Here is a 57,671-nt window from a genome sequence, read left to right as displayed (position 1 = left end):
CTCACTCGTGACGACAGTGTTATAATCGGGTTCTCCGGTCCAAAAACAGTCTACGGTGGGCTCGACAAGCTCGAGGGCGTAAATTCCGGGGAGACGTTTCAAAAGGTCTGAGATGAACCCCTTGAACCAAATTCGATAAGCAGGATGCCATGCTGATAATAAATGCGATCTTTCAAAGGGTTTATAGTCACTGCCATCCGCTTTCTTTGAGCGCCACGATGGATTAGTTAGCCACACTTGGCGAAAATCATTGGCGGGAATCACGGCAACTACTTTCAAACCAACGCCTTTGGCTTTTGCAAGAAGTTTTAAGAACACTTGTCCTTCGCCATAAGTCGCTTCGATCTCCGTCAGAGGGTAATCTGTTTTGTAGAAGGCTCCATGAACGGGACTATAAGCATAAAGATAGAGTGTGTTGACTCCCGCCTCCTTGGCGCTGGAAATCACGTCGTCAATAATCAGATCAGTGCTGAGTCCTGGATAGAGCTTGTAAAAATAAGAAGGATCAATGCGCAAAGCACGTAGACTTGCCTGGCAATTCCATCCAAGCAGGCATAGTACTAATGTGTAGAAAGTGATTTTCATCGAGGTCCTCCTCTGTGCATTTTAGAGAGGACAATCCATTCGCGAAATCTCTTCGATGAAAATACACTGGAGCCCGTTGCTCGAGATTTTCTTGAGGTCGCATTTATTACGTTTAACATATTAGTTTTCAATATGGTGAGCTGCGAAATTTTTTTTCCACCTCTGTTAAAGTCTTGGGTGTGTCCAGTGAAGGATGTTATTATGCGGACATCAAAGGATGTTCTTCTCAATGAACTCGAGTTCCAGTTCTATTTTAGATTTTAAGAAGTTAATGACCGCGCGATTCTTTTTTACTCTGGCTGTGCAGATGCAGGCCGTGGTTGTGGGATGGCGAATTTACGAACTGACTCAAGATCCATTGTCTTTAGGTTTGATTGGTTTGGCTGAAGCAATTCCCGCATTAAGTTTGGCTCTATGGGCTGGATATATCGTTGACCACAGTCGTCCTATTGGTGTTTATCGTTGGGTTCTTGAAGGTAGTTTGATTTCAGCTTTGATTTTGTTGTTCTCGGGCCTCTTTCAAGATCAAGTTTCATCGTTCTGGCAAATTGCTGCTTTGTACGTAGCATCTGTTTTCACTGGCGGAGCGAGAGCATTCTCGCAACCAGCGATGTTTGCAATTCTTCCGCGTATCATCAAACGTGAAGAGGTTTCTCAAGCGCAGGCTTGGACAAGTACTGTGATGCAGGTAGCTCGTGTCGCAGGCCCTGCACTAGGTGGTTTGGTTTTTGGATTTTTGGGTTTAACGACTTCATTTGTTTTAATTTGTGCGTTGTTATTAATTGCACTTGTTGCGACTTATTTGATTCGTGCCCATATTGAAGCACCGATGATGACTGGTGAAGTGCGTTCTATGCGTGCACAGTTGGCTGAAGGTGCTCGCTTTGTGTTCGGTCATCCGATATTATTTCCAGCGCTGACACTGGATATGGTGTCGGTTCTTTTTGGTGGTGTGACGGCTCTTCTTCCGATCTTTGCAAAAGAGATATTAAATGTAGGACCTCGGGGTTTAGGTGCTCTTCGTGCGGCGCCGGCTGTTGGGGCTGCGATCATGGGCTTGTATTTGGCTCGAGTACCGCTTCGTCATCGTGCGGGTTCTTGGCTATTTACAGCGGTAGCAGGTTTCGGCGTTTGTATCTTGGTCTTTGCTGCCAGTAAGAATTTCTACCTTTCTATTTTTGCACTTGGGATGAGCGGTGTCTTTGACAGCGTCAGCATGGTCGTGCGCAGTACAGCGGTTCAACTGGCGTCACCAGATCATATGCGTGGTAGAATCTCTGCGGTGAATTCAATGTTTATTGGTTCATCGAACGAACTTGGGGAGTTTGAATCAGGTCTAGCTGCAAAATTGCTGGGTACAGTGCCTGCTGCCTATGTCGGTGGCGCTATTTGTCTTCTTACAGTCGGTGTGATGGCTATTTTGTCTCCAGCTTTACGAAAATTGGATTTAGACAAAGTTTCCGCGTAAAAGTTGCGCCTATTTCATGACATCTTATTCTATTAAGGAGTGAGGTGACTATGGATTTAGAACCACAAAGACGAACTCCACAAAAGCCGCAAATTCCAAATACTCTCCTTACTCAAGATCGTCATGATGAGGAAGAGGAAGTTGTGGAGGGAATGACAACTCGTGATCATAAATCGAATGATTTTCGTGAAAGCCCATTGAAGGTTTTCATTGGCACCGAAGTCTTTTTGTTAGGTGCCGGTATCGTGTTAGGTTTACTCGCGTATTTTTTCTTCCGTGCTGTTTAAGTCTGTTAGATTATTTGTTGGGGCAATAGCCAAATCTTTTGCACTCATACCATGTTCCATTACGCAGCTCTGCTTCAGAAAGAAGTTGATTGAGGCGAAGACTGTGATGCTTTTGATTCTTTTGAATGTTTAAGGATGACATTTTGAAATAAGGCGAGGTTGGGACGGGTTGCTGTCTTACATCCCACGTCGTGATATTCTTAGGACCAACCCATGTGTACATCATTTCGGGGTCCCAAAAACTAATAATTGTCTGAGGTTCATTATTTTTTGCCCAACGAGCATTCTGTCCCCTTAAATATCCCCAAAAGCCGATGTCGGCTTTGCGCGAGGTGGAAGACAGAAGGCGAATTGGAACTTTTAAAGTTCGTTGCCAATATTGAGCAAGCTCTATGGGAAAAATATTTAGAATTTGCAAAAAGCTGACAGCAAAGGCTGCACATCCAGCGCCTTGCCCTAAAAGAGGATCAGAACGTAACCCACCATAGATGGTGTTGATTTGCAGAGCCTTATATTTTCTAAGATAGTCCTTGGCCCTGTAACATTGCTCTTGGTTGATTTGAATTCTCAAGCTTCGAACATAGCCCTGCTGTTTGAGTAAAGGGAGCCATTTAAGAATTTCTGCCTCTTGATAGAAACGTCCCTTCACATCAATCAGAAAAGTTTCAAGAGCTCGTCCCCGCACCATTAAATCCCAAGCATAGTTCAGATCAGACCTGTCCGATGTCATTCCTGTGTAGATCGGCGCTTCGTCGTCACATTGAAGTTTCACATCGACGTGAGAAATACTATGGGGGTAAATGTCATAGCGATACTGATCACCCTCCCAGTGGCCGATCATGCGAAAGGAGTTGTGATAAGCACTGCGCACCAGCTCACCCGGTGTCGACCAGTTCAGCGGCTTTGGAGCACGATAAAAGAGGAGTTCCAGCTCGTGAGCGTGCGCTATGGAGCTAGATAAACCAAGGGCAAATAAAAGTGTGAATAGAATATTCATAGAAGGCTCAGTTCTATCGTGAGCCGGGTACCAACGCCTAGAGGGGGCGTTTAATTGCATAAATTTTTGTTGGGTTGTGTAGCAGAGCAAAGCGGACGCAAATAAAGAAGCCAGATTGAAGAATCAACCTGGCTCGTTAGAAATTTAAAAAATAAGTTAGTGGCCGCCGCTGTAAATGGACTTACAAATAGTGCCGCAACGATAGAAGTTGCCATTGTGATCACAACAATAGTTGGCATGATCAAACTCATAACCGCCAGGACATGAGTTTGTACTACTCATGCAGGATTCATTATGACCAAGATAAGGTGAGTCACAACTTCTAAGATAGGGTTGGATCACGCCTTCTGTTGTTGGTTCTTGCGCTATAGCTTCATCCTGAGCGTAAGCACTTGAAAGACCAGCCATTACTAATACGATCGTAGAGAGAATCAACTTTTTCATGTGGGCCTCCTTAGCCGTAACTTTTTATCAAAGGTAAAGAAACTCAGACCGCTCCGTCTGCTACTTTGTGTTCGCTCTGCAAACAATCACCGGAATGACGTTCTTGGAACGATGACGACATAGAATGGAAGCTTAACTTTTATCAAAAGCCAGACCTTTGGCTTCTTAAAAACACACGAACCCTCGAGGGAAGGCACCTCAGGGCTCGTGACGGAAAACAATTTAAAATTTCTTACTACAGGTGAGACAACAAAGATCCCAAAAGTGATCCTACGATGGAGCTGACAACACTTGCAGTTGATGATGATGTATTTGTAGATGCAGAGTTGTTAATACCAGAAAGAAGACTTTGTAGAAGAGTGCTTAGTACTGATGAGTTTCCACCGATTGATGACACAACTGAACTCAAACCAGAGTTTGAACCTGAAGTGAAGGCACTAATAAGACTTTGTAGAGTTGTCGATGCTGTGTTGCTAGATCCCAAGTTAGAAATCAAACCTGTAAGTCCAGTCAATGAGCCAGATCCCAAGGCATTCACGATAGTTGAAAGAACTGAGGAAGAGTTGCCAAGGTTGCCCAATCCAAGTACTGAACCGGATGCCAAGCTTTCCACAACAGATGTCAAGCTGCTAACATCAAGGTCTTTATTGCTCAGACCGCTCAGTAAAGTATTGATGATAGAGCTAGCCGCAGAAGACTGATTGCCAGAACTTACGCCAGCAGAATTCAAATTAGAGAACAACGAGCTTGCTACACTTTGAATCAAATTTGTCGATACAGAACTGGTGGATTGATTCACCAAAGAATTCAAGACGCTGTCGCCAATCGTTGCAAGCAAAGAAGATGTGCCAGTGAGGTTTGAAAGATTCAATGTGCCTACACCAAGGCTTGCACCTTGAATGATACTAGGAATAATCGCAGATAAGTCATTGCTGTTGGTAAGATTTGCTGATTCTAAAGATGCTGCTGCGCTGGCGATGATTGTACTGATTTGAGCTGAGCTAAGACCGAGACTGCTGAGTGAAATCTTTTGTTGTGCGCCAACTGCGGCTTTCGCGACAGCTTGACCCTGAAGGTCTGCTTGTAAATCGCTTAACATTGTTTGTGCCGCTGACTTTTGGGCCGTCGTCGAAGAAGTTGATTGAGATGAATTGCTGCTACTTGTGCTGTCAGCCGTTTGCAGGCCATTACCGCATCCCGCGAGCAATCCTACCAAGCCAAGCGATAGAAGTAGTTTTGTGCTGTTCATTGATTCCTCCAAATTGAAATCTGAAATCCATGAACAGGTTAATGCGGAATTTTAAAAATAAAAATGGGTCAAAAAAAATAGATTTGAAGGTGTTAACCGCGAAGACAGATTTTCAAAACATTGTGTTAACAAAATTCACAAAAGTTTTTAGATCACATCAAAACGGAAAGTGTTTGAAAAAATCTGAATGAAGTTTAAGCGAAAGCGGCAAAAAATTCCCCTTGGTAAATTCTCAGAATGACACGGGGAAAATGGGATTAACCGGTTTTAAGGGCTGCGGTGTCTACATATTAATAGGAGGGCAAGGATGCGCTTCGTAATGCTTATGATGATTATTTTAGTCGGTGCTTTTGAAATCACAGGGATGACTGAATTGAGGGTTCAAAATAATCCCCCTGTTATTCAAGAAGAAAGCCCTCATCAGGCTTCCTCCTTGATGGATAAGATCCGCCGTCGAAAGTTACTGACGATTCTTCAAGGGATTGAAATATCAATCGCTTAGAGGAACATACCGCCAGAGACTTCAATTCGCTGGGCATTGATCCAGCGATTGTCTTCAGAAAGAAGGCTTGCAATGACACCGCCAATATCATCGGCGACTCCGACACGACCCAACGCTGTCTGTGAGGAAATGAATTTCTCCATTTCGGGATGTGAATCAAAAGAGTCTTTTGTAAAGTCCGTGTGAATTGCGCCCGGAGCGACAACGTTCACGGCAATACCTCGAGCACCCAATTCTTTCGCCATATAACGCGAAAGAACTTCGATGGCTCCCTTCATAGCTCCGTAAGCGGAATATCCAGGAATTGCAAAACGTGCAAGACCTGTCGAGATGTTCACGATTCGTCCGCCATCTGCGATGATAGGCAAAAGCTTTTGTGTTAGGAAGTAAACTCCTTTGAAATGAACATTCATCAGTTGATCGAATTGCTCTTCCGTTGTCTGTGCAAACGGAGAATGGATTCCAATACCTGCATTATTCACTAAAAAATTGAAATGATCGCGACTCCATGTTTGTTTCAAGGCTGAGTGGACTTGCTTGGCAAAAGCCTCGAAGGATTTTGAGTTACCGACATCCAATTGTAGGGCCATGGCCTTGCGACCTAAAGCTTCGATTTCGCGAACGACCTCTTCGGCTTCTGTCTTTTTGCTGTTGTATGTGAAGATCACGTCATGACCTTGCTGTGCTATTTTTAATGCGGCATTCTTACCAAGGCCTCGGCTGCCACCTGTGATTAATGCGATCTTAGTTTCTTGAGTGCTCATAATATCTCCTCTGAAAGTGTTTTCTTGATCTGTATCCATCGTATTGTATGAATAATTTTGTATAAAGACGCAATTTGTGGATAAACTGTACATAAAATCAGAACAATGGACATGAGCCGGGAGCCTTTATGGATAGCACTCATTCAATGCGCATTTTCATCAATGTCGCGGATTTAGAAAGCTTCACAAGAGCCGCAGACACGATGGGTTTGCCTAAGGCAACTGTGTCGGCAGCGGTGCAACAGCTTGAGGCCGAGCTTGGGGCAAGACTTTTAAATCGAACGACTCGCACTGTGAGGCTCACCCAGGATGGACAACTTTTCTATGAACGTTGTCGAAGTGTGTTGTCTGATTTTGATGAGCTGCAAGGAATGTTTCAGCAGGCTCCTAAAGATTTGTCAGGCAAGGTGCGAATTGATCTGCCAAGTCGACTGGCAAGACAGCTTGTGATTTCTCATTTGCCGCAATTCAATAAGCTTTTTCCAAAAATTGAAATTGAGTTGGGCGTGACGGATCGCTTTGTGGATCTTATTCAAGAGGGGGTGGATTTTGCTGTTCGTGGCGGGAATTTGCAGGACTCTTCATTGATTGCAAGACCATTAGGGCGTAGACCTCAAGTAAATCTTGTCAGTGCGGGCTATATCAAAAAATACGGCAAGCCTAAAAGCATCGAGGATCTATCCAATCACTTTGCGGTGAATTATTCGTCGCGAATGGGAATGCGGGCGGCCCCGGCAGATTTTGAATATTTCGAAGATGGCAAAGTTCATAACATTCCAATGAAAAGTCTTATCACAGTGAATAATGCCGAGACTTATTTGGAATGCTGTCTTGCAGGGTATGGGATTATCCAAGTGCCCAATTCGCATTTGCAAGATTTTATAAAGTCTGGACAACTTGTTGAAGTTCTTCCCAAACATTTGCCGGAACCTATGACAATGTCCATTGTCTATCCCTCGCGCCGCCACGTCTCTCGTCGGGCTTTGGCTTTGATGGAATGGATGGAGGCTCTTATTAAAAAGGACCTTAAGGGATAGTGTTTTGAGATTTGCTTATTTTTCGGTGGCTCAGTGCAATTCCACATGAAATTTCATTTGAAGGGAGTACGATCTTCTCAAGAGGCAGTCGTCCTAGGGAATGGGTTTATGTTAAAGGCTCTTCGACAACCACAACTTCTGCGTTTGTGGTTTGGTCAGGCATTTTCTTCAGTTGGTGACGAGATTTATCGTGTTGGTCTGACATGGTTCGCTGTGGGACTTATGGGGGCGAACACGGGATACCTAGCTGCCGGACAAACTGCAGCGCTGATGCTTTTAAGTTTCATTGGTGGCAAGTGGGCAGATCAGTGGCATCCCCTTCGTACAATGGTGGGGGTTGATCTTCTCCGCGCTGGAATTGTTTTGATTCCTGTCATCGTGTCTGTTTTCTTTCCGCTACCATTGACGATTTTGTGGACTGTGGCTTTGATTCTGTCGGCACTAAGTGCTTTCTTTGATCCTGCGACTCAAGCGACGATTCCGCTGTTAGCAAAAGATACTGAGACGATGCAATCTACAAACGGATTGATGGGCACAACAATTCGTATGGCACGTATGGTGGGCCCGGCGATTGTAGGACTTCTTTCTGCTTTTATCCCGATGATTCATTTCTTTACATTAGATGCGATGACTTTTGTCGTTTCAGCATTGTCGGTTTATTCCTTGCGCACCTTTGTTCCTCAGAACTTGGGGGAAGAGCAAACGAAGCGGGCGAGCTTTCTTGATACTCTTGATTCGGGTTTTCATTTAGTGCGCAACAAAGCTGGAATGAGTTATATTTTCTTTTCAAAGGCAATAACATCAGGAGCTTGGACTTTGGCTTTAATGATTGGATTTCCTTTGCTTGTTCACGAGATGACCCAAGGGGATGCGAAATCATTCGGTCTTGTGATGGCATCTTATGGGCTTGGAAACTTTGCGGGCTCTCTTTACTTCGGAAATCGAGCGCGCAAGCGGCTGTTGTATTTACTTTACTCTGGATACATGTGGTTGGGTTTGGGCTTTATGTTAATGGGGTTTGCACCATCTATTGCTTTAGTGATTTTGGCTGCGGCTTTGGCGGGCTTGTCCGGACCAATGAGTGATTTGTCCTTTATCGATCTTGTGCAAAAGAAATTTCCAGTTCGTGATTTGACAAAAGTGTTCCGTTTGAAAATGGCGTTAGAATCCACAGCGACTTTGTTTTTCACTCTGATTTCCCCTTGGATGATCAAGGGATTCTCTGTTCGTTCGATGATTGTATTTTGTGGTGTAGTGTGGGTGTTGGCTGGGGTCGGCGGATTCGTCGTGCAATCCTTATCATCGGCAGATGCAAAGGTGGAAGAGTGATAATCCAAAAGCTGAAATCTTTACTGCTAAGGGGCCATCGATCGCCGCTATACGAAGTGTACACTGATGGCAGTTATAAACACGGTCGTGGCAGCTGGGCATTTGTGATTTTAAAAGATGGAAAAATCTTAAAAGAATCTTCAGGTGCGGCTCGTAGGACCACGTGCACACGAATGGAATTTCAGGCTGCCATAGAGGCCTTGCAAGTGCTTCCTGAAAATGTTGAAGTGATATTCTACACAGATTCTCGAATCCTGGTCGATACAATGACATTGTGGCTGCAAGAATGGAAAGACTATGGCTGGGTCAAAAAAAATGATCGACCCATTCCCGGGGTCGATCAAATGCAGATCTTGGATCAACTTTCACAAGATCGTAAAATTCAGTGGAAGTGGATCAAAGCTCATTCAGGCATTGTTCATAACGAACGTTGTGATGAGCTTTGCATCGCTGCCCGCACGATTTAGAAATCAGTAATACGGTCTACCAACTCTGGATAATCAACGAAGGGATTGCGATTTCCTTGCGCCCCTTGGATGGCGTTGTTACGTGCGATTTCTTCGTCGTCTACAGGGTCTTCTTGATTCCATTTTCGCAAAGCGGCCTCTTGCTTTCCGTCGATGGGAAGCTCGTAACGAACAGAGAAGTAAAACAAGGCACGAGCCACGTTCCCTCTGTGATCTTTTGGCGGTTCGAAAACATCAGCGCCGCCGCCAGCAGGTGTGCCGTAACGTGATACTGGACATTTCAAAGTCTTCTTATCTTTTACCACTTCGCCGAAGGCGTTGTTGCCTCGAACAGAGTTCATTTCATTATCCGCAGGGAACAGGTGGTGAAGATCAGACTTTTGCATGTTCTTATCGAAACGACCCGAGAACTTGCTTTGTGGCCATGTGTGCTCGGTGTTCAAGATGTTGCCATCAGGAATCACGCGGGGACCTGGAGGAGTTCCATGAATGAAATCGGCCGTCGTTTTATCAGTATCACAGTACACATCGTGGATGGCGTAGGTGTTGTTGCCGCGATCTTGAAGATAGTAAACGCCCATCATAAAGATACGTGCGCGATCATAACCTAAAGAGATATGTGCATAACAGCCTTCTTGGCCCGCACAGTTGTTTACGATCTGGTCGGGACCGTTATTTGATTTGACGTGATAGCTGCGCAAAACTTTCTTGATGCTTGTTTTAAGCGCCTCATTTGAAACGCCTGAAGCAAGCTCTTGATAAAACTGTTCACCATAATAAGGAAGTTCTTGAGAAACCTGTGCTCGTGCAAAAGCAGCAGAAAACAAAACGAAAACAACTGCGAACAATTTCATCTACCCTCCAAGATCAATGTTCGAAAGTGTTGTGGTCGTTCGGTGAAGACAAGGCAAACAAAAAATTCTTCTTAACGAAAAATGAACGAAATCGCACAGCGCGCAACAAGCATTCAGTAGAGATGTTCACGAAAGAGGCGAAATATCATCTTGAGGTGATAACAATTGTTAATCACCTTTCGAAATTCGCCGATTTCTGTATATGAACAAAATAATTTCCTGCGTTCTTGCAACCCGGGGGATTTGCGTATTCATTCCAGTTGAATTCTTTCATCATGAAGAGGGGAGTTCATATGTGGAAGGACCAACGCACAAGTCTTATTATCGCATTTGTCCTGATCTTATCTTTTTTTTGGATGCAAAGTATTTGGGTGCAATCAAGTCAAGTCGCCGCAATTCCCTATAGCGAGTTTGAAACTCTTTTAAAATCTCACGGTGTGGATCAATTGCAAATCTCTGAAAAGTACATCCGTGGTGAGTTCAAAGAGCCTCGCGCAGATAAGAAGAAATATTTTGTCACAACCCGTGTTGATCCTACACTAGCCAAGACATTAGAAGGCACTGGAGTGAACTTCAGTCAAACTGTCGAAAATACTTTTTTGCGAGATATCTTATCGTGGGTTCTACCGACGTTAATCTTTTTTGGAATCTGGATGTTCCTCGCAAGGAAAATGGCAGAAAAAGGAGGAGTGCCAGGCTTGATGTCAGTAGGTAAAAGCAAAGCCAAACTATATGTCGAAACAGATATCAGAACGACATTTGAAGATGTCGCCGGAGAAGACGAAGCCAAAGATGAACTCAAAGAGGTTGTCGATTTTTTGAAGAAGCCAGAAGACTACGGTCGTCTTGGAGCAAAGATGCCGAAGGGCATCTTATTAATTGGTCCCCCAGGGACGGGAAAAACATTGCTTGCGAAAGCGGTGGCCGGGGAAGCTCGAGTCCCATTCTTTTCAATCAGTGGTTCCGAGTTCGTTGAGCTATTTGTGGGTGTGGGGGCCGCTCGGGTGCGAGATATGTTCGAGCAAGCTCGGCGACAAGCTCCATGCATCGTGTTCATTGACGAGTTGGATGCTTTGGGAAAATCCCGTGCCTCGGGAATGTTTTCTGGTGGACACGACGAAAAAGAGCAGACACTCAACCAGTTGCTGGCTGAACTAGACGGTTTTGATACTCGCATAGGAGTTATCATCCTGGCCGCTACTAACAGGCCAGAAGTTTTGGATCCGGCCTTGCTTCGCGCGGGACGTTTTGATCGTCAGGTTTTAGTAGACCGTCCTGATAAAGTGGGACGCCAGGCGATTTTGAAAGTTCACGTGAAAAACGTAAAAGCTGGCAGTGACGTGAACCTAGAACATATAGCAGCTTTGACTCCGGGATTCACGGGCGCAGATTTGGCAAATCTTGTGAATGAGGCGGCTCTGGCAGCGACACGAAGAAAATCTGAAGAGGTGAATGAACAGGACTTCATCACAGCGATCGAGCGCATCGTGGCAGGTCTCGAGAAAAAGAGTCGCATCCTTGGCCCTATGGAAAAGAAAATTGTTGCCTATCACGAAATGGGGCATGCTTTGGTCGGATGCGCGTTGCCTGTTGATAAGGTTCAAAAGATTTCGATCATCCCTCGGGGCATTGGCTCTCTTGGTTACACGATCCAGCGACCTACAGAGGACCGCTATTTGATGACTCGTCAGGAATTAATGGACAAGATGTCTGTTCTTTTAGGAGGCCGCATTTCCGAAAGCATTATTTTCGGTGAGATTTCTACGGGAGCTGCTGATGATCTAGTGAAGGTTACCAACATCGCAGAGGCTTTAGTTACGAAATATGGGATGAGCCCTAAACTTGGGAACGTCGTCTTTGAGGAAAAGCAAAATACATTTTTGGAAGGTACCTACCAAGCACTTCCTCACCGCGAACGAAGTGAAGACAGTGCCCGCGCCATTGACGAAGAAATCCGAAGAGTCATTGATGAGGCAGCGAAGACGACACGCTCTATTTTGGAAACCAATAGAGATCTTTTAGAAGAGGGAGCGCGTTTGTTGTTAGAGAGAGAGACTTTATTAGAAGCAGATGTTCTGGCACTGGCAGGCAGACTAAAAATGCCTCCACCCCGCAAGCCGATGGAGTCGCAGCTTTCTTTATAATTTTCTTTAAAAATATTTATTAAATTCGATTGAATTGTGATCTTTCGCAAGAAATAGGTCAGACCTTCAGCGCATTTTTCAGTTCTGGACACATCATTCTACGCAAATGGGATATTATGAAACTGTGAGTTGGGACTGATTATTTGAAAGGATTTTCATCCCTCAAAAGATGGAAAAGAGGATAGGGTAAACAGCTTTCTTTCATGAAGTAGTTTTGGAAACAAGATGATGCTAGAAACAAAAGTTGTCCGTTAAAAATCCAATGCCTTTCAAATACGGGCAGAGTTTAGAAACTCTGCCCGTCAATTTTTACCCTCTGTGTTTGAAATATTGAATTTGTCTTTCATGCTGTTGGGCTTCTTCAAGACTGTCGAAAGTTCCCAAGTTTCTTCTCTTATGCGTTTTAGGATCGATCTTGCGTGAATAAATTCGGTATTGTCCGGTTTTAAGTTTGCGAATCATAAAGACCTCTTATTTTTTGTCTTTGAATTTTTGCTTGGCGGATTCGTAGGAATTAGAAAGGTCATCCCAAGACTTGCTCATGCCCTCTTTCATTTCATCCCAGGCCTTGCCCGAGCTTTTTTCTAACTTAGCTAGGGACTGCTTCATATCACTTTCTTTCTTCTCGAGTTTGGTAATTTCTTCTCGCAAATCCTGTTTGGCAGCCGCACTTTTTTTCGAGGCATCGTGCCTCATTTTTGAAATATCTTTTTTCATATTGTCGAGTTTCATTCTCATGTCGGCTTGAAATTTATCTTTTTGCTCTTTTGTATATTCTGATGCGGTGCTGACGGCTTCGTTGGTCTTTTGTTTCACTTCTTCGGCTGTTGCTGCAAGTAAGACGGCGGGGATTAAAAGGGCCGTCATCGTTAGGATCAATTTTTTCATTTAGGCCTCCTATAGGTATTGAAAGGATATTTTAAAAAGACCTGGGTGAGCTTCCAACTCAAATAGATTTCTTTGGTCAAACGGCAGGGTTGTTTTCTCGCAAAATGTGTTTCATCCTAATGGTCAGGAGCTTCTATGTCCCACTTGCAGTACGATAAGTCTTTGCAAATTCAAAAACCTTATATCGGAGACGATCAAGGGGCCTTTGTGTTGGGCTCCAATCAGCTTGAGATGGTTTTAATTAAATCGAACAAACATCATGAGTTGCTTGCCGAAGTTTGGTTCAGTCGTAAATCCACGGGACCTCCAGGTCATGTCCATGGTGGCTGTCAGGCGGCTGTGTTGGATGAGATGATGGGCGCGACGGGATGGAAGCATGGATTCAGTGTTGTTGCAGCAAAGATTGAGGTCGAATTTCTGAATATGATTCCTGTGGAAAAACAGTATCAGGTGCGAGGTCAGATTGTTTCGCAGGATAAGAGAAAAATTTTTATTGAGGCTGAGATTTTCTCAAAGGAAAAAATCTACGCAAAATCCAAGGGGCTATTTATTGTGCTTACGCCCGAACAATTAACCACCTTGGATGCGGAAAGAAATAAACAAAACTAGTAGGGGACTTTCTCTGCCATCAAGTAGTATTCAAAGTTTGACATAGTCTCTACACGGTTAGAGATCAAAAGACCATTGAAGGCACGAACGTCTTCTGACGTCAAAATCTCTGGATCGGCATTTAAGGCGCGGCGATAGATAACCTCGTGGACTATAGCTGCCGCCTTATCACTCACTGTCAGGTGAGCCCAGATTTGTCCGCTAAAAACATAACGTATATTGTCTGCAGCAATATCGCGTCTTTGCACGACAAGTTGCTCTAAAGAGCAATTAATCGGAATAACTGTCAAGCCTTGGTCATTTACAGGCAACAAATTGACGTGCTCTAGGAATTCCGCTTCTTGTTTGAAAGTGGCAAGAGCTTCTTTGTAAGACTGCCATCTTGAAAACTCACGATAGCGCAAGCTATCCACTAAAGTATTGGCTAGTGCGAAAGCGGCATCGAAACTGTCATCGAAGATCGTTTCAGGAAAATTTACCGTAGATTCTGGAAGCTTGAAGCCGTTCTCAGCTTCCCAGGCGTCCAACATTCTGTAGCCCTTGCCACAATGAACAACATTGCCGCCATTGCCGACCTCTTTCCAATCAGGCTTTAAGCCGAAACCCGAAGCTAAAGAAAGCTGTGACACCAGTAGTACCACAAAAACTAAAATAGAACGTATCATTGAACAACTCCTCGGGAAGTGACAGGAACGAGTTGGATGTTGAGACGATAAACTTCAGTTTGCTCGCCATTTTCTAAAAGTTTCGCCATTTTCCTTCTGAAATCTCGAATGTGATTTTTAACTTCTTTCAATTTGCGAACATCCGCTGGCATCTCGATACTTGTGATGTCTCGGAAATCAGGATGATCTGCAAGTAATGACTGAGTCGCGTGATCCAAGCCTTGACGATGATATTCCTGAATCGCTTCCGAAGGGATATCGTGGGACGTTGTCACGTCTTTGTAGGTACTTTTATAAACTCCACGAGATTGTTTGACCAGACCCATGCGTTCTAATCGGTCAAGGGCCTCAAGTGTTGCTGTTTTCGAGATTCCTAAACGCTTGGACATCCACTCAACATCGCTCTTGAACGTTGAAGTTTCCATCAAGCAGAGCAAAGAAAAGTGTTCGCGATTGGCAATCACGGCGAACTCGTCGCTTTTTAATTGAACTGCGCCGCCAGTTTCGCGTTTCGTTTTCTTTTGGCTTTGGACGACTCTGACCAACCCCTGTGATTGTTCCGGGCTCATCTTTAAAGCTGTCACCAATCGCTGTGTCAGGCGCGGACCCGGAATGTTTTGACCTGTGAGCATTTCAGAAAGACGACCTGGAGAAATACCCAAGTCGCGGGCAAAAGCGCGCATCGAATACTTACGATTGCGTGTCTTACGATCTTCATAAATATCTTTTAGAATTTCCGAGAGAGTTCCAGCATTTGACATGGCGTTGTCATACTCAATGAGTGAAAGGTGATTCAATGATCCAAATGAGAAATGAAACAAATTCCCAGAGGAATTCTCTGCTTTATGGAGGGATTCTGCTCTCTGTTTAAGACGAAAAAATGGTTTAGGGGCTGTAAAGATCAATTTATGGTGCTGTTAAGAACTTGTTGAAATTGATCCATATTTTGGAGCACTAATCTTAAAATTCACCTAGCATTTCAAGCACTTGTTCTGTGTAGATAATCGACAGTTTAAGGATCTTTGCTGATATTTGACAGCTAAGTCGCAAAATGGCGAAAATTATTCATTAAATCTATGTAACGTCCAACAAAAGCTATATAGGGCTGTTAATGGGTTCCGAGAAGTTTAGGCGGAGGAATTAAAAGCATGAGTACAGCCCTCAAACTAGACGCATTTTCGGATTCTACAAAACAGTCTCACCATGATGAATTGGCAGTTTTAAAGGCAGAGCTCGCGGCCCTTAGTAAAGTTCAAGCTATTATTGAATTCAATTTGGATGGAACGATCCTTACCGCCAATGAAAACTTCTTAAAGGCGATGGGCTACTCTTTGGATGAAATTCAAAATCGTCATCATGCTATGTTCTGCGATCCGACCTATGCAAATACGCCTGAATACAAGAAATTCTGGGAGCGTTTGGCAAATGGAGAATGTACTGCGAGCGAATTCAAACGCTTTGGCAAGGGTGGCAAAGAGATTTGGATCAATGCCTCTTACAATCCAGTCTTTGATGCTGAAGGCAGGCCGTTTAAAGTCGTGAAGTTTGCCACAGACATCACGGCTACGAAAATGAAGAACTCTGAGTACGAAGGTAAAATTCTGGCGATCAGCAAAGCACAGGCTGTAATCGAGTTCAATCTGGATGGAACGATCATGAATGCCAACGAGAATTTCTTAAAGACTTTGGGTTACAGTCTGCCAGAAATTCAAGGCAAGCACCATCGCATATTCTGCGAGCCAGAATATGCAGCAAGTGCGGAATACCAAAACTTCTGGAAAAAATTGAATACGGGTGAATTCGATTCGGGCCGCTATTTGCGCGTGGGTGCGGGCGGCAAACAAATCTGGATTCAAGCCACTTACAATCCGATCATGGATATGAATGGTAAGCCTTATAAAGTGGTGAAGTTCGCAAGTGATATCACCGAGCAAGTGAAACTTGAGCAGGCCGTGAAAAGAAAAGCGGAAGAAGATCAAAAGAAGGTAGATGCTCTGTAATTCACAGTAAGCAAAGCTGCTGAAGGGGATTTGACGTTCCCAATTTCTGTAACGGGTGACGATGCCTTGGGCCAATTGGCTTCTGGTATTAAGAAAATGATGGAAGACTTGCGTGCGGTGATCTCTCGTGTTGTGAATTCTGCGAATGACTTCGGAACTTCATCGAAATCCATTGCAGACCAATCGAACTCTGTGGCCTCTGGGGCATTGAGCCTTGGGGCAACAGTGGAAGAAATGAATGCTTCCATCGAAGAGTTCACAGCGTCAATTGCCTCTATCGCAGATAATACAAAGAAAGCGAATGAGCTTGCTAAGGTAACGCAAAAAGAAGCAGAACAAGGCAGCCAAGCTATTTCTAAATCTATCGAAGCGATGGAATTGATCAATAAATCATCTGAGGATATCAGCGAGATTATCAAAGTGATTAGCGAAATTGCCAGTCAAACAAATCTACTCGCATTCAATGCTGCCATCGAAGCGGCTCGTGCGGGTGAACATGGTTTGGGATTCTCGGTGGTAGCAGATGAAGTTCGTAAACTTGCAGAACGTTCTTCACAGGCAACGAAGGAAATTTCTAAACTAATTAACGAGTCGGTGAAACGTGTCGGGCAAGGCAGCGCAATCTCGCAACAAGCGGGTGAAGCGTTCGGCAAAATCGTGGCGGGAATTGAAAAGACAACGCAGTCTATCTCTGAAGTCACAGTCGCAGCGGAAGAGCAATCCGAAGCGGCCAAAGGTGTGAGTGCGGCGATTCAGCACATCGCTGGGGAATCCGAGAAGTCGGCGCAGGCCTCTGAAAGCATCGCGAACTCGACGAAGTCCTTGGTATCTGGTGCCGATGAACTTAATAAGACTGTGGCAAGATTTGTGGTGTAAATGAGCGAAGCAGCAAGAAAACTAGATGGGGAAACTTTAAAGAGTTTCCTTTCTCTAGTGAAGACCCATACCGGGATTACAATGGAAGAACGAAAGCGGGAGCTATTATTTGCCCGTCTTCGTCCTCGTTTGCGAGCTTTAGGCCTTGAAAGTCCTGAAGCCTATCTTGAATACCTTCACAATCATTCTGACGAAACTCAAGAGTTTGTAAATATGGTCACGACGAACGAGACCCTGTTTTTTAGAACTCCACTGATTTGGGACTATTTCAGAAATGAATATTTGCCGGAATGGTCGATAAAGAATTCTGATGGAACTTTACGTGTTTGGTCAGCGGCGTCTTCAACGGGAGAAGAGGCATTTAGTATTGCCATGACCTGCGAAGAGTATAAAATGACGAAGCCCAGCTTTCGTTATCAAATTTCAGGTTCAGACATTGATACCAATGTTTTGGAAAGAGCTCGTTCCGGGATCTTTAAAGAAAGAAATACGGCCGAGTTCAAAAAGAAATATCCCGAACTTTTTGAAAAGTATTTTAAAACGCTGCCAACGGGTGAATGCAAAGCCTTGGATATACTGTTTCAGCGGATGGATTTTTCCATTCATAATCTGCATACAAGACCTTCTAAGATCGGTCATTACGACATCGTGTTCTTACGAAATGTTTTGATTTATTTCACGGACGTGGACCAGGAGTTGGTCTTACGCAATATCTTTCAAGCGGTGAAACCTGGTGGCTTTCTGATTGTCGGGGAATCAGAGTCCTTGGCGCGACTGAAAACCGACTTCACTTTTCATAAACCTTTAATTTATAAAAAAGGTTAGCGGTGGGTAAACCAGAATACCACGTCAGAATTGGACAAGTGATTGTCGGAGCGGAGGGCGAAATCCTAAAAACCGTTCTTGGTTCCTGCGTTGGGATTGGGCTGATTTGGAAAAAGCAGAATAAAAGCGTTTTAGCGCACTGTCTATTGCCGTATCCCGTATCACCGCAAGAAGACAAAGACGCTCGTTACGTGAGTTTGACTTTGCCTCGCATGCTTGAACGTTTAGGGGCAGGGCCCTCCGATTATAGCGAGCTTGAAGCATTGGTCGCCGGCGGTGGTCAAATGATGGAAGTCGAGCAACCGTATACAAAATTTGTTGTCGGCGAAGAGAATCTTAAAATTGCAAAACAATGTATTGAGAAGTTGAAAATTAAAATTGTGGCTTTTCAATGTGGCGGGGATCAAGGCACTAAAATCACTTTGGACTCAAGCTCTGGCCATTTTGAAGTCGAAAAAGTTCCTAAGGTCGCATAGGGGAAAAAATGGATTTGGTATCTAAGGCTCAAAAACGTAGTGGTCATACTCAAATGTATGCCTCTTTTGACTTGGCAGATACAGAGCTTGCTCTTTCTGTCGCCTCCTTGCAAGAGGTGGTGAATTATCCAGAAAAGACGACTAACATTCCGTTGGCGCCTCCTTATTTGACGGGGCTCTTTAATCTTCGCGGCGTGGTGATTCCCATTGTGGACGTAGCAATGCTTCTGGGATTGCAAAGCACCAGGGATTCATCTCTAAAAAAAGTAGCCATTGTCAGTTCTGAAAAAGTTCGGGTAGGTCTTTTGTTTGATGGGACTTCAGAAATTCTGAACGTCCGTGATGAAGATGTTTCGCACTTTGACGGTGAGCCCGACGATAAAGGCTCCGTTATTCGCAGTGTTTTGAAACTAAATGGCGGCGATCGCATCGTTGAAGTGATCGATCCGGCTTTGCTTATCAAGGTCCAAAATATTCCAGAGATCTTAAGCCAAAGTCGTAATCAAGTGGCAGAGGTGAACCAAAAAAAGTCAAAACGCTGCCAGTGCATTACGTTCCGCTCTGGCGTGATGGAATTTGGCCTTGATATCTCTGCAATTCGCGAAATCATTCGGGTGCCAGAGATCAAACGCAGTGTTCTTGCCGTGGACTATTGTATAGGTATGGTGAACCTTCGTGGCATGATCATTCCGATCCTTGATTTTCAAATGTTTTTAAAACTGGAAGCTGGCAATGTCGAGTTGGAAGCCAAGCGCATTATCATCATGAAGGTACAAAATATTCAAGTGGGCTTCCTAGTCGATAGTGTGGATAGCATCGTGACTTTTTATGAGGAGGAAGTATTACCCATTCCTCTTTTTCAGCAGGAAAAAATGGATATGATGCGTGGGATGTTGCCTCATGATAAGGCCCCGAATGTGATCTTTTTGAATGAAATGCAGATGCTTTCTGATAAAGAAATTCTTGCTATCACCAAGGGCCACGCCACGCTTTATGGGAAGCCCGAGGTTGACCACAAAGAATCGCAGAAACGCGCTAGTGAACGTAAGCCTTATATCTCATTTAAATTAGATTATATGTTGTCTACTCGTTTAAGCGGCATCGACGAGATTGCAAAGGTCACTGAGGAACTTATTCACCCTCCGGGCTACCCTGAATATGTTGTGGGTATGACGAACATGCGCGGTGAAATGGTGATGGTGATCGATCTTCGCAGTTACTATGGCATGAAAGCGGGACAGGACTATATGAATTCCCGGATACTTGTTGTGACGGGCGAAAAAGGTAAATATGGACTGCTCGTGGACTCGGTAGAGTCTATAGTCACTGTCGATGAAGCTCAGAAAATTAAGATTCCGATGTTTTTGGCCAAGGATGTCGCGAAATCCCTGCAAGGGGATATGACAGAAGTGGTTGAGATGACAGAGCTCAATGGCAATAAGAAAACATTCATGATTTTGGAAGTGCCAGCATTAGTTCGTAAACTCGAAGCCGCTGCTTAACGAACCTCGAAAATTTCTTGCCCCTCTATAGCGAAGACTCTTGGCAGATTCGCTGTTCTTTAACAGGATACCTAAGTGATCCTAAGGCCATGCGTTAGCCAGTCATTAAATCCGGTGAAGCCCGCTTTTAAGTTTATTTTTGCTGCAAAATAGTTTTTTAATAAGGGTCTATGACCAATGTAAATGTGACAGTAAAGCCAAAATGGTGGAAAGAAGCCGTTTTTTATCAAATTTACCCTCGCAGTTTTAAAGACAGCAATGGCGATGGTATCGGTGACATTCGCGGCATCGTCGAGAAATTGGATTACCTTCAAGATCTGGGTGTGAACGTTGTTTGGATCTGTCCTGTTTTTAAATCTCCGCAAGATGACAACGGTTACGACATCAGTGACTATCAAGATATTCATCATGAATTTGGAACTATGGAAGATGTGGATCATCTTTTAAAAGAGATGCACCGTCGTGGTATGAAATTGATCATGGACCTTGTGATCAATCATACAAGTGATGAACATCCTTGGTTCTTAGAGTCTCGCTCTTCAAAAGACAACGCGAAACGTGACTGGTACATTTGGCGTGACGGTAAAAACGGTCATGAGCCCAATAACTGGGAGAGTATTTTTGAGGGCTCTGCTTGGAAATACGATTCGTTGACACAGCAATATTTCTTGCACTTATTTTCGGCTCGTCAACCGGACTTAAATTGGGAAAATCAAGATATGAAGAACGAGATCTATAAAATGATCCGTTGGTGGTTGGATCGTGGCATCGATGGTTTCCGTATCGATGCAATCAGCCACACCAAGAAAGTTCCGGGCCTTCCTGATCTGCCAAATCCTCATGGCGAACGCTATGTGGACTCAAAGCCTTTCCACATGAACGTTGATGGTGTTCTTCATTATCTGGCTGAATTGTGCGAGCAAACATTCTCTCGCTATGACGTTGTGACTGTCGGCGAAGCTAATGGCGTAGATGCGGATCAGGCTGAAGAGTGGGTTTCTGAGGAAAAAAAACGTCTTAGTATGATCATTCAGTTTGGCCATCAGAAATTGTGGGATGCTGTTGGTGGCGACAAATTTGATTTAGCTGAGTTGAAGCACATCTTCACGAAATGGCAAAAGAACCTCCATGGCAAAGGTTGGAATGCTTTGTTCGTGGAAAACCATGACATTCCTCGTGTGACCTCAAAATGGGGTGATACGGGCGAGTACTGGCGTGAAAGTGCCACTTGCATCGCGGCGTTGTATTTCTTGATGGAAGGCTCGCCGTTTATTTATCAAGGCCAAGAAATTGGTATGACCAATACTGTGTTCAACGGTCCTGATGATTTCCAAGACGTTTATGCAAAGAATCACTTTGCCACTCGCCGTGCTGAAGGCGCAACAGACGAGGAGATCACGCGCGAGATTGCATCCACATCCCGCGACAACTCGCGCACGCCGATGCAATGGAATGCTCAACCGAATGGTGGTTTCACGACGGGCAAGCCTTGGTTGAAAGTGAATCCAAATTATAAAGAGATCAACGTCGAGGCTCAGTTGGATCAGCCGGGCTCTATTCTGTCGTTTTATAAGAAGATGGTATTCATTCGTAAAGAAAACCATGTTCTTTTATATGGGGCTTATGATTTGATCTTGGCAGATCATCCAGAGATCTACGCCTACACTCGCAGCGTAGATAATGACAAGGCTTGGATCATTTGCAATATGCGCGGTCGCCCTGCGGAGGCGAATATGCCAGAATCAGATCCTAATGCACTGCTGATTATGAGCAACTATGAAACTTCAGAAACGCATCTGCCGGGACAGATGAAGCTTCGACCGTTCGAGTGCCGCGTGTACTTAAGGAAACAAAAGAGATAGCACATTGAAGAGCCGGTATTAAAACCGGCTTTTTTACGCATGAATATCACGCTTTTGATAGTGGAGCTCTTCGAAAAAGTTTTGTAATTCCTCAAAGAACCTCAACGTTTGTTTCTGATTTTGCAGTCGATACTGTGCGGATGTGGCCTCTGTGCCGACTTTGATAGACAGACTTTTCCCGGTAAGGCTTACGAATAATTCCTCGTCGCTGCGTTCGTCGCCAATACAAATCGTGAAAATTTCTGAAGCGTCATTTTGCATCAACCATCTAGCGAAGTTCGCTTTATTGCATTCCATGGCTTTAGCTTCAATGGATGTTCCATTACGATGAATTGTCACCGGTTCATTAGCGAAAGCAGCCTTCAGTTCTTGATTCAGACGTCGGGCTTGAGTCTCGGCAAAAGCTTTTGGCGATTGATCAAAATGCCACAAAAGAGACGCTTCCTTAACTTCAACTGACGAGAATGGCACTCGGGCCGTATAAGCCTTCATAGCTGCGCAAATCTCTTCATACCAAAGTGATAAATTAGAAGAGACGCGATTTTTCCAAGCATGCCCTGGTTTTTTGTAAAAGGCCCCATGTTCTGCAGCTAATATAAAATGCGAATCACCAAAATGAGTTTCCAGATATTCTTTAGAGCGTCCACTTAAGATGTAAATTTCAAGATCCTCGTGAAGGTTATCCAAAGCATTTCGCATTTGCTCAAGAATCATTGAAACATCAGGACGTTTTTGCAACTCATTGAGCATCCCATCTAGGTCGACGATGAGACGCCCGCCAGACAGTTGCAGATGGTAAAGCAAGTGACGGGGCCATTGATCTGACGATGGCGACAAGAGCTGACAACAAGAATTCAGGTTTTTTGATGTCTTGTTTTTCTCGAGGTCATCGAGAAATTTTTCGGCCCATTGCGTGGCTGAATACTTACTAAGACTTTCCTGCATATTTGCCATGCGAGCTTTTCGCTCTGTCAGAGGCATTTTATAGGCGGTATAGATCGCGTCGGCAATGCAATCGACATCCCATGGGTTGATGGTCACCGCATCCGCAAGCATCGAAGCGACACCAGTAAATTCACTTAAAACGAGAACACCGGCAGTCTGTACATCTTGAGCCATAATATATTCCATAGCCACTAAGTTCATCCCATCGCGCTTGCTGGTGACAAGGGCCGCATCGGCGCGTTTATATAGGGCCATCAAAGTTTCTTCATGGACAGAATTAAAGACATATTGAAGAGGGGTATAGTCTGTGGTCGCGAACTCTCCACAAATATTTCCGATCAGACGATCTATTTCCTCTTTGATTTTTATGTAGTATGGAACTTTTTGACGAGATGGAACTGCCACCTGTAAGAGTGAAATTTTGCCTCGCAATTCAGGATACTTCCTTAAGGCTCTTTGAAAACCACGCAGTTTTAATTCTAAACCTTTCGTGTAGTCTAAGCGATCGATGCCTAAGATTTGGAAAATCTCTTTAGAATTTCGATAGGTATTTGTCAGTGAGTGTACGACTTCACTTGAAGATCTTGTTTTGAAAGCCGCCGTATCGATGCTGATGGGATATGCGCCAAGATGCAAAGTGTGCGAATCAAAGCGAGCTTTATATAAAGTTGATTCCACACCTAATAAGGTTTTAATGCATTCATTAAAATGTGAAAGATACGAATGCTCATGAAATCCCAACAGATCCGCTTGCGAGAGAGATTTTAAAATTTGTTCCGCCACTGGAAGATGCCGGAAGATTTCAATGTTAGGAAAGGGAATATGCAAAAAAAATCCGACTTTTATTTTTGGATTTATTTTTTTAATCAGGCGAGGCAATAATAAAAAATGAAAATCATGAACCCAAACGGTGTCGTGGTCTTGGGCAACCCGCAAAATTTCTTCAGCCATCAGTTGATTGACGTATTCATATTTTTCCCAATTGGGACGGCTGAACTCTGCGATACTAGTCTCGTAGTGGAAAAGCGGCCAGATCAAGTCGTTGGCCACGCCGTCATAATAAGTGTCATAGAGTTCTTTATTTAGCAGGACAGGGTGACACTGAAGATTGTTCTTAATTTCTGAGCCGCGTGTGCGAAGAATTTCAGCCGTGGCAGGATCTGTTTCAAATCCCATCCATGAGAAGGGATCTTCAAGACTCACACCCAGCAAGGCAGATACAAGGCCACCGCTTCCGCGATTGAGATTTCCAGATCTTGCATCAACATGAAATGGAAGCCGATTGCTGACGAAAATTCTTTTCGGTTTTGAAGTCATGAGAGATTCCTTTTTTAAACCTGTTCAGGCTATCATTCAGAACGCTCTCACCAAGAGGAAGAAAAGGAACTTTGTTAAAAATGGCGTAGGTCCCTGTTACTTGAAACATCAGAGACTCTTATTATAAAAAGTCTGTCAAAAACTCTCAAACCCAGGTTGAGTCCTCTTTTCCATCAATAAGACCGTGGACCGAGACATGACTTTATATTTTTGATCGGCATTAAAAAAATGAGCCTGATCAGGCCAGTCCTGAGCAGTATCGAAAATGATTTGCCATTGACTATGTTGTGCGGCTTTAGGGAAATTGAACTCCATGTCCAATTCGCTCGCATTCAACATCCAAATAAAATTATCGTCGCAGATGAGAGCATTTTTTTCGTCATGCTCATTGATTGCGGTTCCGGTCATTTCCAGAGCCAAGCATTTGGCATAGTGCTTAGTCCATTCCTCTTCGTTCATTTCTTCTCCGGAAGGATTGAACCAGAGGACGTCTTTCTTTCCTCCTGCCCGCAAACTTTCACCTTCGAAAAAGTTGCGGCGATGGAAGACACGATGTGCTTTGCGAAGCTTCAGAAGTTTTTTAGTGAACCTGATAAGATCTCTGTCTGCTGTATCCCAGTGGACCCAGCTGATTTCGTTGTCTTGGCAGTAAGCATTATTATTTCCTTGCTGTGTTCGTCCCATTTCATCGCCACCGGTAATCATTGGAACACCTTGAGAGAGGCAAAGAACCGCAAGAAAATTTCTTTTCATTCGAGATCGAATCGCGTTGATGGCGGGATCATCCGTAGGCCCTTCAAATCCCCAGTTGGTGCTGATGTTATTGTCATTGCCGTCACGATTATCTTCTAAATTTGCTTCATTGTGCTTTTGACTGTATGAAACAAGATCATTCAGAGTGAATCCATCGTGGGCAGTAATGAAATTTACACTGGCACAGGGGCCGCGACCCGAAGATGCATACAGATCGCTGGAACCCATGAGGCGATATCCTAGATCGGCAATGCGGCCTCCATCGCCTTTCCAGAAGCTGCGAACTGTGTCGCGATATTTGTCATTCCATTCGGCCCAATGATCGGGAAAGTTTCCAACTTGGTAACCATCGGCTCCTAAGTCCCATGGCTCTGCGATCAATTTGACTTCGGATAAGATAGGATCTTGATGAAGAATATTGAAGAAGGAATTCAATTGGTGAACCTCATGAAATCCTCTGGCTAGAGCAGAGGCTAAATCGAAACGGAAGCCATCGACGTGCATCTCTGTAACCCAGTAGCGAAGGCTGTCCGTGATGAGGCGAAGCACGTGGGGATTGATCACATTCAATGTATTGCCGCATCCCGTGTAGTCGGCATAATAGTTGAGATTTTTTAGATCCAGACGATAGTAGCTGGCATTATCGATTCCTTTAAAGCTCAACATCGGTCCTAGTTGATTTCCTTCGGCGGTGTGATTGTAGACGACATCAAGTATAACTTCGATTCCAGCGGCGTGAAATTCACGCACCATGTTTTTAAATTCTTGAACTTGACTGCCGTTCCGCGGATTCGTGGCGTACCGCCAATCTGGCGCAAAATATCCGATGGTGTTATAACCCCAGTAATTGTGCAGTCCTTTTCTTTGAATATGTTCTTCCTCAACGTGTTGATGGATAGGAAGAAGTTCAATAGCCGTGATTCCGAGATCCTTGAGATAGTTGATCACATCAGGGTGGCACATGCCGTTGTATGTTCCACGAATGCCCTCCGGCACTCCGGGATGCATTTTTGTGAAGCCTTTGACATGGGCTTCGTAAATAATAGTTTCACTCCATGGAATGCGAGGAGAGCGGTCTGCGCCCCATTGAAATCGATCATCGATGACAATGCCTTTCGGCATATAGGCAGCACTGTCCTGTTCATCAAATGAGGTGCCATCCGAATCATCGCCTTCTTTATATGGAAAAATCGAAGGATTCCATTGAATGGGTCCTGAAGTTGCTTTTGCATAAGGATCGATTAAAAGTTTATGCGGATTAAAGCGATGACCTTTTTCTGGATCGTAAGGACCATAAAAGCGGTATCCGTATTGTTGCCCCGCCTGCATTCCCGGAACGAAGCCGTGCCAAACTTTGTACGTTTGCTCCACCAGTTCCAGTTGGGTTTCATTGCCATTTTCATCGAAAAGACAAAGCACAACTTTTTCGGCATTCTGAGAGTAAATCGCAAAGTTCACACCGTCTTGATAAAGAGTGGCCCCAAGGGGCGTATGACTTCCTCTCCAGAGTTGAAGAGGTTGATCTTGATTCCTTCTTCTTTCGTTCTGCAATGAAGTGTCGCGACTGGCTTCAGCGTCCATAAGTCCTCACTATATAATGAGGAACTGCCGTGAATAAGACGTCAAGTCGTGAACACCAAGATTTCAGTTTTGAAATTTGAGCTTTAACAAAAACACCGTCAATCATCTTTCTGTTTTCTGTACCTGAATTATAGTCATCAACTTAGGACACTCATTTCAGAAAGTGTGTTGAGTATGGCAAAGCAGCAGAGTCAGCGTCCCTCCAGAGTTATCATTGACAGAGTTCTGCCAGAAATAGACCGAGGCAGATTTGCGGCGAAACGCTACGACGATGAACAAATTAAAATCACGGCACACATCTTGGTCGACGGTCACGACATGGTGAAGGGGCGAGTGCTCTTAAGGCACTCCTCAGAGCAAACTCCCCACATTCTTCAGTTAAAAGATCAGGGGAATGATAAATGGAGTACGGAATTCCATCTAAAAAAATTAGGCCGATATTACTTTACAGTGCAGGCTGCGGTGGATCGCTTCGGAACGTGGCGCGCTGATATGCAAAAGAAAATCGATGCGCAACAAAATGTCTCTGTTGATCTGCTGATTGGCGAGCGCCTGGTAAAATCGTGGTTCGCCTTCGTAAATGATTCCGAGAAAGAGTTTTTAAAAAAGTTTTATAGCACTCTAAAGTCGTGGTCGAAAACTTCGTTTCTGACGGTCGGTGACTTCAATGCTTGGGCACAAACTCCCGAATTAGAAAGAATCGCCTACGAACAATTCGATAAAGCGAGTTTCATCCAATACGATCACGAGGTGCCATTGCAAGTGGAGCCGGCGCAGGCACGTTTTAGCACGTGGTATGAATTCTTTCCGCGATCTACAGTGACGGGGCCCGCTCGCCACGGAACTTTCAAAGATGCGGAAGCTCGCCTCGATGATATAAAGAAAATGGGTTTTGATGTTGTTTATCTTCCGCCCATTCATCCGGTGGGAAAAGCCTTCCGCAAAGGCAAGAATAATACTTTGAATGCCCAGGCAGATGACGTCGGCAGTCCCTGGGCCATCGGCGGTGAAGAGGGGGGACACAAATCCATTTTTAGCCAATACGGAACGATGGAGGATTTTCATTCACTGGTGAAAAAGGCAAATTCCATGGAACTGCAAGTGGCTATGGACATTGCCTATCAATGTTCGCCTGATCATCCCTACGTCAAGGAACATCCCGAGTGGTTTAAGCAACGACCCGACGGAAGTATTCAATATGCCGAAAATCCTCCTAAGAAATATCAAGATATTTATCCCTTCGACTTTGAATCGACGGCTTGGAGGGAAATGTGGGAAGAACTTCGCAGTGTCGTCGATTTTTGGATTGCGCAAGGTGTGCGCATCTTTCGCGTCGATAATCCTCACACAAAGGCATTTCATTTTTGGGAATGGATGATCGCTGAGGTTAAAGAAAATAATCCAGATGTGATCTTTCTTTCCGAAGCGTTTACTCGCCCCAAAATTATGGCTTACTTAGCGAAAATTGGTTTCAGTCAATCCTATACCTATTTCACATGGAGAAACACGAAGTGGGAACTGACTCAGTACATGAACAGACTCACACAGACTGAACTTGCAGATTATTTCGTGCCGAACTTCTGGCCGAATACTCCAGATATTTTGCCGCTTTCATTGCAAGAGCAGAACGAAACGATGTTCAAGCAAAGACTTGTCTTGGCGGCCACCCTTTCAAGCAATTATGGAATTTATGGTCCCGCCTTTGAGTTGATGGTTTCAACACCGAGACAACCCGGCGCTGAAGAGTATTTGAATTCAGAGAAATACGAAATTTATCAATGGAATTTGAATGCGCCGAATATCACGCCCTATATTACAAAGGTCAATCAAATCAGAAAACAGGAAAAGGCTTTGCAGTCGAATCGGAACTTCCGTTTTCATCCCATTGATAATGAATTTCTGCTGGCCTATTCCAAAAGCGACGGCGGAGATCGCATCGTTGTTATTGTGAATCTTGATGCAAAAAACAAGCAGTCGGGATGGGTCGAGTTGCCTTTGATCGACTGGAGTATTCCCGAGGCCAGTAATTTTGTGGTGCATGATCTTTTAACGGACATTCATTACTCGTGGAAGGGCTGGCGCAATTATATTGAGCTTCGGCCAGGAGCTCCAGCGCATATCTTCAAAATTAAAACTATTAGCAAAGTGACGGATTATGATTACGGCTACGTCGAATAAAAAAAATCCACTTTGGTATAAAGATGCCATTATTTATCAACTTCATGTGCGTGCTTTTCATGATTCGAATGAAGACGGCATTGGAGATTTTCAAGGGTTGATCCAAAAGCTCGATTATCTTTCAAGTCTGGGCATTACTGCCATTTGGCTCTTGCCATTTTATCCATCGCCTTTAAAGGATGATGGATATGACATTGCCGACTATACGAATATCAATCCTTCTTATGGAACGATGGAAGACTTTGAAAGATTCCTCGACGAAGCTCATCGCCGCAACATACGAGTGATCACTGAGCTTGTTATCAATCACACCTCTGATCAACATGAGTGGTTTCAAAAATCCCGAAGGGCTCCCCCAGGGTCTTTCTGGAGAAATTTCTATGTATGGAGTGATGATCCGCGCAAATATAAAAGTGCACGCATTATCTTTAAAGATTTTGAAACGTCCAATTGGGCCTGGGATCCGATAGCGAAAAGTTATTACTGGCATCGCTTCTACTCCCATCAGCCGGATTTGAATTTTGATAATCCTGAGGTTGAAAAGGCTGTTTTCAAAGCTTTGGATTTTTGGATGGAACGCGGTGTGGATGGAATGCGTTTGGATGCTGTTCCCTATTTGTTCGAGCGGGAAGGAACTAGCTGTGAGAACCTTCCAGAAACTCACGCATTTCTAAAAAAGCTACGCACATATATTGATGAAAAATATCCCGGTCGTATGTTGCTCGCCGAAGCGAATCAGTGGCCTGAAGACGCTGTGAATTATTTTGGGAGCGGGGATGAATGTCATATGAACTTTCATTTTCCTTTGATGCCGCGTTTGTTTATGGCGTTAAAAATGGAAGATCGTTATTCCATTATCGATATTTTAAAACAAACTCCTGATATTCCAGAGAATTGCCAGTGGGCGACGTTCCTGCGCAATCATGACGAGATGACCTTGGAAATGGTCACCGATGAAGAGCGCGATTACATGTATCAAGTATACGCCAGTGATCCGCGAGCTCGAATTAATCTGGGTGTTCGTCGTAGGCTCGCGCCTTTGGCCGGAAATGATCGAAGACAAATCGAACTTTTAAACAGTCTTTTGTTCTCGTTACCAGGATCGCCAATTATTTATTATGGCGATGAAATCGGAATGGGCGATAACATTTACCTTGGGGATCGAGATGGTGTACGCACTCCTTTTCAGTGGAGTCTTGATCGCAATGCAGGATTTTCTAAAGCCAATCCGCAAAAGCTTTATCTGCCGGTGATTTCGACCCCGGATTATCACGCAGAAACTATAAATGTCGAGAATATGCGTGCCAATCCGCTTTCTCTATTATGGTGGATGGCGAAGGTTATCGCTCTGCGTACCTCTCATCCTGTTTTAAGTCGTGGGAAGTTAGAGTTTATCGACAGCACAAATCCGAAAGTTCTAACTTACATGCGTGAACTTGAGGGCGAGCGTATGATCTGTGTGGTGAATCTGTCGCGTAACGCGCAGTTTGTCTCGTTGGATTTAAAGCGGTTTAAGGGCTCTAGACCATTTGAAGTTTTTGGACAGACACAGTTTCCGACAGTCACAGAAGAACCATATATTTTAACTTTAGGCCCTTATAGTTTCTACTGGCTGAAAATTTCCGATCAGCAGGTCGATAATGAAAATGCATGGCGGGAACAGTCCTTGGCTCTTGATGTGGATGAAAGTCCTCTTCGTTACTTGCAAAGTGGCCGCCTGCATCGCGGGCTTTCACAAAACATTCGCTATTATTTAGAAAGAGCTCGTTGGTTCGGGGGCAAAGGGCGTCGGATTACCCTTTTGGAGCTAATGCACTCCATTGCGATTCCCGAGGCGGCGGATTCCGCAAGTTTAAATATTCTGAAAGTGAATTTCTCGGAAGGGCTGCCTTCATACTATCTGATCGGTCTTGCTTATGCCGATGGTGAAAAGGCGAAAAAGATCATTTCGGAAAAATCTAAGATCATCATTTGCGAAACCATAGGTGAAAAAGCTGGTGTTTTCTATGATGCCCTCGGTGATGGCGCGTTCAACACTCAGATGCTGAACTTCATCGTTTCAGGAAAAGTGCTGAGTGCTTCTCAGGGAAGATTGGTCGCACAATTTGTCGGAGACAAATCCGCAGAGATTCCCGACGTCACGATGGGATCATTTGAGCAAAGCAATACCTCGGCCACATTTGGCAAGCAGTACTATTTGAAATTCTATCGGAAGTTGGCGGAGGGCGAGCAACCAGAAATCGAAATCGGAAAATTTTTGGCCGAAAAGCAGTTTGCTGATGCGGGCGCATATCTAGGATCTCTAACTTATAAATCGGGTACGACTTCAATGTCTTTGGCTGTCGTACAGAAGCTGGTTGAAAATGAAACGGATGGATGGACATTGATTGTTCGTCAGGTCGAACAGATTGCTGAGCGAATGTTAACCGAGCCCTTGAAAGATGGAGCGGAAGTGATTCCACCTTATCATCTGCGAGATTATATCGAAGTGAATCCACCGACATACTATCAAAATATCGCAGGTTACACTTTAGAGCTCGCCCGTAAACTTGGAGTGAAAACGGCCAACATGCATCTGGTCCTTGGCGGTGACACAGATTTGCCGAATTTTGTGCCCGAACTCTATACTCCTTTCCATCAGCGGTCTATTTTCCAAAGTTTTAGAAATCTGGCAGATAAGGTTTTAGACCAGCTCAAAGCTTCATTAGTTCATCTGAAAGACGATAATCTGAAACTAGCCCAAGAGCTTCTGTCGAAGGAGGATTTGATCTACAAAAAGTTCAGCGCCATGAAGGGGATGCCGTTGGATGCTCCAAGAATTCGTATTCATGGTGATTATCATTTGGGACAGGTTCTTTTCACTGGGCAAGATTTTGTGATCATTGATTTTGAAGGGGAGCCGGCAAGAACTTTAGGGGAAAGAAAGCTAAAGCGTTCGCCATTGAAAGATGTCGCGGGCATGCTTCGTTCTTTCGATTATGCGGCTGAATTCCATTTAAAGAAGAATGTTTTGAAAGATCAGCAAAAGGAACATGGAGAAGAATATCTTAAGATCTGGTCTGCGTGGGCAGGTATAGAGTTTGTTAAAGCTTATCTCGCTAAAATGAACGGAGCCTTGCTGCCATCTCATCTAGAGCAAACAGAAATGCTTCTTGAAATGTTCCTGCTAGAGAAAGCGTTGTACGAAGTCGGCTATGAACTTAGAAATCGTCCAGAATGGGTTGATATTCCACTGCGTGGAGTTTTAAAAATCATTCGGGGAGGAGTCTAGTGTATTTGCCACATTCGAAATACAGCCTAAGACTGTTACGTAGGACGGCACGTCTGTGGGGAGTGCAACCGGATTATATTAACGCCTTAGGAAGAACTGTCAGAATTGAATCTGCTGCTTTAATACGCGTTCTTGAAAAATACACTGAAACAACTATACAAGGAGATCGAGATCTTGAACAGCTTGCGGTAAAAGCAAAGTTGGAAAAGTTTGATCGAATTTTAGCTCCTGTGTATGTGTTCGACTCTGAAAAAAAAATAATCACCGGATGGTGGCCCGACTCCGAAAAATGGGGAGACCCAGAAGTTTCAATTGAACTGGAGCATACGACCAAAAAGCCCGTTGAATTTCTGATTAAAAGGGACCTTGGAACAATTCATGTTGGCGAGAGAAAATTTTTAAAATTTTCTATAGAGCTAAAAACGACATGGCCTATTGGTTATCAGCGGGTTTATTTAACGGTGTCCGGAAAGAAAGCACAGTGTCTTGTGCTTATTCCTCCACCACCGGCGAAGGCGCCTCCGCAAAAACGTTGGGGATTATTTGCACCACTTTATGCCATTCGTAATCGTCGCAATTGGGGATGCGGGGATATTACTGATATCGGTCTTCTGCAAAAGAAAATTTTTGCAGAAGGAGGAAGCTTCTTCGGAAGTCTTCCAATGCTGGCGACTGATCTAAAAAAAGGGGCTGATCCCAGTCCCTATACTCCGCTTTCGAAATTATTTTGGAATGAGCTTTATTTAGACGTCGATGTTTTATTAAAGAATCGACCTGAAATTCAAAAGCTCTGCGAGTCACAAGAGTTTTTGAAAGAGAAAAAGCGTCTTCAAGATTTGCCTTTTACGGATCATAGTGCAGTGGCTGCGCTCAAAAGACCGATTTTAAAATTATTGGCAAAGGACTTCTTTGCCAATGAAGCGGAACATTCTGAGACGTACAACACGTACCTTGAAACAGCTCCCTTTGCCATGGCCTATGCTATGTTCAGATCTCAAGGGGACCGCGAAGAATTCGAGTATCATCTTTATGTTCAGTTCCAAATGGACCAGGCTTTGGGAAGACTTGCGACTTTGGCACATGAAGGAAAAACAGCTCATCTTTATCTTGATGTTCCCGTAGGAGTCAGTCGCGCGGGATTCGATGCAAAACATTTCGCTTCAAGTTTTTTACATGACTTTAGTGCTGGGGCTCCTCCGGACATGATGTTTCACAATGGACAAAATTGGGGCTTTGCCCCGCTTCATCCAAGAAAATTGCGAGACAATGGGTATGAATACTTCATTCACAGTCTTCGTCAGCAAATGCGCTATGCGGGAATTTTGCGCTTAGACCATGTTATGGGTTTACAGAGGATGTACGTGATTCCCGAGGGCGTGAAAGTCAGTGATGGCACCTACGTGCGCTTTCATCGTCGCGAGTTCTTTGCCATTCTTGCCATTGAATCCTACCGCGCAAGAAATCAAGTCGTGGGCGAGGATTTAGGAACCGTGCCGATGGAAATGCGGAAGATTTTAAATCGCAATCACTGTCTTGGAATGTGGGTCTTCCCTTTTGAGGCTGGCGATAAACCTTCTCAGTCTATCAAAAGTGCTGAATCGCTAAAACTTGCCTGTTTAAACACTCACGACATGATTCCTTTTGTTGGCTATTGTGAGGGGCGCGATATCAAGCTCTTTAAAGAATTAAAGATGCTGACTGAAAATGAATTGGAAGGGCAACTTAAAGAACGCGGCAAGATTGTTAATGGATGGCTTAATCAAGAAAAAGAAATGACATTTCAACAATTAAGCAAACGTTATATGGAAAGAATGGCGTCAGGACCTTGCGAGCTTTTGCAAATTAATATTGAAGATCTCTGGGGCGAAACAGAACCACAGAATATTCCTGGAACCTGGAAAGAATATCCAAATTGGCGAAAGAAATTAAAATACAGCACGGAAGAATGGCTTGAGAATCCTGAGCTCAATGCTTTCTTTGAGCGCATTTCTCAATTGCGCGAAGGCGAGGTCCTATGAGCTGGCTCACTCCCGAAGAGCTTTATCTGTTTAACGAAGGACGCTATCACCGCGCCTATGAAAAAATGGGTGCGCACTTTGCGCAATTGGGTGGTAAAAAAGGAGTTTGGTTTTCGGTGTGGGCTCCGAATGTAAAACGGGTTTCTGCTGTCGGTGATTTCAATGGTTGGGACACGGAAAAAGGTCTTTTGGAACCTTTAGAAAATTCGGGAATTTGGAGTGCCTTTATCCCCGGAGCCAAAAAAGGTCAGACCTATAAGTTTCGAATGGAAACTTTAAGTGGTCATTATGTCGAGAAGGCAGACCCATTTTCATTCTGGAGTGAAGATCCACCGCGCACGGCAAGTAAAATATCAGATATTAATTACTCCTGGAAAGACAAAGAATGGATGCAAACACGAAAAGATCGTCAAGCCGCGAGTCAGGCGATATCCATTTATGAGGTGCATCTGGGATCTTGGCGCAGAAATCCCAGTGAGGGCAATCGCTCACTCACTTACCGGGAACTTGCTGAAGAACTTCCGGCCTATGTCAAAGAAATGAAATTCACCCATGTCGAAATGATGCCGGTCATGGAGCATCCTTTTTATGGATCGTGGGGATATCAGACCACGAGTTATTTTTCTCCGTCAGGACGTTATGGATCGCCAGAGGATTTCATGTTTTTAGTGGATCGTCTTCATCAAGAAGGTATTGGCGTGATTCTGGACTGGGTGCCTTCGCATTTTCCCGCGGATGATTTTGCTTTGGCAAATTTCACGGGCGGTCCGTTGTTTGAACACGCAGATCCAAGATTGGGTTTTCATCCAGAGTGGAAAAGTTTAATTTTCAATTATGGTCGCAGAGAGGTGCGCAGCTTTCTCATCTCCAGTGCGATGTATTGGTTAGATCGCTTTCACGTCGATGGAATTCGGGTCGATGCAGTGGCCTCGATGTTGTATCTGGATTACTCACGTAAGCCTGGTGAGTGGGTACCAAATATGTATGGTGGTCACGAGAATTTGGAAGCCGTGCATTTCCTAAAAGAGCTGAACGAGAGCGTTTACAAAGCCTATCCTGATATTCACATGATCGCAGAGGAGTCTACTGCGTGGCCGAAAGTGTCGGCACCTACTTTTGCCGGTGGGTTGGGTTTTGACATGAAATGGGATATGGGTTGGATGCACGATACCTTTCAATATTTTCAGAAAGATCCTGTATATCGCAAATATCATCAAAACGATCTGACTTTTAGATCTCTATATGCTTTTAGCGAGAATTTTGTTTTGTCTATTTCCCATGATGAAGTCGTTTATGGGAAAGGCTCAGTCTTAAATAAGATGAGCGGGGATGAGTGGCAAAAGTTTGCAAATCTTCGAGTACTCTATGCCTATATGTTCGCGCTGCCAGGAAAGAAATTACTTTTCATGGGTTCTGAGTTTGCTCAAGGTTCCGAGTGGAATCATGATTCGTCTTTAGATTGGCACTTGCTTCAATATCCCTCTCATCGTGGCATAAGTTTCCTTGTTCGCTATTTAAATCATATTTATCGAAATGAATCCGCCCTGCATGAGCTGGATTTTTCCGCGGATGGTTTTGAGTGGCTTGATGCACAAGACAGCGATCATAGTATTATCTCCTTTTATCGCAAAAACAAAAAAGGCGAGGAGGTCCTTTGCGCCTTTAATATGACTCCGGTCCCCCAATATGGTTATCACCTTGGAGTAAACACCTCAGGTTTTTGGAAGGAAATTTTAAGCACGGACGCCACAGATTATGGCGGATCGGGTATGGGAAATATGGGTGGGGTGGAAGCTGAATCCATTCCCACACACAATCGCAAATACAGTTTACGTCTGACTTTGCCGCCTTTGGGGGCGGTCTTTCTGAAAGCCGGCAGAATATGAATGTCAAAGTTGGGGCCTGGCCTTCCTTTGACACAACGACATTTCGCGTTTGGGCCCCGAAAGCTCAGATCGTAGAAGTCGTAGGTATGAACCCGGGGGTAAAAAAAGTTTTTCCTCTGATCGCAGGCGAGCATGGATATTTTGAAGGTTCTCTGAATGGTTTCAAAGATGGCGACCTTTATAAATTTCGCATCGATGGTAAAACAGATTTGCCTGATCCTGCCTCGCGCTATCAGCCGGAAGGCCCCCATGGGCCATCGCAAATTGTGGCGGAAGAATTTCCGTGGACAGATCAGTTGTGGAAGGGCATTCCCCTCGAGGATCTTATTGTTTACGAACTGCATGTTGGAACTTTTAGTCCTGAAGGAACTTTTTCTGGAATTCAAAAAAGGATTCCTCACTTCAAAAAATTGGGAATTAACGCAATCGAGATCATGCCCATTGGTCAGTTTGCGGGAAAAAGAAATTGGGGCTACGATGGTGTCGCTATTTTTGCGACTCACAGTTCTTACGGCACCGTCAAAGATTTGAAAGAGCTTGTTAACGAATGTCATAAAAATGGCATCGCTGTTCTGCTTGATGTTGTCTATAACCACATGGGGCCAGAGGGAAATTATTTATCTCAGTGGGGAACTTACTTTCAAGACAAATATAAAACGCCGTGGGGCGAGGCCTTGAATTACGACGGCTTTGGAGGCGATGAAGTTCGCAATTATTTCTTGCAAAATGCCAGACAGTGGCTTGAGGAGTTTCACTTTGACGGCTTACGCCTTGATGCGACTCATGCAATCTTTGACACTTCAGCAGTTCCTTTCTTAGAGCAGTTGAGTGATTTAGCAAGAGATCTTGAGCGAAAGCTTCATCGCACTATTTACCTTATCGCCGAAAATGAAAACAACGATCCGCGAATTCTACAGGATTCACAGCATGGCGGTTGGGGACTGACGGGACAGTGGGCGGACGATCTTCATCATGTTATTCATACGACTCTGACGAAGGAAACGCAGGGGTATTACGAGGATTTCGGAACGATTCAACAATTTGCAGATTGCTTTAGAAAAGGAATTCTGTACGAAAACCTGTATTCGCTATTTCGTCAACGTCATCAGGGGCGAAGTTATGAAAATATCGACCGTCGTCGGCTTGTGGTGTGCTCTCAAAATCATGATCAAATCGGCAATCGCAAATTAGGGGATCGTTTGATTTCGTTAACGGATGATCGCAGGCAGCGTCTGGCGGCGGCCACCGTATTTCTATCTGGATGTATGCCGCTGATATTCATGGGGGAAGAATGGGGAGCAAAAACTCCTTTCCAGTATTTTGTTGATCATACAGATAAAAATATTTTAAAGGCCACACAAGAAGGACGAAAGAATGAATTTGCCGCCTTTGGATGGAATGAAGACGTTCCAGATCCAGGAAGTGAAAAGACTTTCTTAAATTCCAAACTGGATTGGGAAGAGGAAGTAAGCTCCACGGGGCAGTCCTTTGAGGTGTATTATAGGCGCTTGATCGATCTTTCCAAGAAACTGCGCCGTCATCAGCTGATGGATCGTCGACATATACAAACCCGAGTCAACTTGCAGATGCAAACTATCGAGGTTCTTGTGAATCATAATTCTTCGAAGTTTGAATTGTTCTTTAATCTTAGCGAGGTCCCCGTGACTTATGATTTTCAAGATTCGTCATTAGAAGGACTGCTAGATTCATCGAATCCCGAAGGACATATCAATATGATGCCTTCCTTGGTGGCTCATCCCTATTCGGTTTTAGTTGCTGGACACTTTGCCCGAGGATAATATGTCACGTTCATTTCGTTCGACCTATCGGCTACAACTTCATAAGGATTTCACTTTCGCGGATGCGCGAAAAATTCTTGGCTATTTAAGCAAGCTCGGCATCTCTCATGTCTATTTGTCGCCCATTTTAGAGTCTGTTGAAGGAAGCAATCACGGATATGATGGTGTCAATCCCACTGTCATAAGTGCAGAACGCGGTGGTGAAGAAGAGTTTGAGTCATTAGTGAGGAGGATTTCTCAAGATAAGTCTTTAGAGGGTTTGATTTTGGATATTGTTCCCAATCATCTGGCAACACATTCAAGCAATCCCGCCTGGTGGGATGTTTTGAGAAATGGCAAACAGTCATCGTCATGGAAGATATTTGATATTAAGAAAAGTCCTAAGTATGGATTTAAAATCGTTCTTCCTGTGTTGGGAAGAAGTTTGCAGGCCGTTATTGCTTCAAGAGAATTAAAGATCGGCATTGCTGGTGAAGAGCTGGTACTAAAGTATTTTGACCATATTTTCCCCGTAAAGTTGGATTCTTATCCCAGTATATTTATCGCAGCGGCGACCGAGCTTTCTGAAAAAGGTGAGATTCCGCCCTGGATGAAGCAGTTTAAATCGTCAAAGCGCAATACGCCTCAGGGGGCAGTATTGGCAAAAAAATTGACGGCGTGGTTGAGTAAAAATAAAAGAAATGCGTTGGCCTTAGAAAAAAGTTTGCTGACGATTCCAGTTAAAACTTTGGAAAAAACTTTAGTCGAGCAGAACTATGTCTTGCGTGACTGGCGTGCCGGCACTCGTGAGATCAACTATCGTCGCTTTTTTGACATCAATGACCTAGTCGGAATGAGGATTGAAGACGAAAAGGTTTTTCGGTGGGCTCACTCGAAGATCGCGGATTTGCTAAAAAAATATAGCAATATTCATGGCCTTCGTGTTGACCATGTGGATGGCCTGGCTTTTCCAGAGCAATATCTAAAAAGACTAGCGAAGGAATGCGATAACGTGTGGGTCGAAAAGATTCTTGGCAATGGTGAACTCATGCCACAGGATTGGAAGATACTTGGTTCAACAGGATATGAATTTTCAGTGATCAGTGCACGCTTGTTTGTCGATGTGCCGGGTTTACTCAATCTGCATTCTCACTACCTGAGGCGTATCGACGATCGCTGGGAGCTATTCCATGACTGTGTCTATGACAGCAAAAGAGAAATGCTGGAGTCGTACTTCGTCGCTGAAGTTAATTATCTGGTCGATCTTTTCTATTCCGAAGTGGCCCCGAGAAAGAGAAAGCTCTTTTCAAGGGAAGATTTAGCGCAAGCTTTGATTGAAGTGACGTCCTCCCTGCGTGTTTACCGAACTTATGCGAAAAAAGGACAGCCGACAAAGTCTCGATGGCTTGAAGAAGCCTTAAGTGAAGCAGAGGCGCGTGGTAAAATCTCTTCCAAAGCGGCCTTTGAGTGGCTGCGTTCGTTGCTTCTTTCGCCAAGTGGCAAATGGAGTGATGGCGAGTTCACGTGCATCAAACGTTGGGAGCAACTAACCGGCCCCGTTATGGCAAAGGGATTAGAAGATACTGCTCTGTATCGCTATTGTCCGCTTTTATCTCTCAATGGGGTGGGCGGCGAGCCTGACTGGGTCGGAGATGGTTCCCTTGAGTATCATCGCTTCCAGCAAGAGCAAGTTCGAAATTATCCTTATAATTTAAATACTACATCGACTCATGATACGAAACGAAGCGAGGATGTAAGGTCGCGCATTGATGTCCTTTCCGAAGTGGCAGATGAATGGAATAAACTGAGTGAAAGTCTGATCAGGCAAGTCCCGGCGGAAGAAGCTCCGTCTCGAAGAGCTGTTTATCTTATTTCAGAAACCATTATCGGGGCATGGCCTTTTGACGGCAAAATCGATTCAGAATTTATTGAAAGAATGCAGAAGTATTTTATCAAAGCTGCTCGGGAGTCAAAAACTGAAACCAGTTGGTCAGAAGTTAATGAATCCTATGAAAAAAAATTGAATCTTTTTGTTGAAAGAATTTTAAATCCCAAAACAACTGGTGAAAAGCATTTTCTAAAAGCCATCGAAAACTTTGCGGACCGCTGCAGCTATTATGGAGCAATCAATTCGCTGGCGATTCTGGCTTTGAAAGTCACCTCGACCGGGGTTGCAGATTTCTATCAAGGATGCGATTTGTGGGATTTGAGTTTAGTGGATCCTGACAACCGCAGACCGGTGAATTATGAAATTAGAAGCAAAATGCTTTCGGGTTTTCCCGCACAAGCCTCCCCATCCTTTTTAAAACGCATTTGTACGCAGTGGCGATCAGGAGAGATCAAACTTTGGTTAACCTGGCGCCTGTTGCAAGAGCGAAATCGAGATATCGACCTGTTTATCAAGGCCGAGCACATCGCTTTATATCCTCAAGGTTCAGCACGATCTCAATTTGTCTCTTTCATGCGACATTTTGAAAATCGATGGATGATGGTGGTTGTTCCTAGATTTCTTGCCAATAAAGAGCCATTGAAACGAGGACTTTCTCTAACGAACACAGAGATTTTAGATGTGAGGTTTGACCTCCCGTCGGGGGCCCCTCATACTTGGCGTCATGCTTTAACCGGAAAATCTTTGAATGGAACTTCATTTAGGGCGAGGGACCTGGTGTCTGAGTTCCCCTTGGCCGTTTTATTTTCCGAGTAACTGAACGTTGCGAGTTCGTGTGTCGAGATGTATCGGTGACCAAATGTCAATGTCGTGCGGCAGGTGGTGAATCCTTGACCTTCGTTTGTTCCGATTGAAAAATAATTCTATATAAGCCCGGGAGGCTCCATGACCTTTAAGCATTTCATTGGATCTGCGGCCATTGCTGTGACGACTGCTTTGTCACTGTCTGCACAAGCTGCAAATGTTAAATTAGGTGTTATCAACTCCATCACAGGCCCAGAAGCTCCAATTGGCGAGAGCATTTCTAATGGTATCAAACTTGCGCAGGAAGACCTGGCTGCGAAAGGCACTAAAATCGACATTGTTTGGGAGGACGATACTGGTAAACCGCAAATCGCAATGAGTGCTATGGAGAAGCTTGCCACCCGTGACAATGTCGCAGGTGTTGTCGGTCCTTACACATCAGCATCGGCAAGTGCGGTGGCTCGCTTGGCAGAGAAATATAAAGTGCCATTACTCGTGCCGGCGGCGGCAAAAGAAGAAATCACTCGTCAGAATTTCAAATGGGTTTATCGAATGAATGCACCCGCTGACGTCTATGCCTCTGTTTTGATCGATGCTGTTCTTGATATGTCTAAATCTTCTGGTGCGCCAAAGACTGCTGCATTCATATATGAAAACAGTGATTTCGGAACATCGACTTCTAAAACAGCCAAAGCATACGTTATTAAAAAAGGGATGAAGGTGGTGGCCGATGAATCTTATTCGAAAGGATCGCCTGACTATCGTTCTACTTTAAGTAAGATCAAAGCGCAAAATCCTGACGTGGTCTTTATGGTTTCTTATGTTGCTGATGCCATCTTGTTGATGCGTCAATCTCGCGAGATTGGTCTGCAACCTAAGGTGTTCTTGGGTGCGGGAGCTGGCTTTACGACAGATCAATTCGCCCGAGAGAAAGATATTTCTTCTTATGTGCTGTCTTCGACTCAATGGACAGACGATGTGAAATGGCCTGGGGCCAAAGAATTTGCCCAGCGTTATAAGGCGAAATTCAAAATGGAAGCCACCTACCATGCGGCGTGTGCCTATGCTTCAATGATGGTGATGGGGCAAACAGCCGTGAAAGAGGCTTCTGATCGCGAAAAAATCCGTGCCGAACTTAAAGCGGGTAAATGGGACGGCATCATGGGGGAAGTGAAATTCCAAGACTATGAAGGCTATCAAAATCAAAATCGTCATCCGATGCTTGTTCAGCAAATCGTGAATGGCAAATATTTGACAGTGTATCCGATCAACTTAGCGGAAGCGAAACCCGTGTATCCGTTCCCTAAGTGGAAATAACTTGAGGTGAGACCGTGAAGGATCTTATTTTACAAGCCCTGATCAGTGGAATACTGATCGGGGGAGTTTACTCTTTGATCGGTATCGGTCTCACAATCATCTTCGGAGTTATGCGAGTTATTAACTTCGCTCATGGTGAAATTCTCATGGTGGGCATGTATCTGACGTACACCTTGTTCACACATTGGGGCATCGATCCCTATGTTTCGATTCTGATCACGATTCCAATTCTTTTTATCTTCGGCGGTCTTCTTCAAATTCTATTCATCAATCGGGTTCTAAATGCCCACTCTCAGAACCAAATTCTTCTGACGATTGGTTTGGGGTTGGTCATAACAAATACGATGATGATGATTTTTACTTCTGATTATAAAATTCTGACGACCACATATTCGTCTTCCAGCATGAAGTTGATGAACTTGTCGATTTCGACTCCGATGTCGATTTCTTTTTTGATCACCGGGGTGATTATTCTTGGTCTTTACTTCTTCCTTAAGAAGACAGACACAGGCCAAGCTATTTATGCGACAGCTCAAGATCGTGAAGCGGCGAAACTGATGGGTGTGAATGTTAAAATGATCTCTATCATCACTTTTGGATTGGGATCAGCTCTGGCGGGAACAGCAGGGGCTTTGGTGTCTCCGACTTATTATATTTTCCCTCAGGTCGGCGGCGCTTTTACTTTGAAAGCATTCGTCATCACGGTTCTTGGCGGGATGGGCAGCGTTCTTGGTGCAGGCCTGGGCGGCTTGATCGTTGGAATTGCGGAGTCTGTCGGAGCCGTGGCTTTTTCTGCCGGTTGGAAAGATGTTGTTGTGTATGTGATTTTCTTAGCCATCTTGCTCTTTAAGCCCTCGGGGCTTTTAGGGAAGTCGAAGGAATAGTTATGACATTTGCAAATAAGATGGCGTGGCTTTTTGTTTTAATCGGAGCAATTCTTTTAGCGATTGTTCCTCCGTTTGTGCAGAATCCTTATATCTTGCACATTATGATTTTATTTTTCATGAATGCGGCTCTCGGGGCGAGTTGGAATATTGTCGGTGGATATGCGGGTCAATATTCTTTAGGGCATGCGGCGTTTTATGGATTTGGTGCCTATGCCTCGTTGATTCTTTTGACCAAGTTTGGAATTCCCCCATGGTTTGGCGTGTGGGGAGGTGTCGCCCTGGGATGGGTCGTCGCCCTTATTGTCGGAATGATTTGTTTTAGATTGCGCGGTCCTTATTTTGTTTTGGCTTCCATCGCTGTTGCGGAAATTTTCCTGATTGCAGCTACAAATTTAGATAGCATCACAAACGGCGGCCAAGGAATTCTTGCGACAGATTTACCACCATTGAAATTAGGAAATTGGGTGGTCTCTGATTTTTCAAGCAAGGTGCCTTATTATTATATGGGACTTGCCCTGGTTCTAGTGACTTTGATTGTGACCCAGTGGGTGGATTCGTCAAAATTAGGATATCGTCTACAGGCAATTCGTGAAGATCAAGATGCGGCAGAGTCGTTGGGAATTCCCTTATCACTTAATAAAAATATAGCTTTATTACTTTCTGCGGGATTCACGGCTTTAACGGGAGGTTTTGCCGCTTTCTATGTGGGCTTTATTGATCCACCGACCACTTTATCAATCGATCTTTCCATCAGCATCGTTCTTGTTGTGATTATCGGTGGCATCGGAACAATTTTCGGCCCTTTGATCGGAGCCGTGGTTGTTGTGGCTTTGTCAGAAGCTTTGCGCAGCAATTTATTGGTGCAGGGAATTTTTGCTATGGGCTTGGTGAAGCCTGACTCTGCGACGGGATCTTTTCTTAGCGAACAGCTGTCTCATGCCCATGTTTTGATCTATGGAGTGATCGTCGTCTTAGTGATTATGTTCATGCCGCAAGGAGTTTTGGGATTCGTTCGCAAAATTTCTCGTCATAAAACGAAGGGAGCCTAAATGGCAAACCTTCTTGAAGTTAAAAACGTCAGTATGTTATTTGGTGGCTTGGCCGCGAATAAAGATGTCAGTTTCACTCTGGAAAGAGGAAAAGTTCTGGGACTGATTGGGCCTAATGGAGCAGGGAAGACGACGTTATTTAATTGTATGACGGGATTTCTTACTCCGACACATGGTGATGTCATTTTTAATGGAAAAAGAATAAATGGTCTTCGCCCCTCAAAAGTGTGTCAGCTGGGAATGGCCCGGACTTGGCAAAAAGTAAAACCTCTTGCGGGTATGAGTGTCCTTGAAAATGTTATGGTCGGCGCTCTTTGCAGGACAAGGTCATTAAAAGAAGCTCGGGAATTGGCTCGTATTCAACTAGAACAGGTGGGACTTCATACCAAGCAAGATCTTATGGCCGGAGCTTTGCCTATTGGTGAAAGAAAAAAGCTGGAAGTTGCAAGAACATTGGCAACTCAACCATCCCTGCTGTTGCTTGATGAAGTGATGGGAGGACTCAACCCGTCAGAACGTGAAGAGATGATCGCGCTCATTGGTAAAATAAATAAAAACGGCATCACTCTGGTTGTGATCGAACATGATATGAATGCGATCATGCGAGTCTCTCATGATGTTGTGGTTTTAAACTCAGGAGAAATGCTGGCCCAGGGGACGCCCCAAGAGATTGTCCAGAATAAAGCCGTGGTCGTAGCTTATTTAGGGGAAGATGATGCTGAAAATTAAAAATCTTTCTTTTAGCTATGGGGATATGCCGGTTCTTTGGGACATCAATTTGGAAGTCCAGCAAGGTGAAATAGTCACAATCGTTGGTAGTAACGGAGCCGGAAAAAGCACAATTCTAAAAAACATCTCGGGTCTAGCGGAAAATGCGGCGACAGGGCAAGTTGAATTTTTAGGGCAAGACATCACAAAGATTCCAACCCACGAACGTGTCAAGCGCGGTGTTATTCATGTTCCAGAAGGACGACGTATTTTTCCTGAAATGACCGTTCTTGAAAATTTAAATATGGGAACGTACATCGCCGGGAAAAAAGACCGTCAACAAAAAATCGATCACGCCATGGGACTGTTTCCAAAACTGAAAGAGCGTTCAGAGCAAATGGGGGGAACATTGTCAGGCGGCGAGCAGCAAATGCTTGCCATTGCCCGGGGACTTGTTGCGCAACCTAAGATTTTGATGCTGGATGAGCCGAGCCTAGGTCTATCGCCTTTGATGGTAAAAAATATTTTTCATCTGATTAAAGAAATCAATCGTCAAGGCGTTACAATTCTTCTTGTCGAGCAAAACGTGAATCAGTCACTAAAGATTTCGAATCGCGCCTATGTATTGGAAATTGGCCGAATTACACTGCAAGGAACTGCTCAGGAACTTTTGGGCAGCGCCCATGTTCGCAAGGCGTTCTTGGGGTTATAGATATCGAGAGGGAATTTGGAATGAAGAAAGTCATTTATACAATTACTCCTAATCCCGCTCTAGATTTAAGTGGCACCGTTAAAGATTTAAAACCCAACGAAAAGGCCTATGTACAGGACGAAAAAAGAGCACCTGGTGGAAACGCCATCAATGCCGCAAGAATTTTGCATCGTCTGCAAGTGCCAGTTGTTGCATCGGGCTTTTTAGGTGGCAGCACCGGGGAAGAAATCGAAGGGCTTTTGCGTGTTGAAGGTCTTCGATCAGAATTTATAAAAATTCAAGAATCCACTCGTATTAATGTCACCATTTCAAACTTAAATGATCACCAACAGACACGCTTGAGTTTTGCGGGACCGATGTTGAAGCCCGTCGAAAAAAAGAAGTTCTTCCACTTTATTAATAATAAAAATGATATGGACATCTTACTCATCGGTGGCTCGTTGCCAAAGAACTTTTCTGTGAAGGATCTTGTGCATCTTATGGCAGTCGCGCAAAGAAAGGGTGTTCGCATCATCGTAGATTGCCCGGGAGACATTTTATCAAAGGCGGTTTTAGGTAAACCCTTTCTGATCAAACCTAATTTAGAAGAGTTTCAAGTCATGACAGGGCTTCGTGGAAAATCCATTGGTGCCGTTCGAAAAAAAGCTGAAACCCTTTTAAACTCTGTGAAGTATGTCTGCGTTTCATCGGTTGAGGGCGGGGCTTTGCTTGTCACTCAAGAAGGAGCTTACTTCGGTAGGATTCCAAAAATTAAAATAAGATCCACTGTCGGAGCAGGGGATTCCATGGTTGGAGCCATGGTGTCCCAAATTTACCATCAGCAAGAGTCACCGGAAGAAATTTTACGTTGGGGTTTAGCCGCGGCGGCAGCCACTTTAAGTGAAACTGGGACGACCTTAGGAAAGGTCGCCAATATCAAAAAACTCTATAAGAAAACCACGGTTGAAAAAATTTAAGTCGCTGATCCCAGCACGTATTAGCATTAGTCATTAATGTGGCTCAAAAGTTTCAAAGAATAGTGAGAGCAAAACTTTTGAATGGCTGCAACGGAGCATTCTAAATCCGCTTGTCCTACGTTATGTCCTTGCTTGTCGAGATAAATCAAGCGACCTATTTGTGTTGCCTCTTGAGATGATTTTTGAAATCTAAACTCGACATCCGACATAGCAGTATTGGAGTTCGCCCGAATGCGAGTGGCTTCAGTTGAACAGTCGATTTCGCTAATTTCATATCCTAAAGGTCTAATGCCATAGGGAATGAGCGTATCCATCCAAAGAATGGGATTTTTCTGATTTGTTTGTGGAGCAGTCACGGACATGTATAAATATCCCTTAAAAGTCTCGTGAAATAGCCACCGACGGCAGATGTTTTGATCTTGCTCTGCCAGTGCCAAAGAGCTCAGCAACAATGTACAGAGACAGAATAAGAACTTTTTCATAAGCATCCTTTTGATGACCCTTAACATAGTAAAGACATCGAGGAATACACTTTAAAAAACCGTCACCTGTCGAAGGACAAGGAGTTCTTAACAATCAAGTTTTAGTCTGAGGTGGCAGAGCCGTTGGGTGAGTCAGGAGGATTTGTCATAAAAGCGCTCTCAGAACGAGAGCGCTTTTAAAAGAATTAAAGATTAAACGAGATGCCGGAAAGTTGTTCAACGTCTGAGATGCTGGTTTTGTATTGTTGCCAGTCATTCATGTTGCCAGATTTTGGGCTCGAGAATGATGGGCAAGACTTTGATTCAACCGGAGATTGGCTGCCATCTTCCAACGTATTCGGCATGATGACCGCCACTGTCGGCGTGTTTGCCGTGATATCCGCTGCGGTTTGGTCGGCATCCAAGATAAAGATCACTTTGAAGTCTTTAGATGGAACCAAGATATCGCTATTCGTACCGATGGCACCGAAATCTAAATCAAAGATCGGACCTGCAACGATGTATAGCTTCTTGCCAGAGCGAACCAATGTGCGCTCGTAGTTTTCAAGATGTTCCCAAATGACGCGATTTAGATAAGGCGTTTGTGGAATCATATTGCTCATCATGAAAGTGGCCTGGTTGTCTTCGCGATTGTCTGTACGATCTGCAGAAGGAATTTGGTGGCCACGATCAAAACAGCTGCCAGCATATTCTTCTGGCGCAACGGCGTGACCTTGGTTTTTCTTAGTCAAATAAGTCTCTAGATCAGAATCTTGTGAGAACTTATTTGTTCTCCCCGAATTGCCAAGATCAGAAGCTTCTAATTTCCAAGAAACCCAGTTGGGACTGCGATGATTCTTATTGTAAGAGATGACGTATTGATCTCTTGAAATAATGATCTCGGATTCATTGGTAGTCGGCAAGCTTGCGATGTTGGGGTTGCTCTTTAGAGCGACATTTCCCAAAACGGCTTCGATTTTTGCGAACGCTGAAGAAGCACTGATACATACTAGGAACGACAGAACGACCTTGTTCATTCGAATATTCATAATCTCTGATCCCCTTCATTGATTAGAATTAACTTAAGTTAAGGTGGTTTTTTTCCAAAATTCAAGGGGGAACACTTCAAGCCTGCGTGCATCAAAGGCCAAAAAACCGATTCCTAACACAACCCCAACACAGCGGTGATTTTTCAAAAGAAGAATTGGCGAAAGAGAGGCCTTCGCTGTCGCAGGGGTGCCTCCAAAAGAGGCATTTCTCTTGTTATTCTTTATTGCTCCACACTCACCAAACATTTTTAAGAGATGGGGCTATTTGAAAGAAGGCCCTCGTCGGCATCCGCGATGCATCTAAAGGGCTTTGCATTGACATGAGGGGGCGGCTCTTTAGGATGAAGAGATGTCTTGGGCCAAGTCATTGAAATTTTCCCACAAAATCTTCATCGCCATTTTCGCAACGGCGCTGGTGACGATTTTGATCGTTTGTGGAGCTTTCTATGAAATGACAGCCTCTTATCGCCGCGAAGATTTCAAATCGTCCTACGAAGATCATATGCAGCTTTTAGGCACGGCTTTAATGCGTGTTGAGGAAACTCAAAGTCAATTGGCACAAAGTACGGCCCTCGCAGTTCAAGAAGCGTTAAAAAAAGGCCCTCTTTCGACTCAAGAGCTCAAACGTTTGGCCATCCGTCATGGAGTCGCTGAAATTTCGATTTTCAATAATCAAGGGCAAGAGATCGCTTCGTCAGAAGAGGTCTCCGAAAACATCTTTTCCCACTGTGATGAGGTTCGTGGCCTTTTGACGGGGGCTTTCAATATCAGTGAAACGCCGATGCTTCTGAATAATGACGGAACTATTTCCCGTCACACGATGGTGGCAACCTTGGATCATCGCCAAATCGTAGGTGTCAGCGTTGAATTTAAGGCTGTGACGCAATTACTGGGCGAAATGGCTCAACATGATGAAGACAACGAGTACGTTGAGTTGATTGGACCTACGAACACAAGCTTAGGTCAGCTGCATCGCAGGGATTTGCCCGATGACTCTCATTTGAAAGATAATTTCAATCGACCGGACGGGGGTTATTGGATTCATGATAAGCTTTTGGTGATCTCCTCTTTGCCTGCGAAGATGCAAAACTATTGCGGGGCGAGAAATGGTCAAGCCATTGAACCTCGCTATCGTTTGATTACTTCTATTTCTACAAAAACCTTCACGAGGGAAAAACAACGTCTTTTGACGGCGTTGCTTGTGATCGGTGTTTTGCTGATGGTCCTGGCGTTGATTTTAGCTCGGTACTTAACAAGACTGTTGCTTCGTAAGATTGAGTCGATTCGCACAGTCGTTCACGATATCACGAAAGATCAAAACTATTCTCGTCGCATCGATGTCGCGGACTCTGCTGATGAAATCGATGATCTAGCTCGTGGTTTTAATGGTATGTTTGAGGCCATGCAGGCTCATCAAAACCAAATGCTTGAAGCGGAACGTGATAAGGCTCGCTCGCAAATTGCGGCTCAGGTGGCTCATGATATCCGCAGCCCCTTGATGAGTATGGGAATGGCTGTAAATCAAATTCAAACGACTCAAGTGGATGCGCTGGCAATTCTTAGAAGCGCGATTCAAAGGGTTGCGGCTATCGCCCAAAAACTATCGGCCTCGGCGAATATTTCAAAACCATCTGAAAGCTCAAATGTTGAAGTTCCGAAATTGACATTGCTTGAGCCTTTGATCGTCAGTGTTCTGAATGAACACCGAATCAAAGATCGCGATCTGGCTTTAGAAGGCCTTTCTCTTTTTCCGCATATTTGGACCGTTGTTCAAGTGGGTGAGTTCCAAACAGCCCTTTCAAATATACTGAATAATGCCTTTGAAGCGGGAGCGACAAAGGTGCGCCTGGAATTGCGCACAGAAACAAAAAAATGCATCTTAAAGATTTCTGATAACGGCAAGGGCATGTCTTCAGAAATACAAGGGAAGATTTTTGAGCGCAGTTTTACTTTTGGCAAAGCGACTGGAACAGGGTTAGGTCTGTTCCAGGCAAAGTCCGCTGTTGAGTGGAGCGGGGGATCTATCGAAGTTCACTCTATAGAGTGGCAAGGGACTGAGTTTGTGATTCAGTTGCCAATGGAAAAAACTCCGTCATGGATTGCTCAGACTATTGAAGTTCCAGTGAATGGAGTCATGTTCTTTGTAGACGATGACGAAAATATTCTGCAAGCTTGGAAAGAAAGACCAGCGCCTGAGTCAGTGCGGAAGTTTTTCTTAACCAGCATCGCTGACCTGGAGAAAGCACAAGATCTTCAGCACTGGCCCGAGAATGCCGTTTTAGTGATTGACCAGAATCTTGCCGAAACAACCAAAGGCCTCGACGTGTTAGCCTCTTTGGCTATTGGAAAAAGGTCTTATTTGTGCACGACAGATTTTGATGAAAAGAAGATTCAAGATCAGGTAAAAAAATTAGGTGTGTGGCTCGTACCGAAACCTTGTATCGCTGCCATCGAAATTAAAGTGAGGGAGCAATAATGCGTATCCTAATCGTAGACGACGAAACACTTGTTCGTAAAACCATGCAGGCACAAATTCCTGCGCCACACACAGTGACTTTGGCGGATTCTTATGATGAGGCCATGGACATTTTAGATCGCCAGTTGGTGGATTTGGTTTTTACAGATCTTTCGCTGGATGATTCTCCAGATCGTTTAGGTGTGAAACTTATTAAAGAAATCACAAAAGCCTATCCTACGACAGTGGTCGTCGCTATGACCGGTCATGATGAATCTCATTTACTTGAAGAGTGTTTGAAATCAGGGGCTGCCGATTATTTGCTAAAGCCTTTTGACGAGAAGGCCCTGACCCAAGTTTTGCGTAAAGCTCCCGTCGTTCATCGCTTGCTTCGTAAGAATCAAACTTTGAAAGTGCAAGCGGGTTCGAAGTTTGTTCAACATCGGAACTTGTATACGAAATCTCCTGCCTATCAGGCTGTTCTTGAAACGGCGAAGAAGATTCGTGGTTCAGGACATTCTGTTTTGATTCGTGGCGAAAGTGGATCGGGAAAAGAAATCATGGCTCAGTATCTATGGAGTCTTGAAAACGACAGCTCACGCCCGTTCATAGCTGTGAACTGTGCGGCGATTCCAGCGCAATTGGCAGAGTCGGAATTGTTTGGCCATAAAAAGGGATCGTTCACAGGCGCGACGGAAGCCCGTGCCGGCAAATTTGAAAGTGCCGATGGCGGAGATTTATTCTTAGATGAACTTGCGACTCTCAGCCTTGATATTCAAACAAAACTTCTGCGTGTCTTAAGTACGGGCGATATTTTCCCGGTGGGACAAGATGTGGGCCGTAAGGTGAATTGCCGCATTATTGCGGCGACAAATGAAAATCTTGAAGAGATGATCCGTGAAAAGAAATTCCGTGAAGATTTGTTTTTTAGAATTAAGAATTTCACGATCACACTACCTCCTTTAAGAGATCGCAAAGAGGACATCCTTGATTTAGCGAATGAATTTATCCGTGCAAATAACTACCGGGAAAAAGCTCTTTCAAAGTCAGCGGAAAATTTGCTTCTGACGTATTCATGGCCAGGAAATATTCGTGAATTGAAATCAGCGATTGATGTGGCTTGTGTGCTCTCAGAGGGGACCGAAATTGAGGCATCGGATATAACTCCGCACTTGGTTCAGTCAGCTCCGGTTTACGATAAGGTTTTGAGTTCGCAAACGGTGGCAGAAATCGACGAAAGAGCTTTGGAAGGAAACTTCAATCATGTGGTGGCAGAGTTTGAAATGAAGTTGATCGACTTTGCTCTTAAGCAAAAAGGATCAGAGTCGGCCGCGGCCCGATATTTAGGGATTCCGCGCAGCACCTTAGGGGATTTGCGCCGACGTTTGCAAGGTCTTAAAAAATGATTCTCCTAAAAACCGCCTTCCCAGGCGGTTTTTTTATTTGTCGGTATTTCGGCAGTGGCGAGACCCCGGCAGATGACCCTGTCGGGAACCCGGCAGGCTATATCTCAAATCGAAAATAAGCGGCTCTTACAGCGAAAAATCATGGCATCTCCCGTGCTTTATGGAAAGTCATCTGGCTCGACATGAGGTCGAGCTTTGATGAAGCCACGGACGGCAAATTGCGAACACAGGAGATCGTTATGAAAGCACAACAACTACAACCACAAAAACAAAGCCTTACTGTTTACGAATCAAACCCAGAAAAAATCATCGCAACACCGAAAAATACATTGAGCAACATCATGTTGTTAGGAGGTTTGGGTAACAGAGATTGTGTCGAGTATCTTCCAGCAGTGGTGAATGAATTCTTTCCGCATCCGGAGGGGCTTCGCGCCTTAGACCTTGGCTCAGGCCACGGAGTTGCGGCTATGGCTCTTGCTGAAATGGGTTTTCAAGTTGCAGCTTTCGATATGTACAGAAGTTCGATCGTGATTGTTTCAAAACTAGCATTGAAAGAATCTTTGAATATCTCTTTCGGCATGGGCGGCGTTCAGCATGTTGAAAAGTTGAATCAAAAATTTGAATTGATTCACGACCACGATATTTTCACTTGCACGCCAAGCGACGAACAGCGCGCGGAGTTCTTGGCAGGGGTTAAAAAATCTCTGGCTCCTCAAGGAAAGTTTGTCTTGAAGACGTTGGCGATGAGTCCGAACTACAAACCGGAAGACAGCTTTGAGTCTTTGTACATGGATGAAAACTATGTGTTGTTCCGTCAAACTCCAATGTCAGATGCTCCAGGTGTTGTAGAGATTAACGGCAAGCATTGGACAGCACAAAAACGAATCCCTCACGCATCGGTGATTCGACAAGAGCTATACAATGCGGGCTTTCAGATTCTTCGTGAAGAATTGGAAATTCCAGCAGGCAATCATCCGGCGACATTCCGACTTGTTCTAACTAGCGCCTGGGGGCGCTAGTTTTTTCACCGAGAGGTGCTTATGAAAATCATCACGTCTTTCTTCTTAAGTCTTTGTCTCTTTCTTTCTGCATGCAGTTCATCTCATTCCGATGCAACGCCTGCGATTCAAGGTGCAAGGTATGCCTATGTTGTAAATATCGGCGAAACATCAATCACGCAGTATGCTTTAGGACCTGCTGGAACGATGACAGCGATTGGGACTCCGATTGCAACGGGGGCTTTTCCTCAGGGGATTGCCATGGATTTGATGCAAAAATATCTCTACGTCGCTAATATGGGGGAGGATACAATTTATCAGTATTCGATCAACGCCGATGGCACTCTCAGTACTTTGGGAAATCCAGTTGCAACCCAGATGGCTCCGCAGTCATTAATATTATCGCCTGATGGAAAATTTGTTTTTGTTACCGAAACCTCGAATTCTTCCATTTCAAAATATCAAATTACATCAACAGGCGAGTTGAGCCTGGTTTCCACTGTGACCTTGGCAGATTCTCCGGCTAATATGATTTTTTCCCCTTCGGGGCTTTATAGTTATGTCTTGAATTATGATAGCTCTATTTCGCAATACTCTTACGACAGTGCGGATGGGACAATGACTCCGTTAACGCCAGCAGTAGCCAGTGTTGCTTCTTGCCCGTCAGGACCGTTGGCTTCCTATAAATCAAATCAGGGCGGAGAGTATATTTATGCTCTCAGTTGCTCGACGGCACAGCTTGAAATTTTTTCGATTGGCAGTGATGGGACTTTGACATCGCGGCAGGTGGTCGCGACCGGGATAATGCCAACCCATATGCAGGTTTCTGGATCTTATATTTACGTCACAAATGCCGGTGATGGAACCATCTCGAAATTTGCGATCCAGTCCGATGGAACCTTACGACTCGCTCAGAATATTGCAGCGGGGGATTCACCTGAATCGTTAAGCATCGATACAAAGGGAAATCTAGCCTACGTTTTAGATTTTTCTTCGGATCAAATTCTACAATACTCGCTTGATTCCGTGGGGAATTTGCCGAGTGCCGCCAGCGCGGCCGCGAAGACCGACGCAAATCCTTCGCGAGTTCTTTTGAAGTATTAGAAAGCTGTGCGCAGAAGGAAATTAAGATAGATAATGGAAATGGCCTGGCTACTACTATTCAAGGCTGTGTTTTCATAGCCGAGTTCTGCGCCATAGGCCCAGTTTTTTTTATTTACTGAATATTGAATGGCAACTTTTCCATCGACTCCCAGAGGGTAATCTTTTGAGTAGCCGACGGCTGTTGATGGAATAGGGGCATTGGTATCTACGCTATTTACTTTTTGTTGAGTGTAAGACACACCTAGGGCGCCTCTAAAATCCCAGCCTTGCTTCCATTTGTAACGACCTTGAAGGCCACCCGTGTAAGATGTCAAAAGACTTTTTCTTGTTTCGGTATAGCCGGTGGCTGGGAAATAAACACTGTCTTTTTCGTCTGTCAAAAGCAACCCCAGATAAGGTCCCCACTTCCAACGACCGGACAAAAACATATCGCTGCTGATTTCAAGCTGCTTACTTGGTGCTTGCAGAGCAGAGCTCAGTGGATATCCGGCACCTAATTCGAAACTCCAAATGTCGTGTTTCTTTTTCTTCTTAGGGGCAGATTTTTTTGTCATGGGATTTGTCACTGGAGCAGGAGAAGACGCCGATGCTGCTTGCTCTTGCGCCGTCTTACTCACAATAACGTCCTCCGCCTTCGCGAAAAGTCCCGCAAAGAAAAGAGTGAAGGCTGTTAAAAGAGACAGGACATTCAACTTCATTCTTAGAGCTCCGGTATTAATCCGATATTGGCGACACCCATGCGTTGGGATGTAGCCGTGTAAGGAATAACCATGATTTTGCTTGTGGTATTTAAATAAGAACGCCGTGCATAGACATGTGCAGGGTAGCTCGAAGTTGCTTGGGTAAAGTATGGGCTTGAGCAAGTTGGTGTCGTCGCTGATGCAGAACACGAAAGAAGCGCATAGCGAGGAGACGTAAAGGCACTGCCATAATCACCTGTCACAGTATAAGAAATCCAAAGTCGTGCTGTGGGACCTGTGCCAGAGATTGATATGTTAGGGAAGAGACCAAAGCCCGTCGAATCGCTGCTTTGAGCTGCGATTTGTGTTGAGCAAGAGAACGATGTGGCCGTGCTTAAATCACAAGTAGAAAGTTTTAAGATCTTGAAAATATTTTCTCCGGACTGATGGGCTATATAGAATTTGGTTCCGTCCAAAACGATAGATGGATAGACTCCGGGTTCAAAAGTATCTGACCCGATCGTTGTGCTGGTTGAATCGATAGTTGTATTCCCACTGCATGTAAGGTTATTAGAACCATCGACAGAACAAGCTACGCCCATGAGGGCTCGAGTCGATGATTTTGAGAACGATGCAAAGACCAATTGAGTTCCATTAAAGGCGATGGCTGTATAAGCTGCATCGGAATCTGCCAAACTCGAGTTTTCGGACGCCTTACAAGAGTTCACATCAATCCCTGTAGAAGGATCTGTTCCCGTTGTGTCAATCGTGCAAACGGTAATGATATACCCGTGATGCGTCTGATTGCCTATAGCAATTTGACTTCCACTAATGGCCATTGAGGAATAAAGACCAAGCCCGCTTTCATTAATGTTTGCTGAGGTATGAGGCTTTAATACAGCGCAATCGGCCAGCGTCAGCACTTGGCTGGCCGTACTTGGTTTCATGCACACTAGAACTGCCGAATCTCCATAATTTGTAGAGCTAGAGTCATTTTCCTGATCCTGTAGTGCTACAAAGATTTTATTACCAGACTGGACAATTCGTGGACCTGAACCGTCAGTTGTTCCAGCCAGATACGATCTGGTGCCATCATAGATCTCATTTGCATGGCAGACATTCGTTCCGCCTTCAGTTGTTGTGTCGCAAACTGTAATAGCAGGCATAGAGATAGAAGTACTTGTATCAACATAGCGTGAAGCCATGTAGTAGAAAGTCCCATCGAATGTAATATCAGGTTCAAGTCCGAATTTTACATCGGCAGCGGCTGGATTTTCGCTGTAACTCGCGGCTTTCAAAGCCACAGCGCTATTCATAGTCTGTTGAGTCGAGCTGACACCAAGATTCACAGCAAAGGCGCCTATGGTAGAAGACGGAGTGAATGTCACTGCGAATGTACAACTGGCCTGTCCAGCCAGTGACGTGCCACAAGAATTGCTAGTTAAACTGAATAGAGAAGTGTAAGCACCTGTCAACGACCCAACGTTCAAAGATGTCGCTGTTTGATCTCCATTGTTTGTTAATGTTACTGTCACAGAGGTGGCCGACGTATTGATCTTCGTTGGACCAAATGGAAGGGCTGTCGAGCTTGCAGCTAAACTCACGCCACGAATCGAGTGTGCAATCAAGCTGGTCACACCGACTGTCAAAGTATTCCCGCTGAGCTTGCTGATAGCTGTGACGGAAACCGAATAAGTGGAGGTCTCATTGTTCGTCGTCGGAGCATAGTCAACATCAAATGTGCAGGTACCAAGAGCTGATAACGTCGAGCCCGTGCATGTGTCATTCACAACGGTCATCGTATTGTTTGTACCACTTTGGTTTGTTAGCGTAATCGCGAACGTATCTATGTCACCCGCGCCACTCGCCGTACTCTGCACAGTGAAAGTGACACTGCGATGAGTAGGACTTAAATTGATGATATTGTTCGCGTCATCTGTAGGACCTGTAATGTCAGTGCTCGGAATTGTTGTCACATAAGTGCTTTGTGCACGATTGTCCTTCAGTGCAAGGCCCGCAACAGGAACTGTTTGCCCGTTGAATGTCACAGTCTTTGTAGTGGTGTGATCATTCAAAGTCTCTGTCAGAGTTAAAGTTTGATTGTAAGTGCCAGTGGAATTATTGGCAAAACTTTGGCCATTGATTACGCAAGTACCACCCGCGGGGATTGTTGCACAAGAACCTGAATCCACAGCGAACGGAGGATTCGTCAATCCGGTGAATGTGAGATGAGTGGTGCGATTTCCATTGTTCGTGATAGTGATGGCTTGCGACTCTTTCATTCCTGAATAGCCAAGCTCCACAGGACCAAAGCTCAAAGATGTTGCTGAAAGGGCCAAAGTCATTTGGGTCGCAGTGCCTGTCAAAGTAATTTGTGTTTTATAGGGATTAGGTAAAGCAGCGCCAGCACTTAAGATAATTGTTTTGCTTCCGGTGGAAGTCGGTGCAAATTTCACATCCACTGTACAACTTCCTGAGGAAGGGAGATGTGAAGAAGCAGTACAAGTTCCTCCCGTGATCGCGAAAGAAGTGTCAGATCCCACTAATGCCAAAGATGTTAAATCAATAGCATAGGCCTTAGGATTTGTCAGAGTGAACGTCTGAGAAATTCCGGACTGATTGATATCCTCCTCACCGAAGATATTTGTACCGGTCCAAACCATTTTAGGAATTTCTTTGGCGTCAGCGGAAAGTGCGATTTCCGTGTGCCCACCAACGGCGCAGTCCACAGCGACTTTTTTCCCTGTAATGGTGATACCGGAACTTTGTGATGGCAAAGTGACCTTAAGGTTGCAGGTCGTACCTTTGGTAATTGCAGAGGCACAAGTGGAGGATCCATCCAAAGTAAATGGACTGTCCACAGTGTAGTTACATCCGGTTGCATCATCTAATGAAGATGGATTTGTGATGACAATAGCAGGGGATGTAATCGCTGCACCTAAATCAACGTCTCCGAAGTCATAAACAGAGCTAACAGAATTGGTGATGATTTCGGAAGATCCTGCATAAGAAATTGTTTTGCTAATGGCGCCAGCGGTCATCGTGAACTGGCCGGTCGTTGATGCCACCACAGCCGGATCGTAATTCAATTTCACTGTGCAATTTGCCGATGTTGCCAAAGAATTTCCGTTACAGCTGTCATTGCTCAGGGTCCAAGGGACGCCCTGGCTCAAGCTTCCCGTTGAAAGGCTTGCGGAGGTGCCGTTTACGGCAGCATTTGTAAATGTAATGACTTGTTCCGTGTGTGACCCCACCAAGTGTCCAAGGAAGCTGACGGATGAAGGCGAAGGTGTCAGACGTGAATTTGGATCAATGGCGTTTCCGACAAGAGATTGAGTCAATGTTGCAAAATTATTTCCTGAAGCAGAAAGTGTTGCGGACCTTGCACCAGTCACTGTTGGTGTCCAAGTTACATTCACATTGCAGCTTGATCCCGCCGTTAAAACGGTTGGGCAGTTATTCGCAGTGATTTGGAATTCCGGAATATTCGTCAGCGAAGCTAAAAGGGCTTGAGCGCTGTTATCAAGAGGCGCACCGGTATGAGTCAAGGTCAAAGTGGTAGTTTGTGTCTGACCAATATCGACATAGCTAAAATCTGAAGTGCCAGACCAAGTCAATGTCGGTGGTTTTTGTACATAAG

General features: G+C 44.5%; 44 protein-coding genes and 1 pseudogene (2 of these 45 cut by a window edge). 29 read left to right on the top strand and 16 right to left on the bottom strand.

Features of this window, described 5'->3' with window-relative positions; genetic code table 11:
• A protein-coding gene (locus tag VF412_RS13020) for a hypothetical protein (protein ID WP_331339689.1) crosses the window boundary here: on the bottom strand, nucleotides 1-585 show its 5' portion. Its footprint begins 582 nt before the window's first position; the window shows 585 of its 1,167 coding nt (coding positions 1-585); it begins with the start codon at nucleotides 583-585; the stop codon falls past the left edge of the window.
• A gap of 229 nt (nucleotides 586-814) precedes the next feature.
• Here VF412_RS13020 and VF412_RS13015 point away from each other — a divergent pair, with 229 nt between their 5' ends.
• Both VF412_RS13015 and VF412_RS13010 read left to right on the top strand, forming a co-directional pair.
• Nucleotides 815-2,053: an MFS transporter gene (locus VF412_RS13015; RefSeq protein WP_331339688.1), complete on the top strand. Its 1,239-nt coding sequence runs from the start codon at nucleotides 815-817 to the stop codon at nucleotides 2,051-2,053.
• Nucleotides 2,054-2,103: 50 nt separating this feature from the next.
• Nucleotides 2,104-2,340 carry a hypothetical protein gene (locus tag VF412_RS13010; protein ID WP_331339687.1) on the top strand — a complete coding sequence of 79 codons (237 nt, stop codon included), beginning with the start codon at nucleotides 2,104-2,106 and terminating at the stop codon, nucleotides 2,338-2,340.
• 10 nt (nucleotides 2,341-2,350) lie between these two features.
• Here VF412_RS13010 and VF412_RS13005 read toward each other — a convergent pair whose 3' ends face one another.
• From VF412_RS13005 to VF412_RS12995, 3 genes are all read right to left on the bottom strand, one after another.
• Entirely contained in the window at nucleotides 2,351-3,337 is a 987-nt protein-coding gene (locus tag VF412_RS13005) for a hypothetical protein (RefSeq protein ID WP_331339686.1), read from the bottom strand.
• A 156-nt stretch (nucleotides 3,338-3,493) separates the two neighbouring features.
• A complete protein-coding gene (locus VF412_RS13000; RefSeq protein WP_331339685.1) occupies nucleotides 3,494-3,781 on the bottom strand; it encodes a hypothetical protein in 288 nt (95 codons plus the stop codon).
• A 235-nt stretch (nucleotides 3,782-4,016) separates the two neighbouring features.
• Nucleotides 4,017-5,030 (bottom strand): hypothetical protein, encoded by a 1,014-nt coding sequence (locus VF412_RS12995; RefSeq protein WP_331339684.1) that lies wholly within the window; start codon nucleotides 5,028-5,030, stop codon nucleotides 4,017-4,019.
• Between the two features lie 307 nt (nucleotides 5,031-5,337).
• Here VF412_RS12995 and VF412_RS12990 point away from each other — a divergent pair, with 307 nt between their 5' ends.
• On the top strand, nucleotides 5,338-5,532 hold the full coding sequence (locus tag VF412_RS12990) for a hypothetical protein (protein WP_331339683.1): 195 nt from the start codon (nucleotides 5,338-5,340) through the stop codon (nucleotides 5,530-5,532).
• Here the strand turns inward: VF412_RS12990 and VF412_RS12985 are convergent.
• Complete coding sequence (locus VF412_RS12985; protein ID WP_331339682.1) at nucleotides 5,529-6,296, bottom strand: SDR family NAD(P)-dependent oxidoreductase; 768 nt, start codon at nucleotides 6,294-6,296, stop codon at nucleotides 5,529-5,531. The two genes, VF412_RS12990 and VF412_RS12985, sit on opposite strands and share 4 nt — an antisense overlap.
• Before the next feature lie 128 nt (nucleotides 6,297-6,424).
• On the opposite strand from VF412_RS12985, the gene VF412_RS12980 reads away from it, so the two are divergent.
• The 3 genes from VF412_RS12980 to VF412_RS12970 all read left to right on the top strand — a co-directional run bounded on the left by VF412_RS12980 (nucleotide 6,425) and on the right by VF412_RS12970 (nucleotide 9,129).
• Nucleotides 6,425-7,333: a LysR family transcriptional regulator gene (locus VF412_RS12980; protein ID WP_331339681.1), complete on the top strand. Its 909-nt coding sequence runs from the start codon at nucleotides 6,425-6,427 to the stop codon at nucleotides 7,331-7,333.
• 108 nt (nucleotides 7,334-7,441) lie between these two features.
• Entirely contained in the window at nucleotides 7,442-8,662 is a 1,221-nt protein-coding gene (locus VF412_RS12975; RefSeq protein ID WP_331339680.1) for an MFS transporter, read from the top strand.
• Nucleotides 8,659-9,129 carry a ribonuclease H gene (locus VF412_RS12970; protein ID WP_331339679.1) on the top strand — a complete coding sequence of 157 codons (471 nt, stop codon included), beginning with the start codon at nucleotides 8,659-8,661 and terminating at the stop codon, nucleotides 9,127-9,129. The genes VF412_RS12975 and VF412_RS12970 overlap by 4 nt, the downstream gene beginning before the upstream one ends.
• Here VF412_RS12970 and VF412_RS12965 read toward each other — a convergent pair.
• On the bottom strand, nucleotides 9,126-9,983 hold the full coding sequence (locus tag VF412_RS12965) for an endonuclease I family protein (RefSeq protein ID WP_331339678.1): 858 nt from the start codon (nucleotides 9,981-9,983) through the stop codon (nucleotides 9,126-9,128). The genes VF412_RS12970 and VF412_RS12965 overlap by 4 nt on opposite strands.
• 293 nt (nucleotides 9,984-10,276) lie before the next feature.
• On the opposite strand from VF412_RS12965, the gene ftsH reads away from it, so the two are divergent.
• A complete protein-coding gene (gene ftsH / locus VF412_RS12960; protein ID WP_331339677.1) occupies nucleotides 10,277-12,127 on the top strand; it encodes an ATP-dependent zinc metalloprotease FtsH in 1,851 nt (616 codons plus the stop codon).
• Between the two features lie 309 nt (nucleotides 12,128-12,436).
• Here ftsH and VF412_RS12955 read toward each other — a convergent pair whose 3' ends face one another.
• Nucleotides 12,437-12,589 carry a hypothetical protein gene (locus VF412_RS12955; protein WP_331339676.1) on the bottom strand — a complete coding sequence of 51 codons (153 nt, stop codon included), beginning with the start codon at nucleotides 12,587-12,589 and terminating at the stop codon, nucleotides 12,437-12,439.
• Nucleotides 12,590-12,598: 9 nt separating this feature from the next.
• On the bottom strand, nucleotides 12,599-13,015 hold the full coding sequence (locus VF412_RS12950) for a hypothetical protein (RefSeq protein ID WP_331339675.1): 417 nt from the start codon (nucleotides 13,013-13,015) through the stop codon (nucleotides 12,599-12,601).
• Nucleotides 13,016-13,150: 135 nt separating this feature from the next.
• On the opposite strand from VF412_RS12950, the gene VF412_RS12945 reads away from it, so the two are divergent.
• Entirely contained in the window at nucleotides 13,151-13,624 is a 474-nt protein-coding gene (locus VF412_RS12945) for a PaaI family thioesterase (RefSeq protein WP_331339674.1), read from the top strand.
• Here the strand turns inward: VF412_RS12945 and VF412_RS12940 are convergent.
• Together VF412_RS12940 and VF412_RS12935 are read right to left on the bottom strand one after the other, a co-directional pair.
• Complete coding sequence (locus tag VF412_RS12940) at nucleotides 13,621-14,289, bottom strand: hypothetical protein (protein ID WP_331339673.1); 669 nt, start codon at nucleotides 14,287-14,289, stop codon at nucleotides 13,621-13,623. The genes VF412_RS12945 and VF412_RS12940 overlap by 4 nt on opposite strands.
• The gene (locus VF412_RS12935; RefSeq protein ID WP_331339672.1) at nucleotides 14,286-15,050 is read right to left on the bottom strand and encodes a TIGR02147 family protein; all 765 of its coding nucleotides are present in this window, start codon (nucleotides 15,048-15,050) and stop codon (nucleotides 14,286-14,288) included. The genes VF412_RS12940 and VF412_RS12935 overlap by 4 nt, the downstream gene beginning before the upstream one ends.
• A gap of 387 nt (nucleotides 15,051-15,437) precedes the next feature.
• Here VF412_RS12935 and VF412_RS20065 point away from each other — a divergent pair.
• The 5 genes and pseudogenes from VF412_RS20065 to VF412_RS12905 all read left to right on the top strand — a co-directional run bounded on the left by VF412_RS20065 (nucleotide 15,438) and on the right by VF412_RS12905 (nucleotide 21,830).
• Nucleotides 15,438-17,165 (top strand): annotated as a pseudogene (locus VF412_RS20065) (methyl-accepting chemotaxis protein).
• Nucleotides 17,166-17,990, top strand: a complete 825-nt coding sequence (locus VF412_RS12920; RefSeq protein WP_331339669.1) for a protein-glutamate O-methyltransferase CheR — start codon at nucleotides 17,166-17,168, stop codon at nucleotides 17,988-17,990.
• A 2-nt stretch (nucleotides 17,991-17,992) separates the two neighbouring features.
• On the top strand, nucleotides 17,993-18,466 hold the full coding sequence (locus VF412_RS12915; RefSeq protein ID WP_331339668.1) for a chemotaxis protein CheD: 474 nt from the start codon (nucleotides 17,993-17,995) through the stop codon (nucleotides 18,464-18,466).
• Between the two features lie 8 nt (nucleotides 18,467-18,474).
• On the top strand, nucleotides 18,475-19,968 hold the full coding sequence (locus VF412_RS12910) for a chemotaxis protein CheW (protein WP_331339667.1): 1,494 nt from the start codon (nucleotides 18,475-18,477) through the stop codon (nucleotides 19,966-19,968).
• A gap of 170 nt (nucleotides 19,969-20,138) precedes the next feature.
• The gene (locus VF412_RS12905; protein ID WP_331339666.1) at nucleotides 20,139-21,830 is read left to right on the top strand and encodes an alpha-glucosidase; all 1,692 of its coding nucleotides are present in this window, start codon (nucleotides 20,139-20,141) and stop codon (nucleotides 21,828-21,830) included.
• A gap of 33 nt (nucleotides 21,831-21,863) precedes the next feature.
• Here VF412_RS12905 and VF412_RS12900 read toward each other — a convergent pair whose 3' ends face one another.
• Entirely contained in the window at nucleotides 21,864-24,092 is a 2,229-nt protein-coding gene (locus VF412_RS12900; protein WP_331339665.1) for a bifunctional alpha,alpha-trehalose-phosphate synthase (UDP-forming)/trehalose-phosphatase, read from the bottom strand.
• A 135-nt stretch (nucleotides 24,093-24,227) separates the two neighbouring features.
• Complete coding sequence (gene glgX / locus VF412_RS12895) at nucleotides 24,228-26,426, bottom strand: glycogen debranching protein GlgX (RefSeq protein ID WP_331339664.1); 2,199 nt, start codon at nucleotides 26,424-26,426, stop codon at nucleotides 24,228-24,230.
• Nucleotides 26,427-26,600: 174 nt separating this feature from the next.
• Between glgX and VF412_RS12890 the strand changes: the two genes are divergently transcribed.
• From VF412_RS12890 to VF412_RS12835, 12 genes are all read left to right on the top strand, one after another.
• Nucleotides 26,601-28,604, top strand: coding sequence for an alpha-1,4-glucan--maltose-1-phosphate maltosyltransferase (locus tag VF412_RS12890; RefSeq protein WP_331339663.1), 2,004 nt, complete (start codon nucleotides 26,601-26,603; stop codon nucleotides 28,602-28,604).
• Entirely contained in the window at nucleotides 28,582-31,875 is a 3,294-nt protein-coding gene (treS, locus tag VF412_RS12885) for a maltose alpha-D-glucosyltransferase (RefSeq protein ID WP_331339662.1), read from the top strand. Before VF412_RS12890 ends, treS begins: the two co-directional genes overlap by 23 nt.
• On the top strand, nucleotides 31,875-33,893 hold the full coding sequence (locus VF412_RS12880; protein WP_331339661.1) for a 4-alpha-glucanotransferase: 2,019 nt from the start codon (nucleotides 31,875-31,877) through the stop codon (nucleotides 33,891-33,893). Before treS ends, VF412_RS12880 begins: the two co-directional genes overlap by 1 nt.
• Nucleotides 33,890-35,779 (top strand): 1,4-alpha-glucan branching protein GlgB, encoded by a 1,890-nt coding sequence (glgB, locus tag VF412_RS12875; protein WP_331339660.1) that lies wholly within the window; start codon nucleotides 33,890-33,892, stop codon nucleotides 35,777-35,779. The genes VF412_RS12880 and glgB overlap by 4 nt, the downstream gene beginning before the upstream one ends.
• On the top strand, nucleotides 35,776-37,578 hold the full coding sequence (gene treZ, locus VF412_RS12870; protein WP_331339659.1) for a malto-oligosyltrehalose trehalohydrolase: 1,803 nt from the start codon (nucleotides 35,776-35,778) through the stop codon (nucleotides 37,576-37,578). The genes glgB and treZ overlap by 4 nt, the downstream gene beginning before the upstream one ends.
• 1 nt (nucleotide 37,579) lies before the next feature.
• Nucleotides 37,580-40,261: a malto-oligosyltrehalose synthase gene (gene treY, locus VF412_RS12865; RefSeq protein ID WP_331339658.1), complete on the top strand. Its 2,682-nt coding sequence runs from the start codon at nucleotides 37,580-37,582 to the stop codon at nucleotides 40,259-40,261.
• A gap of 129 nt (nucleotides 40,262-40,390) precedes the next feature.
• Nucleotides 40,391-41,566 carry an ABC transporter substrate-binding protein gene (locus VF412_RS12860; protein ID WP_331339657.1) on the top strand — a complete coding sequence of 392 codons (1,176 nt, stop codon included), beginning with the start codon at nucleotides 40,391-40,393 and terminating at the stop codon, nucleotides 41,564-41,566.
• Nucleotides 41,567-41,580: 14 nt separating this feature from the next.
• Entirely contained in the window at nucleotides 41,581-42,450 is an 870-nt protein-coding gene (locus VF412_RS12855; RefSeq protein ID WP_331339656.1) for a branched-chain amino acid ABC transporter permease, read from the top strand.
• 2 nt (nucleotides 42,451-42,452) lie between these two features.
• On the top strand, nucleotides 42,453-43,502 hold the full coding sequence (locus VF412_RS12850; protein ID WP_331339655.1) for a branched-chain amino acid ABC transporter permease: 1,050 nt from the start codon (nucleotides 42,453-42,455) through the stop codon (nucleotides 43,500-43,502).
• Nucleotides 43,503-44,231 carry an ABC transporter ATP-binding protein gene (locus VF412_RS12845; protein WP_331339654.1) on the top strand — a complete coding sequence of 243 codons (729 nt, stop codon included), beginning with the start codon at nucleotides 43,503-43,505 and terminating at the stop codon, nucleotides 44,229-44,231. It abuts the gene before it with no gap.
• The gene (locus tag VF412_RS12840; RefSeq protein ID WP_349259010.1) at nucleotides 44,218-44,922 is read left to right on the top strand and encodes an ABC transporter ATP-binding protein; all 705 of its coding nucleotides are present in this window, start codon (nucleotides 44,218-44,220) and stop codon (nucleotides 44,920-44,922) included. Before VF412_RS12845 ends, VF412_RS12840 begins: the two co-directional genes overlap by 14 nt.
• A gap of 20 nt (nucleotides 44,923-44,942) precedes the next feature.
• A complete protein-coding gene (locus VF412_RS12835) occupies nucleotides 44,943-45,878 on the top strand; it encodes a 1-phosphofructokinase family hexose kinase (RefSeq protein ID WP_331339652.1) in 936 nt (311 codons plus the stop codon).
• A 26-nt stretch (nucleotides 45,879-45,904) separates the two neighbouring features.
• Here the strand turns inward: VF412_RS12835 and VF412_RS12830 are convergent, their stop codons facing one another.
• Together VF412_RS12830 and VF412_RS12825 are read right to left on the bottom strand one after the other, a co-directional pair.
• Complete coding sequence (locus VF412_RS12830; protein ID WP_331339651.1) at nucleotides 45,905-46,360, bottom strand: hypothetical protein; 456 nt, start codon at nucleotides 46,358-46,360, stop codon at nucleotides 45,905-45,907.
• 185 nt (nucleotides 46,361-46,545) lie between these two features.
• Nucleotides 46,546-47,388, bottom strand: coding sequence for a DNA/RNA non-specific endonuclease (locus VF412_RS12825; RefSeq protein ID WP_331339650.1), 843 nt, complete (start codon nucleotides 47,386-47,388; stop codon nucleotides 46,546-46,548).
• A gap of 349 nt (nucleotides 47,389-47,737) precedes the next feature.
• Here VF412_RS12825 and VF412_RS12820 point away from each other — a divergent pair, with 349 nt between their 5' ends.
• The 4 genes from VF412_RS12820 to VF412_RS12805 all read left to right on the top strand — a co-directional run bounded on the left by VF412_RS12820 (nucleotide 47,738) and on the right by VF412_RS12805 (nucleotide 53,351).
• Nucleotides 47,738-49,864, top strand: a complete 2,127-nt coding sequence (locus VF412_RS12820; RefSeq protein WP_331339649.1) for a HAMP domain-containing sensor histidine kinase — start codon at nucleotides 47,738-47,740, stop codon at nucleotides 49,862-49,864.
• Nucleotides 49,864-51,249 (top strand): sigma-54 dependent transcriptional regulator, encoded by a 1,386-nt coding sequence (locus tag VF412_RS12815; RefSeq protein WP_331339648.1) that lies wholly within the window; start codon nucleotides 49,864-49,866, stop codon nucleotides 51,247-51,249. The genes VF412_RS12820 and VF412_RS12815 overlap by 1 nt, the downstream gene beginning before the upstream one ends.
• A gap of 239 nt (nucleotides 51,250-51,488) precedes the next feature.
• On the top strand, nucleotides 51,489-52,268 hold the full coding sequence (locus tag VF412_RS12810; protein ID WP_331339647.1) for a class I SAM-dependent methyltransferase: 780 nt from the start codon (nucleotides 51,489-51,491) through the stop codon (nucleotides 52,266-52,268).
• A gap of 21 nt (nucleotides 52,269-52,289) precedes the next feature.
• On the top strand, nucleotides 52,290-53,351 hold the full coding sequence (locus VF412_RS12805) for a lactonase family protein (protein ID WP_331339646.1): 1,062 nt from the start codon (nucleotides 52,290-52,292) through the stop codon (nucleotides 53,349-53,351).
• Here VF412_RS12805 and VF412_RS12800 read toward each other — a convergent pair.
• Both VF412_RS12800 and VF412_RS12795 read right to left on the bottom strand, forming a co-directional pair.
• Nucleotides 53,348-54,049, bottom strand: coding sequence for a hypothetical protein (locus tag VF412_RS12800; RefSeq protein ID WP_331339645.1), 702 nt, complete (start codon nucleotides 54,047-54,049; stop codon nucleotides 53,348-53,350). The two genes, VF412_RS12805 and VF412_RS12800, sit on opposite strands and share 4 nt — an antisense overlap.
• Nucleotides 54,050-54,051: 2 nt before the next feature.
• Nucleotides 54,052-57,671: the 3' portion of a choice-of-anchor D domain-containing protein gene (locus tag VF412_RS12795; protein WP_331339644.1), read on the bottom strand. Its footprint extends 2,503 nt past the window's final position; 3,620 of the gene's 6,123 nt are visible here — the last part of the coding sequence; its start codon lies beyond the right edge, outside the window; the stop codon is at nucleotides 54,052-54,054.

This window comes from Bdellovibrio sp., assembly GCF_036384735.1.
Classification (GTDB): domain Bacteria; phylum Bdellovibrionota; class Bdellovibrionia; order Bdellovibrionales; family Bdellovibrionaceae; genus Bdellovibrio.
Note: the sequence above shows the minus strand (reverse complement) of the source record. Positions and strands in the feature narration are given on the sequence as shown.

Coding starts and splice junctions, on each gene's coding strand:
- VF412_RS13015 (WP_331339688.1), top strand. CDS start 815: ATGAACTCGAGTTCCAGTTCTATTTTAGATTTTAAGAAGTTAATGACC.
- VF412_RS13010 (WP_331339687.1), top strand. CDS start 2,104: ATGGATTTAGAACCACAAAGACGAACTCCACAAAAGCCGCAAATTCCA.
- VF412_RS13005 (WP_331339686.1), bottom strand. CDS start 3,337: ATGAATATTCTATTCACACTTTTATTTGCCCTTGGTTTATCTAGCTCC.
- VF412_RS13000 (WP_331339685.1), bottom strand. CDS start 3,781: ATGAAAAAGTTGATTCTCTCTACGATCGTATTAGTAATGGCTGGTCTT.
- VF412_RS12995 (WP_331339684.1), bottom strand. CDS start 5,030: ATGAACAGCACAAAACTACTTCTATCGCTTGGCTTGGTAGGATTGCTC.
- VF412_RS12990 (WP_331339683.1), top strand. CDS start 5,338: ATGCGCTTCGTAATGCTTATGATGATTATTTTAGTCGGTGCTTTTGAA.
- VF412_RS12985 (WP_331339682.1), bottom strand. CDS start 6,296: ATGAGCACTCAAGAAACTAAGATCGCATTAATCACAGGTGGCAGCCGA.
- VF412_RS12980 (WP_331339681.1), top strand. CDS start 6,425: ATGGATAGCACTCATTCAATGCGCATTTTCATCAATGTCGCGGATTTA.
- VF412_RS12975 (WP_331339680.1), top strand. CDS start 7,442: ATGTTAAAGGCTCTTCGACAACCACAACTTCTGCGTTTGTGGTTTGGT.
- VF412_RS12965 (WP_331339678.1), bottom strand. CDS start 9,983: ATGAAATTGTTCGCAGTTGTTTTCGTTTTGTTTTCTGCTGCTTTTGCA.
- ftsH (WP_331339677.1), top strand. CDS start 10,277: ATGTGGAAGGACCAACGCACAAGTCTTATTATCGCATTTGTCCTGATC.
- VF412_RS12955 (WP_331339676.1), bottom strand. CDS start 12,589: ATGATTCGCAAACTTAAAACCGGACAATACCGAATTTATTCACGCAAG.
- VF412_RS12950 (WP_331339675.1), bottom strand. CDS start 13,015: ATGAAAAAATTGATCCTAACGATGACGGCCCTTTTAATCCCCGCCGTC.
- VF412_RS12945 (WP_331339674.1), top strand. CDS start 13,151: ATGTCCCACTTGCAGTACGATAAGTCTTTGCAAATTCAAAAACCTTAT.
- VF412_RS12940 (WP_331339673.1), bottom strand. CDS start 14,289: ATGATACGTTCTATTTTAGTTTTTGTGGTACTACTGGTGTCACAGCTT.
- VF412_RS12935 (WP_331339672.1), bottom strand. CDS start 15,050: ATGTCAAATGCTGGAACTCTCTCGGAAATTCTAAAAGATATTTATGAA.
- VF412_RS12920 (WP_331339669.1), top strand. CDS start 17,166: ATGAGCGAAGCAGCAAGAAAACTAGATGGGGAAACTTTAAAGAGTTTC.
- VF412_RS12910 (WP_331339667.1), top strand. CDS start 18,475: ATGGATTTGGTATCTAAGGCTCAAAAACGTAGTGGTCATACTCAAATG.
- VF412_RS12905 (WP_331339666.1), top strand. CDS start 20,139: ATGACCAATGTAAATGTGACAGTAAAGCCAAAATGGTGGAAAGAAGCC.
- VF412_RS12900 (WP_331339665.1), bottom strand. CDS start 24,092: ATGACTTCAAAACCGAAAAGAATTTTCGTCAGCAATCGGCTTCCATTT.
- glgX (WP_331339664.1), bottom strand. CDS start 26,426: ATGGACGCTGAAGCCAGTCGCGACACTTCATTGCAGAACGAAAGAAGA.
- VF412_RS12890 (WP_331339663.1), top strand. CDS start 26,601: ATGGCAAAGCAGCAGAGTCAGCGTCCCTCCAGAGTTATCATTGACAGA.
- treS (WP_331339662.1), top strand. CDS start 28,582: ATGATTACGGCTACGTCGAATAAAAAAAATCCACTTTGGTATAAAGAT.
- glgB (WP_331339660.1), top strand. CDS start 33,890: ATGAGCTGGCTCACTCCCGAAGAGCTTTATCTGTTTAACGAAGGACGC.
- treZ (WP_331339659.1), top strand. CDS start 35,776: ATGAATGTCAAAGTTGGGGCCTGGCCTTCCTTTGACACAACGACATTT.
- treY (WP_331339658.1), top strand. CDS start 37,580: ATGTCACGTTCATTTCGTTCGACCTATCGGCTACAACTTCATAAGGAT.
- VF412_RS12860 (WP_331339657.1), top strand. CDS start 40,391: ATGACCTTTAAGCATTTCATTGGATCTGCGGCCATTGCTGTGACGACT.
- VF412_RS12850 (WP_331339655.1), top strand. CDS start 42,453: ATGACATTTGCAAATAAGATGGCGTGGCTTTTTGTTTTAATCGGAGCA.
- VF412_RS12845 (WP_331339654.1), top strand. CDS start 43,503: ATGGCAAACCTTCTTGAAGTTAAAAACGTCAGTATGTTATTTGGTGGC.
- VF412_RS12840 (WP_349259010.1), top strand. CDS start 44,218: ATGCTGAAAATTAAAAATCTTTCTTTTAGCTATGGGGATATGCCGGTT.
- VF412_RS12835 (WP_331339652.1), top strand. CDS start 44,943: ATGAAGAAAGTCATTTATACAATTACTCCTAATCCCGCTCTAGATTTA.
- VF412_RS12830 (WP_331339651.1), bottom strand. CDS start 46,360: ATGAAAAAGTTCTTATTCTGTCTCTGTACATTGTTGCTGAGCTCTTTG.
- VF412_RS12825 (WP_331339650.1), bottom strand. CDS start 47,388: ATGAATATTCGAATGAACAAGGTCGTTCTGTCGTTCCTAGTATGTATC.
- VF412_RS12820 (WP_331339649.1), top strand. CDS start 47,738: ATGTCTTGGGCCAAGTCATTGAAATTTTCCCACAAAATCTTCATCGCC.
- VF412_RS12815 (WP_331339648.1), top strand. CDS start 49,864: ATGCGTATCCTAATCGTAGACGACGAAACACTTGTTCGTAAAACCATG.
- VF412_RS12810 (WP_331339647.1), top strand. CDS start 51,489: ATGAAAGCACAACAACTACAACCACAAAAACAAAGCCTTACTGTTTAC.
- VF412_RS12805 (WP_331339646.1), top strand. CDS start 52,290: ATGAAAATCATCACGTCTTTCTTCTTAAGTCTTTGTCTCTTTCTTTCT.
- VF412_RS12800 (WP_331339645.1), bottom strand. CDS start 54,049: ATGAAGTTGAATGTCCTGTCTCTTTTAACAGCCTTCACTCTTTTCTTT.